62 protein-coding genes, 1 other RNA gene, 1 riboswitch and 1 other annotated feature (2 of these 65 running past the window's edge) are annotated in these 57,671 nt (G+C 37.2%); of the genes, 56 read left to right on the top strand and 7 right to left on the bottom strand.

Translation table 11 applies throughout. From position 1 onward, the window contains the following. The 12 genes from FC19_RS07535 to mprF all read left to right on the top strand — a co-directional run. Positions 1-130, top strand: the end of a protein-coding gene (locus tag FC19_RS07535; RefSeq protein WP_057876374.1) for a Mini-ribonuclease 3. Its footprint begins 272 nt before the window's first position; 130 of the gene's 402 nt are visible here — the last part of the coding sequence; the start codon falls outside the window, past its left edge; the stop codon is at positions 128-130. Beyond that, positions 127-894, top strand: coding sequence for a 23S rRNA (guanosine(2251)-2'-O)-methyltransferase RlmB (rlmB, locus tag FC19_RS07530; protein WP_057876373.1), 768 nt, complete (start codon positions 127-129; stop codon positions 892-894). Before FC19_RS07535 ends, rlmB begins: the two co-directional genes overlap by 4 nt. A 1-nt stretch (position 895) precedes the next feature. Beyond that, on the top strand, positions 896-1,429 hold the full coding sequence (locus FC19_RS07525; protein WP_057876372.1) for an NYN domain-containing protein: 534 nt from the start codon (positions 896-898) through the stop codon (positions 1,427-1,429). 57 nt (positions 1,430-1,486) lie between these two features. After that, complete coding sequence (gene rpmG, locus FC19_RS07520) at positions 1,487-1,636, top strand: 50S ribosomal protein L33 (RefSeq protein ID WP_057876371.1); 150 nt, start codon at positions 1,487-1,489, stop codon at positions 1,634-1,636. Between the two features lie 38 nt (positions 1,637-1,674). Next, the gene (gene secE / locus FC19_RS07515) at positions 1,675-1,842 is read left to right on the top strand and encodes a preprotein translocase subunit SecE (protein ID WP_057876370.1); all 168 of its coding nucleotides are present in this window, start codon (positions 1,675-1,677) and stop codon (positions 1,840-1,842) included. Positions 1,843-1,971: 129 nt separating this feature from the next. Beyond that, the gene (gene nusG / locus FC19_RS07510) at positions 1,972-2,523 is read left to right on the top strand and encodes a transcription termination/antitermination protein NusG (protein WP_057876369.1); all 552 of its coding nucleotides are present in this window, start codon (positions 1,972-1,974) and stop codon (positions 2,521-2,523) included. A gap of 3 nt (positions 2,524-2,526) precedes the next feature. Then, a complete protein-coding gene (locus tag FC19_RS07505) occupies positions 2,527-3,366 on the top strand; it encodes an alpha/beta hydrolase (RefSeq protein ID WP_083488403.1) in 840 nt (279 codons plus the stop codon). 123 nt (positions 3,367-3,489) lie between these two features. Continuing rightward, positions 3,490-3,915: a 50S ribosomal protein L11 gene (gene rplK, locus FC19_RS07500; RefSeq protein WP_057876367.1), complete on the top strand. Its 426-nt coding sequence runs from the start codon at positions 3,490-3,492 to the stop codon at positions 3,913-3,915. A gap of 104 nt (positions 3,916-4,019) precedes the next feature. After that, positions 4,020-4,709: a 50S ribosomal protein L1 gene (gene rplA, locus FC19_RS07495; protein WP_057876366.1), complete on the top strand. Its 690-nt coding sequence runs from the start codon at positions 4,020-4,022 to the stop codon at positions 4,707-4,709. A gap of 61 nt (positions 4,710-4,770) precedes the next feature. Then, positions 4,771-4,900 (top strand) — a sequence feature (ribosomal protein L10 leader region). Positions 4,901-4,938: 38 nt separating this feature from the next. Continuing rightward, positions 4,939-5,442, top strand: coding sequence for a 50S ribosomal protein L10 (gene rplJ, locus FC19_RS07490; protein WP_057876365.1), 504 nt, complete (start codon positions 4,939-4,941; stop codon positions 5,440-5,442). Positions 5,443-5,492: 50 nt separating this feature from the next. Beyond that, positions 5,493-5,861: a 50S ribosomal protein L7/L12 gene (rplL, locus tag FC19_RS07485; RefSeq protein ID WP_057876364.1), complete on the top strand. Its 369-nt coding sequence runs from the start codon at positions 5,493-5,495 to the stop codon at positions 5,859-5,861. Positions 5,862-6,130: 269 nt separating this feature from the next. Continuing rightward, positions 6,131-8,728: a bifunctional lysylphosphatidylglycerol flippase/synthetase MprF gene (mprF, locus tag FC19_RS07480; RefSeq protein WP_057876363.1), complete on the top strand. Its 2,598-nt coding sequence runs from the start codon at positions 6,131-6,133 to the stop codon at positions 8,726-8,728. A 242-nt stretch (positions 8,729-8,970) separates the two neighbouring features. Here mprF and nrdF read toward each other — a convergent pair whose 3' ends face one another. From nrdF to nrdH, 3 genes are all read right to left on the bottom strand, one after another. Next, complete coding sequence (gene nrdF / locus FC19_RS07475; protein WP_057876362.1) at positions 8,971-9,930, bottom strand: class 1b ribonucleoside-diphosphate reductase subunit beta; 960 nt, start codon at positions 9,928-9,930, stop codon at positions 8,971-8,973. 21 nt (positions 9,931-9,951) lie between these two features. Then, the gene (nrdE, locus tag FC19_RS07470; protein ID WP_057876361.1) at positions 9,952-12,123 is read right to left on the bottom strand and encodes a class 1b ribonucleoside-diphosphate reductase subunit alpha; all 2,172 of its coding nucleotides are present in this window, start codon (positions 12,121-12,123) and stop codon (positions 9,952-9,954) included. A gap of 343 nt (positions 12,124-12,466) precedes the next feature. Next, complete coding sequence (gene nrdH, locus FC19_RS07465) at positions 12,467-12,697, bottom strand: glutaredoxin-like protein NrdH (RefSeq protein ID WP_057876360.1); 231 nt, start codon at positions 12,695-12,697, stop codon at positions 12,467-12,469. Positions 12,698-12,887: 190 nt separating this feature from the next. On the opposite strand from nrdH, the gene FC19_RS07460 reads away from it, so the two are divergent. The 17 genes from FC19_RS07460 to tsaD all read left to right on the top strand — a co-directional run bounded on the left by FC19_RS07460 (position 12,888) and on the right by tsaD (position 24,708). After that, complete coding sequence (locus tag FC19_RS07460) at positions 12,888-13,496, top strand: class I SAM-dependent methyltransferase (RefSeq protein ID WP_057876359.1); 609 nt, start codon at positions 12,888-12,890, stop codon at positions 13,494-13,496. Positions 13,497-13,514: 18 nt separating this feature from the next. After that, positions 13,515-14,009 carry a tRNA adenosine(34) deaminase TadA gene (gene tadA / locus FC19_RS07455; RefSeq protein WP_420805499.1) on the top strand — a complete coding sequence of 165 codons (495 nt, stop codon included), beginning with the start codon at positions 13,515-13,517 and terminating at the stop codon, positions 14,007-14,009. Positions 14,010-14,056: 47 nt separating this feature from the next. Beyond that, an RNA gene (gene ffs / locus FC19_RS11345) (signal recognition particle sRNA small type) lies at positions 14,057-14,143 on the top strand. A 99-nt stretch (positions 14,144-14,242) separates the two neighbouring features. After that, positions 14,243-15,949: a DNA polymerase III subunit gamma/tau gene (dnaX, locus tag FC19_RS07450; protein ID WP_057876358.1), complete on the top strand. Its 1,707-nt coding sequence runs from the start codon at positions 14,243-14,245 to the stop codon at positions 15,947-15,949. Positions 15,950-15,974: 25 nt separating this feature from the next. Next, the gene (locus tag FC19_RS07445; protein ID WP_057876357.1) at positions 15,975-16,289 is read left to right on the top strand and encodes a YbaB/EbfC family nucleoid-associated protein; all 315 of its coding nucleotides are present in this window, start codon (positions 15,975-15,977) and stop codon (positions 16,287-16,289) included. A gap of 30 nt (positions 16,290-16,319) precedes the next feature. After that, entirely contained in the window at positions 16,320-16,919 is a 600-nt protein-coding gene (gene recR / locus FC19_RS07440) for a recombination mediator RecR (protein WP_057876356.1), read from the top strand. Next, entirely contained in the window at positions 16,897-17,184 is a 288-nt protein-coding gene (locus tag FC19_RS07435) for a YaaL family protein (protein ID WP_420805496.1), read from the top strand. The genes recR and FC19_RS07435 overlap by 23 nt, the downstream gene beginning before the upstream one ends. Positions 17,185-17,386: 202 nt before the next feature. Further along, positions 17,387-18,025 (top strand): dTMP kinase, encoded by a 639-nt coding sequence (tmk, locus tag FC19_RS07430; protein WP_057876354.1) that lies wholly within the window; start codon positions 17,387-17,389, stop codon positions 18,023-18,025. A gap of 27 nt (positions 18,026-18,052) precedes the next feature. Further along, positions 18,053-18,382, top strand: a complete 330-nt coding sequence (locus FC19_RS07425; protein WP_057735856.1) for a cyclic-di-AMP receptor — start codon at positions 18,053-18,055, stop codon at positions 18,380-18,382. 12 nt (positions 18,383-18,394) lie between these two features. Further along, positions 18,395-19,387 carry a DNA polymerase III subunit delta' gene (holB, locus tag FC19_RS07420; RefSeq protein WP_057876353.1) on the top strand — a complete coding sequence of 331 codons (993 nt, stop codon included), beginning with the start codon at positions 18,395-18,397 and terminating at the stop codon, positions 19,385-19,387. A 14-nt stretch (positions 19,388-19,401) separates the two neighbouring features. After that, complete coding sequence (locus FC19_RS07415) at positions 19,402-19,740, top strand: DNA replication initiation control protein YabA (RefSeq protein ID WP_057876352.1); 339 nt, start codon at positions 19,402-19,404, stop codon at positions 19,738-19,740. After that, positions 19,740-20,630, top strand: a complete 891-nt coding sequence (rsmI, locus tag FC19_RS07410) for a 16S rRNA (cytidine(1402)-2'-O)-methyltransferase (RefSeq protein ID WP_057876351.1) — start codon at positions 19,740-19,742, stop codon at positions 20,628-20,630. The genes FC19_RS07415 and rsmI overlap by 1 nt, the downstream gene beginning before the upstream one ends. A 16-nt stretch (positions 20,631-20,646) precedes the next feature. Continuing rightward, positions 20,647-21,399: an acyl-[acyl-carrier-protein] thioesterase gene (locus FC19_RS07405; RefSeq protein ID WP_057876350.1), complete on the top strand. Its 753-nt coding sequence runs from the start codon at positions 20,647-20,649 to the stop codon at positions 21,397-21,399. Between the two features lie 129 nt (positions 21,400-21,528). Next, positions 21,529-21,633: riboswitch (THF riboswitch) on the top strand. Positions 21,634-21,668: 35 nt separating this feature from the next. Then, on the top strand, positions 21,669-22,202 hold the full coding sequence (locus tag FC19_RS07400) for a folate family ECF transporter S component (protein WP_057876349.1): 534 nt from the start codon (positions 21,669-21,671) through the stop codon (positions 22,200-22,202). Between the two features lie 199 nt (positions 22,203-22,401). Further along, positions 22,402-23,124 carry a tRNA (adenosine(37)-N6)-threonylcarbamoyltransferase complex dimerization subunit type 1 TsaB gene (tsaB, locus tag FC19_RS07395; protein WP_057876348.1) on the top strand — a complete coding sequence of 241 codons (723 nt, stop codon included), beginning with the start codon at positions 22,402-22,404 and terminating at the stop codon, positions 23,122-23,124. Further along, a complete protein-coding gene (rimI, locus tag FC19_RS07390) occupies positions 23,099-23,680 on the top strand; it encodes a ribosomal protein S18-alanine N-acetyltransferase (protein WP_057876347.1) in 582 nt (193 codons plus the stop codon). The genes tsaB and rimI overlap by 26 nt, the downstream gene beginning before the upstream one ends. A 2-nt stretch (positions 23,681-23,682) precedes the next feature. After that, the gene (gene tsaD, locus FC19_RS07385) at positions 23,683-24,708 is read left to right on the top strand and encodes a tRNA (adenosine(37)-N6)-threonylcarbamoyltransferase complex transferase subunit TsaD (protein ID WP_057876346.1); all 1,026 of its coding nucleotides are present in this window, start codon (positions 23,683-23,685) and stop codon (positions 24,706-24,708) included. 349 nt (positions 24,709-25,057) lie between these two features. Here the strand turns inward: tsaD and FC19_RS11495 are convergent, their stop codons facing one another. Next, positions 25,058-25,210, bottom strand: a complete 153-nt coding sequence (locus FC19_RS11495; protein ID WP_157061285.1) for a hypothetical protein — start codon at positions 25,208-25,210, stop codon at positions 25,058-25,060. Between the two features lie 502 nt (positions 25,211-25,712). Continuing rightward, on the bottom strand, positions 25,713-27,662 hold the full coding sequence (gene abc-f / locus FC19_RS07380) for a ribosomal protection-like ABC-F family protein (protein ID WP_057876345.1): 1,950 nt from the start codon (positions 27,660-27,662) through the stop codon (positions 25,713-25,715). A gap of 227 nt (positions 27,663-27,889) precedes the next feature. Here abc-f and FC19_RS07375 point away from each other — a divergent pair, with 227 nt between their 5' ends. Continuing rightward, on the top strand, positions 27,890-28,543 hold the full coding sequence (locus tag FC19_RS07375) for a redox-sensing transcriptional repressor Rex (RefSeq protein WP_057735846.1): 654 nt from the start codon (positions 27,890-27,892) through the stop codon (positions 28,541-28,543). 82 nt (positions 28,544-28,625) lie between these two features. On the opposite strand, the gene FC19_RS07370 is transcribed toward FC19_RS07375, so the two are convergent. Beyond that, entirely contained in the window at positions 28,626-29,258 is a 633-nt protein-coding gene (locus FC19_RS07370; protein WP_057876344.1) for a CPBP family intramembrane glutamic endopeptidase, read from the bottom strand. Between the two features lie 189 nt (positions 29,259-29,447). On the opposite strand from FC19_RS07370, the gene groES reads away from it, so the two are divergent. The 4 genes from groES (at position 29,448) to FC19_RS07350 (ending at position 35,039) form a co-directional block, all read left to right on the top strand. Further along, positions 29,448-29,732, top strand: coding sequence for a co-chaperone GroES (gene groES / locus FC19_RS07365; RefSeq protein ID WP_057735844.1), 285 nt, complete (start codon positions 29,448-29,450; stop codon positions 29,730-29,732). Positions 29,733-29,793: 61 nt separating this feature from the next. Next, complete coding sequence (groL, locus tag FC19_RS07360) at positions 29,794-31,425, top strand: chaperonin GroEL (RefSeq protein WP_057876343.1); 1,632 nt, start codon at positions 29,794-29,796, stop codon at positions 31,423-31,425. Between the two features lie 305 nt (positions 31,426-31,730). Continuing rightward, a complete protein-coding gene (locus tag FC19_RS07355) occupies positions 31,731-33,560 on the top strand; it encodes an APC family permease (RefSeq protein ID WP_057876342.1) in 1,830 nt (609 codons plus the stop codon). Positions 33,561-33,911: 351 nt separating this feature from the next. Further along, positions 33,912-35,039 carry a glycosyltransferase family 4 protein gene (locus tag FC19_RS07350; RefSeq protein WP_057876341.1) on the top strand — a complete coding sequence of 376 codons (1,128 nt, stop codon included), beginning with the start codon at positions 33,912-33,914 and terminating at the stop codon, positions 35,037-35,039. A gap of 126 nt (positions 35,040-35,165) precedes the next feature. Here FC19_RS07350 and FC19_RS07345 read toward each other — a convergent pair whose 3' ends face one another. Further along, on the bottom strand, positions 35,166-35,810 hold the full coding sequence (locus tag FC19_RS07345) for a YigZ family protein (RefSeq protein ID WP_057876340.1): 645 nt from the start codon (positions 35,808-35,810) through the stop codon (positions 35,166-35,168). A 52-nt stretch (positions 35,811-35,862) separates the two neighbouring features. Here FC19_RS07345 and FC19_RS07340 point away from each other — a divergent pair, with 52 nt between their 5' ends. The 22 genes from FC19_RS07340 to FC19_RS07235 form a co-directional block, all read left to right on the top strand. Then, on the top strand, positions 35,863-37,191 hold the full coding sequence (locus FC19_RS07340) for an ATP-dependent helicase ComFA (RefSeq protein WP_157061284.1): 1,329 nt from the start codon (positions 35,863-35,865) through the stop codon (positions 37,189-37,191). Continuing rightward, entirely contained in the window at positions 37,188-37,883 is a 696-nt protein-coding gene (locus FC19_RS07335) for a ComF family protein (RefSeq protein ID WP_057876339.1), read from the top strand. The genes FC19_RS07340 and FC19_RS07335 overlap by 4 nt, the downstream gene beginning before the upstream one ends. Before the next feature lie 139 nt (positions 37,884-38,022). Then, positions 38,023-38,577: a ribosome hibernation-promoting factor, HPF/YfiA family gene (hpf, locus tag FC19_RS07330; RefSeq protein ID WP_057876338.1), complete on the top strand. Its 555-nt coding sequence runs from the start codon at positions 38,023-38,025 to the stop codon at positions 38,575-38,577. A 234-nt stretch (positions 38,578-38,811) separates the two neighbouring features. After that, positions 38,812-41,175, top strand: a complete 2,364-nt coding sequence (secA, locus tag FC19_RS07325) for a preprotein translocase subunit SecA (protein ID WP_057876337.1) — start codon at positions 38,812-38,814, stop codon at positions 41,173-41,175. A gap of 59 nt (positions 41,176-41,234) precedes the next feature. Next, positions 41,235-42,354 (top strand): peptide chain release factor 2 gene (gene prfB, locus FC19_RS07320; RefSeq protein WP_157061283.1). Its coding sequence is split into 2 segments (ribosomal slippage): positions 41,235-41,306 and positions 41,308-42,354, totalling 1,119 coding nucleotides; the frame shifts between segments, so codons are not numbered across the junction. Between the two features lie 97 nt (positions 42,355-42,451). Next, on the top strand, positions 42,452-43,147 hold the full coding sequence (ftsE, locus tag FC19_RS07315; RefSeq protein ID WP_057876335.1) for a cell division ATP-binding protein FtsE: 696 nt from the start codon (positions 42,452-42,454) through the stop codon (positions 43,145-43,147). Continuing rightward, the gene (ftsX, locus tag FC19_RS07310; protein ID WP_057876334.1) at positions 43,128-44,015 is read left to right on the top strand and encodes a permease-like cell division protein FtsX; all 888 of its coding nucleotides are present in this window, start codon (positions 43,128-43,130) and stop codon (positions 44,013-44,015) included. Before ftsE ends, ftsX begins: the two co-directional genes overlap by 20 nt. A 128-nt stretch (positions 44,016-44,143) precedes the next feature. Continuing rightward, positions 44,144-45,295 carry a PDZ domain-containing protein gene (locus FC19_RS07305; RefSeq protein ID WP_057876333.1) on the top strand — a complete coding sequence of 384 codons (1,152 nt, stop codon included), beginning with the start codon at positions 44,144-44,146 and terminating at the stop codon, positions 45,293-45,295. A gap of 20 nt (positions 45,296-45,315) precedes the next feature. After that, positions 45,316-46,041: a response regulator transcription factor gene (locus tag FC19_RS07300; RefSeq protein ID WP_057876332.1), complete on the top strand. Its 726-nt coding sequence runs from the start codon at positions 45,316-45,318 to the stop codon at positions 46,039-46,041. Between the two features lie 40 nt (positions 46,042-46,081). Next, the gene (pnpS, locus tag FC19_RS07295) at positions 46,082-47,422 is read left to right on the top strand and encodes a two-component system histidine kinase PnpS (RefSeq protein WP_235809344.1); all 1,341 of its coding nucleotides are present in this window, start codon (positions 46,082-46,084) and stop codon (positions 47,420-47,422) included. 10 nt (positions 47,423-47,432) lie between these two features. After that, positions 47,433-48,335 carry a phosphate ABC transporter substrate-binding protein gene (locus FC19_RS07290; RefSeq protein ID WP_057876330.1) on the top strand — a complete coding sequence of 301 codons (903 nt, stop codon included), beginning with the start codon at positions 47,433-47,435 and terminating at the stop codon, positions 48,333-48,335. Beyond that, a complete protein-coding gene (gene pstC, locus FC19_RS07285) occupies positions 48,307-49,206 on the top strand; it encodes a phosphate ABC transporter permease subunit PstC (protein ID WP_057876329.1) in 900 nt (299 codons plus the stop codon). Before FC19_RS07290 ends, pstC begins: the two co-directional genes overlap by 29 nt. A gap of 4 nt (positions 49,207-49,210) precedes the next feature. After that, complete coding sequence (pstA, locus tag FC19_RS07280) at positions 49,211-50,098, top strand: phosphate ABC transporter permease PstA (RefSeq protein WP_057876328.1); 888 nt, start codon at positions 49,211-49,213, stop codon at positions 50,096-50,098. A gap of 47 nt (positions 50,099-50,145) precedes the next feature. Continuing rightward, positions 50,146-50,925 (top strand): phosphate ABC transporter ATP-binding protein, encoded by a 780-nt coding sequence (locus FC19_RS07275; RefSeq protein ID WP_235809342.1) that lies wholly within the window; start codon positions 50,146-50,148, stop codon positions 50,923-50,925. Between the two features lie 190 nt (positions 50,926-51,115). Then, positions 51,116-51,790, top strand: a complete 675-nt coding sequence (gene phoU, locus FC19_RS07270; protein WP_057876326.1) for a phosphate signaling complex protein PhoU — start codon at positions 51,116-51,118, stop codon at positions 51,788-51,790. A 109-nt stretch (positions 51,791-51,899) separates the two neighbouring features. Further along, positions 51,900-52,220 carry a PspC domain-containing protein gene (locus FC19_RS07265; RefSeq protein WP_057876325.1) on the top strand — a complete coding sequence of 107 codons (321 nt, stop codon included), beginning with the start codon at positions 51,900-51,902 and terminating at the stop codon, positions 52,218-52,220. A 33-nt stretch (positions 52,221-52,253) separates the two neighbouring features. Beyond that, positions 52,254-52,601 (top strand): phage holin family protein, encoded by a 348-nt coding sequence (locus FC19_RS07260; RefSeq protein WP_057876324.1) that lies wholly within the window; start codon positions 52,254-52,256, stop codon positions 52,599-52,601. A gap of 146 nt (positions 52,602-52,747) precedes the next feature. Continuing rightward, a complete protein-coding gene (hprK, locus tag FC19_RS07255) occupies positions 52,748-53,638 on the top strand; it encodes an HPr(Ser) kinase/phosphatase (RefSeq protein WP_235809349.1) in 891 nt (296 codons plus the stop codon). Positions 53,639-53,660: 22 nt separating this feature from the next. Beyond that, positions 53,661-54,497: a prolipoprotein diacylglyceryl transferase gene (gene lgt / locus FC19_RS07250; protein ID WP_057876322.1), complete on the top strand. Its 837-nt coding sequence runs from the start codon at positions 53,661-53,663 to the stop codon at positions 54,495-54,497. Positions 54,498-54,512: 15 nt separating this feature from the next. Then, positions 54,513-55,523, top strand: a complete 1,011-nt coding sequence (locus FC19_RS07245) for an NAD(P)H-dependent glycerol-3-phosphate dehydrogenase (protein ID WP_057876321.1) — start codon at positions 54,513-54,515, stop codon at positions 55,521-55,523. Positions 55,524-55,645: 122 nt separating this feature from the next. Then, positions 55,646-56,575, top strand: a complete 930-nt coding sequence (gene trxB, locus FC19_RS07240; RefSeq protein WP_057876320.1) for a thioredoxin-disulfide reductase — start codon at positions 55,646-55,648, stop codon at positions 56,573-56,575. 363 nt (positions 56,576-56,938) lie between these two features. Continuing rightward, positions 56,939-57,671 carry the 5' portion of a phospho-sugar mutase gene (locus FC19_RS07235; RefSeq protein WP_057876319.1) on the top strand. Its footprint extends 995 nt past the window's final position, so the window shows 733 of its 1,728 coding nt (coding positions 1-733); its start codon is at positions 56,939-56,941; its stop codon lies beyond the right edge, outside the window.

Genomic DNA, 57,671 nt, shown 5'->3' with positions numbered 1-57,671 from the left:
AGTCCTAACTTATCGGATCTCAACAGGGTTTGAGGCACTTTTTGGGTATCTTTTCTTGAGTGGTCAAATAAAAAGATTAGAACAACTCGTTAAGTGGTGTATTGAAACTGTTGAAAAGGAGAAAAAATGAGTTTTAATAATGATAATCACAGCAACGAAGAAAGTGCTGAATTTGTTATTGGAAGACATCCAGCACTTGAAACGCTGAAAAATAATCAAAATATAAATAAAGTTTTCATTCAGGATCAACTTAAGGCTGATGCGCTGTTTGATATTGCTTCTATTGCCAAAAAAAGAGGCATTATCGTTAATAAGGTTCCTAAGGGAAAGTTGGATTTACTTGCGGATAATCAAAACCATCAAGGAGTAGTTGTAGCTGTTGCTGCTTATAAATATGAAACACTGGATGGATTGCTAACCAATGTTGAGAATGAAAATAAAACCCCCTTCTTTTTAATTTTAGATGGGATTGAAGATCCACATAATTTAGGTTCAATTATGCGAACTGCAGATGCAGCAGGTGTGCAGGGAATAATCATTCCTAAACGGCGCGCGGTACAGTTAACATCAACTGTTGCGAAAACCTCTACGGGAGCGATCGAACATGTTCCAGTCGTGCGAGTAACTAATTTAGTGCAGACCGTTAAACTGTTGAAAAAACAAGGTGTCTGGATTTTCGGAACAGATATGGAAGGTACTGATTTTCGTAAATGGAATGCGCAAGGAGCTGTGGCATTAGTTATTGGGAATGAAGGTAAGGGGATTTCACCATTACTGAAGAAAGAATGTGATGAGATGCTGACGATTCCAATGATTGGACATGTTCAAAGTTTAAATGCTAGCGTAGCAGCAAGCTTACTAATTTATCAAGGATTCACATCAAGAGGAAATTAGAATGAAAAAAAATATTCTGATAGTTGACGCATATAATATGATTGGTAATTGGCCGCAATTGGATAAATTGAAGAAAGCAGGTCGACTAGAGGATGCACGTGATACGCTGTTGCATATTTTGTCTAATTATCGAAAACAGCGCAGCTATCAAATTATTGTTGTCTTCGACGCGATGTATGTGCCAGGCTTGGCACAAAGTTATGATAAATATGGTTTGAAAATTATTTGGACTGCTGAAGATGAAACAGCAGATAGTTATATTGAATCGTTAGCGGGCAAACTACAAAATAGATTGACGCAAGTGACCGTAGCAACAAGTGATCAAGCGGAACAATGGACTATTTTTTCGCAAGGTGCAATGCGTGTACCTGCTTGGGAACTGTATCAAGATATTAAACGCGTAAAAAAAGAGATAAAACAACAGACGCAAAAATATCAAGACGAAGCCTCTGTTAGGAGACTGCCGTGGAATGAACAGCAATTGAAAAGGCTATCTGAGCTGCGTAAGATGTTGGAACATGAGGACCAAGATTGACAAAATTCGATGTTGCATGATAGAGTTATCTCTGACAAAGACTAAGGGGTATTGAAAATGGCTCAAAAGAAAATCGCTTTAGCTTGTACTGTTTGTGGTTCACGAAATTACACAATCGTTGCAAATCCAAACAGAATTGAGCGTTTAACAGTGAAAAAATTTTGCAAGTATTGCAATAAACATACTTTGCATAGTGAAACTAGATAACGATTTAATCTGACTTTCGTGAACGGAGGTAATTACGGGTGAAGTTTTTTAGAAGCGTTATTAAAACGATGAAAGAGACTAGATGGCCTACGAAGAAGGAAGCTGTTCAGGATACAACGACGGTTATTATGACATCAGTATTCTTTGCAGTATTCTTTGCAATAGTTGATTACGGTGTACAGGCTATCATTAAATTACTAGTTTGAGGATTGTTTAAACTAGTTTTATTAGTGGGCATAGCACACTTTTTTATGATATACTAATTGTGTTGGGAAAACTTCGAGTATTCGAGGTTTTTTTATTTTGAATTTTTTTAAATTAGGAGGAAAAATAAAGTGGCTGAATCTTTTGAAAAAAATTGGTATGTTCTGCATACTTATTCTGGCTATGAAAATAAAGTAAAAGCAAACCTTGAATCAAGGGCACAATCAATGGGAATGGAAGATTATATTTTCCGGGTTGTTGTACCTGAGGAAGAAGAGCATGAGACGACTAAGACTGGAAAGGATAAAGTAGAAAGTAAGAAGACTTTTCCTGGGTACGTTTTAGTTGAGATGGTAATGACTGACCAATCATGGTACGTTGCTCGAAATACACCAGGTGTAACTGGATTTGTTGGATCTCACGGTGCAGGCAGCAAGCCAGCTCCATTACTTGGTGATGAAGTTGAATTGATCTTGAGACGATTAGGAATGAGTTCGCGCCATGAAGACTTCGATGTTGAGGTTGGAGAATCAGTGAAGATTGTCGAAGGAGCCTTTTCCGGTTTGGTAGGTAAAATTACAGAAATTGATTCTGAAAAGATGAAACTGCGTGTGGATATTGATATGTTTGGACGTGAAACGGCTACGGAACTTAATTACGATCAGGTTGACAAATTAATTTAGACAATGAAAAATAAACATTGCATCACTGTATTATTCTTGTTTCTTATGGTTTTGGGGGGAGGAGCGACACACTGGTTCAGATTATTAGCGCGACCCCATAAAAGAATTTCAAAGAAAAACTTTTTAATGAGACCAATCCTGTTTGTTCATGGATATGCAGGTAATCGCTTTTCATTTGGCCTAATGCTGAAACGTTTTGAGAAAAAAGGCTGGGGTGTTAAGTCAGCTGTTGTAAAGGTGAATGCGAATGGAAAAGTCAGAGTAACTGGCGACCCTTCTGTTTCAGGTGCGATGATCCAAGTTTTATTCGAAAACAATCGTGCGCCAGTAGATGATCAGGCTGAATGGTTAAGAAACATATTGAAAAGTCTGAAGCAGAATTATAAAGTGACGGATATTGACATCATTGCACATTCTATGGGAGCTGTTTCAGTATTGAGTTATCTGACCAAATATGGAAGTGATTTAACGCTGCCTGTTGTCTCTAAACTTGTAACATTAGGGGCTCCCTATAATGATATCGAACCGGGAAAAAGCTCTAAGGTGATTGAGCAAAGCCCAATGTCAACCAAGGGACCGCTTCAACCGTCTGCCATTTATCGCAGATTGAAGAAAATGAGACATAGTATATCACCGAAAACCTTGTTTTTGAATATTATTGGAGATATTGATAATGGAAAGTCTGATGGAACCGTCTCTATTTCATCTGCACGCTCGCTTCGTTATCTCCTTGATGGACAAGTTTATAGTGAGCTAGTAATAAAAGGCAAAAAAGCAACTCATCGCAATTTACATGAGAATCGTGAGATCGATTTCGAAATCAATCGATTTTTGTCTCGTTAAATGGCTTGCACTTTTTCTGAGTTCATGATATATTTTTAACGTATGTTTTATACATACAAGTTGTGGGAGGTCAAATATAAATGACCATCCGTACCACGCACGGACTTTAAGGAGGTATGTACCGTGGCTAAAAAAGTAATTAATGTTGTTAAATTGCAAATTCCTGCAGGTAAGGCAACTCCAGCTCCACCAGTTGGACCAGCTTTAGGACAAGCAGGTATCAACATCATGGGATTTACGAAAGAATTTAATGCACGTACAGCTGATCAAGCTGGAATGCTCATCCCTGTTGTTATCAGTGTATTTGAAGATCGTTCATTTGAATTTGTAACGAAGACTCCACCAGCTGCTGTTTTATTGAAGAAGGCTGCTGGGGTTGAACATGGTTCCGGCGAACCTAACACTAACAAAGTTGCTACTGTAAAGAAAGCACAAGTTAAGGAAATCGCTGAAGCAAAAATGCAAGATCTAAACGCTGCAGACGTTGAAGCTGCTATGCGCATGATTGAAGGAACTGCACGGAGCATGGGCTTTGTTGTAGAAGACTAATTTTTCTGCACACCAATGCTTCTCAGTCGGACACTCCATGAAAATAGATGTGTCAAGTGGGAGGTATATCCGTTACACCACATATTGCAAGGAGGAAAAACCAAATGGCTAAAAAAGGTAAAAAATATATTGAAGCTTCAAAACAAATTGAAGCTGGTAAAGCATACAATGCTGAAGAAGCATTGGCTTTAGTTAAAAAAATCGATTTTGCTAAGTTTGATGCAACTGTTGAAGTTGCATACAATTTGAATTTGGATACAAAACAAGCAGATCAACAATTACGTGGGGCTGTTGTTTTACCAAATGGAACTGGCAAAGAGCAAACTGTTGTTGTCTTTGCTAAAGGTCAAAAAGCAAAGGATGCTGAGGCTGCTGGAGCTGATGTTGTTGGCGACGATGACTTAGTACAACGCATTCAATCGGGCTGGTTAGATTTTGATGTTGCAATTGCAACACCAGATATGATGGCGCAGGTTGGTCGTTTAGGTCGTGTTTTAGGGCCTAAAGGTTTGATGCCAAACCCTAAGACTGGAACTGTTACAATGGATGTTACTAAGGCTGTTGAAGAATCTAAAGCAGGTAAAGTGACATACCGGACTGATAAGGCTGGTAATGTACATGTTCCAATCGGTAAAGTTTCTTTTGAAGATAAGGCACTCGTTGAAAATTTCAATACAATTAAAGATGTAATTTTGAAAGCTCGTCCTGCATCAGTTAAGGGACAATATATAACACATGTTTCAGTTGCTTCAACATTCGGACCAAGTGTGACTCTTGCTCCGGCTGCACTTTAATTTAATTTCCAAACGATCATTGACTTTGACTGATTTATATGTTAAATTGGTTAAGGTCAATTTTTTATTGATGATTCTACCTAAGACTCAGGAGGCGTAAGCCTTAATAATTCCTGCCGAGGAGTATAAGTGATTTTTACTTAGAAACTTTCTCTATGTCTTGGTGGACGTAGGGCTTTTTTATTGGAAAATATTAAAACCCTGACACAATGACTAGGAGGTGAATCAATTGAGTAAAGAAGTTATTGCAAAAAAAGCTGCTGCTGTTGAAGAGGTTTTTGAAAAGTTTAACGAGGCTGTTTCATGTGTAGTTGTTGACTATCGTGGATTAACTGTTGAACAAGTTACTGAATTACGTAAAGAATTACGTGAGGAAAACGTTGAACTTCGTGTTGTCAAGAACACTTATTTGAAACGTGCAGCTGATAAAGCTGGATATGAGGGCTTAGATGATACTTTCAGTGGTCCTACTGCTGTTGCCTTTTCTAAGGAAGATGTAGTAGCACCTGCTCGTATTTTAGCTAAGTTTGCTAAAGATGCTGAGGCTTTGGAAATTAAGGGTGGTATGATCGAAGGCAAGGTTGCCTCATTGGAACAAATCAATGAACTTGCGAAGTTACCAAGTCGCGAAGGATTGCTTTCAATGTTACTTTCTGTATTGCAAGCTCCAGTTCGCAATGTTGCGTATGCTGTTAAAGCTGTTGCTGACAGTAAAGATGATGACGCTGCTTAAACAACGATCACAGACTGAAAAAAATTTTTTTTAAATGGAGGATTTTAAAAATGGCATTAGATACAGAAAAAATTATTGCTGATTTAAAAGAAGCAAGTATTCTTGAATTAAATGATTTAGTTAAAGCTATCGAAGACGAATTTGGTGTTTCAGCAGCAGCTCCAGTTGCTGCTGCCGGTGCTGCTGGTGGAGATGCTGCTGCAGAAAAGGATTCATTTGACGTTGAGTTAACTGAATCTGGCGACCAAAAGATTAAAGCAATCAAGGCTGTTCGTGAAATTACAGGACTTGGCTTAAAGGATGCTAAAGGCTTAGTTGACAATGTTCCTTCTGTTATTAAGGAAGGCGTTGCTAAGGACGAAGCTGAAGAGCTTAAGTCAAAACTTGAAGCTGTTGGTGGGGTAGTTACACTTAAATAGTCATAATAATTTGAAATTTTTTCAAATTGATGATCATTAGATGAAGGGATGGTAAGTTGGTATAACTTATCATTCCTTTTTTTGCTATTTAGTTAGAGAGCAGTTCGAGTCTGCTGAGAATACGTCTGACAGCTTGAAATTTTGAAGTTAGGCAGGGATAATGAAATTAACTGAAGAAAAAATATATGAAGAAGGATTTGGTCATCAATTAGGAATTTTTTGAGTGTAACAGGAATGGTAGTTGTTTTTGCATATGAAGCGGGGGTTTTATGGTAAAAATATTAAATAGATTTAAGTCTTTTGTTGAACAAAAATTAGGCATGCTCAAACTTTTGTTCTTTTTCTCAATTTTAATCTTTGTTTTTTTTGAGATTGGAAGAATTTTTAAGGGAATTAATTGGTATCAAGTCAGGGATAGTTTAGCTGACCAGTCAGTGGTCTCTGTAGGATTAATGCTAATATTAGGCTTCGTTTCCATTGTCCCTATGTTGATTTATGATTTTGCGATTGTTTCGTTTTTACCAGGTAAATTTTCAAAATCTTATATTATACGAAGTGGTTGGATTACTAATACTTTCACAAATATTGCTGGCTTTGGAGGCTTCCTAGGGGCAACTTTAAGAGCAAATTTCTATAATAAAAATGCCTCAAAAAAACAAGTTCTTTTTTCATTATCAAAAATTGCTTTGTTTTTGCTGGCAGGCCTTTCGATTTATTGCTGGGTAGCGTTAATTGCTATGTTTGGTCTAGGGATAGGCGAAGTTTTTTCACAATATTGGTTCTGGTTGTTCGGAGGAGGACTTTATTTTCCTATTCTGTTGGTTGTAACGCGTGTTAGAGACAGTTCCTTTTTTAGTGATTTGACCTTGAGAAAAGAGAGCCTATTGATTCTGGGCTCCACATTAGAGTGGGGGGCTGCTGGCGGATTTTTCCTGTTTATTGGCTGGCTTATGAACGTTAATGTTCAGATAATGGATGTTTTTCCACTTTATATTATTGCCTCAATTGTCGGAATTGCTTCAATGATGCCTGGTGGTTTAGGTTCTTTTGATATTTTTATGCTAGTAGGATTGACAAATCTTGGTGTACTGAATGAGACAAGCGTTGTTTGGCTGTTATTTTTCCGTCTTTTTTATTACATAGTTCCTTTTATTGTCGGAATTGTGTTATTTATCCATGACACAGGAAGAAAAATAAATTCATTTCTTGATGGAATTCCGCAGTCACTGTTAAGCAAGTTGGCCCATTTTATTTTGACGGTTTTTCTATATACATCAGGAATATTGATATTGCTTGAATCTATGGTTCCTAACTTTGCATTTGGTAATTCGATTTTTGTGAAATTGTATCCTTATACTTTCCTTTTCCTAAATCAAATTTCGAGTATTGTCTTTGCTTTCCTTTTGATCGGAGTCGCACGAGGAATCGAATCTAAGGTTAAGCACGCCTTTTGGCCGACTTTAGTGTTGCTTTTAGTTGGTATTATAAATACTTTATGGCGTAGTTTTTCAATAGAAATGACTGTTTTTCTAGCATTTGTAATGTTAAATGTTATTTTTTCACGCAAAGAATTGTATCGAGATCATTTTCAGTATTCATTTGGGAAACTTTGTTTTGATGGTCTGCTTTTTGCGGGTGTTTTTATATTATACGCAGTTGTAGGTGCGATCAACTCACCACAGTATACGATTCATCATGCTGTTCCAGATGCGCTATTGTTTCCATCTGAAAAGATCTGGTTTTCAGGATTTATGGGTCTCCTAATAGCTACAGTGGCATTAGTTCTGCTTTTTAAATATCTGTCGGCCGCGGGAGATAAATTTACACGAAGAACACTTCCATTTCCTGAAGAACGTATCAAACAGATAATAGCGCAATTTGCGGGGAATGAAACTAGTCATCTGGCATTTTTACGTGATAAAAATATCTATTTTTATCAAGAAAATGGCAAGGATCAATTATTTTTTATGTATCGTAAAAAAGCAAACAAATTAATTGTTATGGGTGAACCGATTGGAAACACAGACTGTCTTGAAAAAGCAGTATTGCAACTGATGCGCGAGGCTGATAAAGAAGGTTATCAACTAACCTTTTATGAGGTAAATAGTCGCTTAACTTTAATTTTGCATGAATTTGGGTTTGATTTTATTAAAACAGGGGAAGAAGGCTATGTTAAATTAGCTGATTTCTCGCTATCAGGTAAGAAAAAAAGAGCTCAACGTGCCTTAATGAATAAATTTGAAAGAGAAGGTTATCAATTTTCGCTGGAACAACCACCTTTTTCAGCAGAAAAGATGGCTGAATTTAGGAAAATTTCTGATAGTTGGCTCAATGGTCAAAATGAAAAGGGATTTTCTTTAGGATTTTTCAATGAATATTACCTTAATCAGTCACCAATTGCTGTCATTCGCAATTCTAAGCAAGAAGCAGTTGCGTTTGCTAGCATTATGCCAACAGGAAGCAAAAAAATATTGTCTGTTGATTTGATGAGACATCTGAAAAGTGCACCTTCAGGAATTATGGATAAGGTATTTATTAGTCTGTTTCAATATGGGCAAGAAGAGGGATATGAATACTTTAATATGGGGATGGCCCCGCTATCAAATGTGGGTCGTTCCGAGTACAGTTTTATTGAGGAACGTGCTGCGCATTTGATCTATGAGTATGGGTATCATTTTTATGGTTTCCAAGGATTGCGTTCTTATAAAAATAAGTACGTAACTGAATGGCGCCCTAAATACACGGCTTACCGCAAAAGAAGTTCAGTCTTTATAACAATGCTTCAATTAGCTTCAGTTGTTAGCCAAAAAACAATTAGCGATAAGAATAAAAAGAGAACACTTTTGGTTGCTAATTTCTTCAAGTAAGATAACTTAGAATGAAACTGAGGATTTGTTTTGATGGGCGACAGTGAACGGACAGAGAATGTCCGTTTTTTTTTTACGATTGGATACAAAAATCTGCCATTAGTGAATAGATATTATCTATTACCAATGGCAGATTCTGTAGAGCTGATAAAAATTGAAAAATGCAGAGTCAGTTTCAAGCAGTCTACCTGATTTATATTTTTATCTTTGATTAAATGTGCAAAGCTTAGCTGGACAGGATTTTAACTATTGAAATAATAATCGGAGTCAGACATTGGTTCAACATTTCCGAGTAAGTAGCCATTCCCAACTTGCGAGAAGAAATCGTGGTTTGAAGTAGAAGTAGAAATCCCATTCATTACCACTGGATCGACATCATCGGCTGTGTCTGGGAAAAGAGGGTCAAGACCTAAGTTCATCAATGCTTTATTAGCATTGTATCGTAGAAATACCAAGACTTTATCTGACCATCCAACGTTATCATACAACTCATGTGTGTATTTTTCTTCATTGTCATAAAGATCATAAAGTAGGTCGTAAATCCAATCCGTTAGTTTCCCCTGTTCGGTCTGACTTAGTTGTTTGAAGCCTATTTGAAATTTATAACCGATATAGGTTCCATGAACAGATTCATCTCGCAAAATAAGCTTAATTATCTCGCCAACGTTTGCAAGCTTGTTGTGCCCAAGCCAATAGAGGGGAGTGTAGAATCCAGAGTAAAACAAAAATGTCTCTAAAAAGACGGAAGCGACCTTCTTTTCAAGTGGTGTTCCTTCATGATAGATTTTATTTATTTTTTGTGCTTTATATTGCAAGAAAGTGTTACTGTGTGTCCATGCAAAAATTTCTTCGATTTCTTTAGTTGAGTTAAGTGTTGAAAATATAGAAGAGTAGCTTTTAGCATGGACGGATTCCATGAATTGGATATTGTTTAAAACAGCTCGTTCGTGCTGAGTTCTAATATCTTTCATTAGGGCATCCATTCCGTCTTGGGATTGAACTGTGTCTAACAAAGTAAGACCACCAAAAACGTGTTCGACCACTTTTTTATTAGCATCTGTAAATTTACGCCAATCCGAGAGATCATTTGAGAGTGGAATACGGGTATCCAACCAAAACTGTTCAGTCAGCTTTTCCCAAGTTGCTTTGTCAATCTGATCTTCTAATTCATTCCAATTTATTGCTTGATAATAATCTTTCATAAAATACCGAGCCCCTCATTTTTAAATAACGCAGCTTTCGCATTCATTTGCGCCAACCTCAGTTTGATCATCAGTAAATGTTCGAATATAGTAAATAGTCTTTATTCCCTTGTTATAGGCATAGTTGCGCAAAATAGATAAGTCGCGTGTAGTCATTTTATCTGTGTGTCCATCTTTCCATTCATATAATCCTTCAGGGATAGTTGAACGTAAGAAGAGTGTTAAGCTCATACCCTGATCTACATGTTGTTGTGCTTCCGCGTAAATATCAATAACCTTGCGCATATCAGTGTCGTAAGCTGACTGGTAGTATGGTAGAGTTTCGTTAGAAAGATATGGTGCTGGGTAATAGATTTTACCGATTTTTCTTTCTTGACGCTCCTCAATGCGATTAATAATAGGATGAAGACTAGCAGTTGTATCATTGATATACGAAATGGAGCCGTTAGGAGCAACAGCTAGCCTGTTTTGATGATATAAGCCGTCTTTTTGAACATCTTTTTTTAGTTGTTCCCAGTCAGCCTTTGAAGGAATGAAAATATCTTTAAAAATATTTTTGATTTCAGTTGTTTTAGGAGCAAAATCTGTTTGAAGATATTTATCAAAGTAACTGCCATCATAATACCTGCTCTTTTCAAAGCCTGAAAAAGTTTCATGACGTTCTTTGGCAATTGTATTAGATGCTTTTAGCGTCCAGTAGTTTAGCAGCATAAAATAAACATTGGTGAAATCAAGTGATGCTTTCGAACCATAGTATATTTTGTTTTTTGCAAGAAAAGCGTGAAGTCCCATTGCACCGAGACCGATAGTATGTGCTAACTTATTGCCATGTTGGATAGACGGGACAACATCAATGTCTGAATTATCTGTAACAAAGGTCAAAGCACGGACCATTGTTTCAACTGATTTTCCAAAGTCAGGCGAAGCCATCAGATTAACAATGTTAGTTGAGCCAAGGTTGCAACTGATGTCAGTTCCCAATTTATCATATGTTTGTGTGTTATTGACAGTTGAAGGCTTTTGAACCTGGAGTATTTCGGAGCACAAGTTGCTCATAATTATTTTTCCATCGATCGGATTTGAACGATTAACAGTATCAATGTTAATAATATATGGATATCCTGATTCCTGCTGCAGTTTACTGATTTCTGTTTCTAATTCACGTGCCCGTATTTTTTTCTTGGGGATGCGTGAATCGGATACTAGATTATCGTATTCCTTTGTGATATCGACATAAGAGAAGGGAACTCCATAAACACGCTCAACTCCCCATGGATCAAAAAGATACATGTCTTGATCATCACGAACTAAATCATAGAACTTATCAGGGACAAGAATACCCAGAGATAGAGTTTTAACCCGAATTTTTTCATCTGCATTTTCCTTTTTAGCAGACAAAAAGGAAATAATATCTGGATGGAAGACATTCAGATAGACGACCCCAGCGCCTTGGCGTTGACCTAATTGATTTGAATAAGAAAAACTGTCCTCAAGTAGTTTCATAACAGGAACTACTCCAGAAGCAGCACCCTGGATGTTCTTGATAGGAGCACCCGCGCCACGCAGATTACTAAGCGTAATACCGACCCCACCGCCGATCCGGGATAACTGCAGTGCTGAATTGATGCCACGACCGATAGAGTTCATATCATCAGTTATCTGGATTAAGAAACAAGAAACTAGTTCACCTCTGCGCTTACGTCCAGCATTTAAGAAACTGGGAGTAGCAGGCTGGTAGCGTTGATGGATTATCTCGTCGGCTAGAGATAATGCTGTTTGTTCATCTCCGTCTGCAAAAAAAAGTGCGTTTGCGGCAACACGATCGACAAAATTTTCTAAATACATAGTATTATCATTTGTCTTGAGCGCATATTGAGCATAAAATTTATAAGCTGCCATAAAGGTTTTGAACTTAAAATGTGCGTTATCTAAAAACTGATAGAGGTTTTCAATAAAACTGAAATTATATTTTTCAATAAATTCACTTTCTAAATAATCATGTGAAACAAGATAATCAAAACGTTTCTTGAGGGATGGAAAAGTCACCATATTTGGGCGAACATTTTCTTGCAAAAAAGCTTCGAGTGCTTCTTTGTCTTTCTTCAAAGGTATTTGACCATCCACAGGAATATTAATTTCGTTGTTCAAGTCATAATAAGTAACCTGATTGCTATCTATTTGTTTAAGAGACAAACTTTTCACCACTTTCTTAAATTTCTGGTATTATCAACTATATTGCTGAATTAGAAGGCATAAATTAACGGAACATAGCAACCACATTAGGATAAGTCTCTGCAGTAAGGAATTCTGCAAAGGTGTGATTGCCAAGTTCCGGTAATATCTACTAAATTTTTTGCTAGCCTTGACGAAAGAAGATGGTCATGTAAAGCTTATTGACCAATTTTTTCAGTCAAACAAACTAACACACTCAAAACAAAAACTAGCTGACAGTAAAAATATAATTAAAACAATTGATGGTTTCTGGAATAATTATCGAAAAAATAATGGCCTTTACAAGAAGTACTAAAAGTAGTTTCTATTGTGCAATCAAGTTTTTCAAAAGATCGGGACGGAAACCGTTGATAATTGGGGCATTGTTTTTTTCGATTACAGGAACAGAACGAAATCCCTTTCCTTGCAGATAGTCAATGTATTGTGGTTCTTTTGTAATATTATGCTCCTCGAAACTAATCTGATGTTCACTCAAAAACTTTTTTGTCATTTTGCATTGAATACAGTTATTTTTTGTAAAAATTGCTAAACTCATAGTTGGCACCCCTTATTAATATATTGTATGCTAAGTATACAGCAACTTAGGAAATAATCAAGTATTGCGCTACTACATATGGCACTTATTAGGCTAAAAATATACGATATGTAGTGTTTTTCTAGATATTAAATTTTTCACTCTCTTACTCGACGATCCTATATTAAATCATAGAAGGTTGGCTTTATTGATGACAAACTATTATTATTCCAAGAATCCAAACGTTAAACATGACGAACAAACATGGAATTTCGAATTACTAGGCAACAATTTTACATTTATAACCGACAATGGCGTTTTTTCAAAAAGAACAGTTGATTTTGGTTCAAGATTACTGATTGAAAATTTTGAAATTGACGAGCAAGTCCAAGGAAATGTTCTCGATGTTGGTTGTGGATATGGGCCGATTGGGTTGAGCATTGCTAAAAAATATCCCAAGCGTGTTGTTGACTTGGTTGATGTGAATGAATTAGCACTCTCACTTGCAGATAAAAATGCAGAAAAAAATAATATTAAGAATGTAAATATAAAGACTTCAGATATTTATCAGCGGGTTGAAAAAGACGATTATGCGGTGATTGTTTCAAATCCGCCAATCAGAGCTGGAAAAAAAGTTGTTCATAATATCTTGGAAGGGGCCTACAAGCATCTTCAAAAAGATGGTAAAATCATGATTGTAATTCAGAAGAAACAAGGTGCACCTTCAGCCCAAAAAAAGCTTGAAGAAGTTTTTGGAAATTGTACAGTTGTGGCTAAAGAAAAGGGATACTTTATACTTAAGAGCACTAAGGCAATTTAAGTAGAAGGGCTGGGATGAATAGTGGATCTAAGTGAAAGAGAGAAAAATAATTTCATGAAAGAGGCCATTTATGAGGGAGTCCAGGCGACAAGAGTCGGTGAGGTGCCAATTGGTTGCGTGATTGTTTTGGATGGTAAAATAATTGGGCGCGGGCATAATTTACGGGAGCACAGTCAGAATGCAACGATGCATGCTGAAATGCTGGCAATTCAAGAAGCAAATGATTTTGTCAGTAGTTGGCGTTTGCCAGATGCAAAGCTTTTTGTGACTTTGGAACCATGCCCAATGTGTAGTGGCGCAATCATAAATTCAAGAATCAAGGAAGTTTACTACGGGGCACCAGATCCTAAAGCCGGGACGGCGGGAACTTTGATGAACTTATTAACTGATAAGCGTTTCAATCATCAGGTCAAAGTTGAAAAAGGGTTGATGCAGGAACAATGTGCAGCTTTATTGAAAAATTTTTTTAAGCAGATAAGAAAACGTAAAAAATCACAAAAAAAAGCAAAGTAAAACTAGCAATTTTAAGAAAAATCGTGTATCATAATAAGTGCCGTAAGGCCTTGAGGCAATGTCGTCCTTGCGAACCGTGTCAGGTCTGGAAGGAAGCAGCACTAAACTTGGTTCGGCATGTGTCTTAAGTTAATATGACATTGAAACTCTCGATCATTGCGGTCGGGAGATTTTTTTGAATTGGCGTATATATTAATATGAGAATAGTAACTTTTACGAAAAGAGGGGCAAAAATGGGGTATCAGGCATTATATCGCGTTTGGAGACCACAGAGGTTTGAAGACCTTGTTGGTCAGCAAATGATCACACAGACACTGAAAAATGCAATTTCTACTGGTCAAACTAGCCATGCTTACCTCTTCACGGGACCGCGTGGAACCGGTAAAACTTCTGCAGCAAAAATATTTGCAAAAGCACTTAACTGCCATCATCAGCAAAATGGTGAGCCCTGCAACGAATGTGAAATTTGTCGCGCAATCACTGAAGGGCGGCTAAATGATGTTATTGAAATTGATGCGGCTTCTAATAACAGTGTTGATGAGGTTCGAGATATTCGTGATAAGGTTAAATACGCACCTACGCAGGCTGATTATAAGGTTTATATTATTGATGAAGTTCATATGCTATCGGGTGGGGCTTTTAATGCTTTATTAAAAACACTTGAAGAACCGCCAGAAAATGTTGTTTTTATTCTAGCAACTACAGAACCACATAAGATACCAGCAACCATTATCTCGCGTACACAGCGCTTCGATTTTCGTAGAATTGACATGCGTGATATTTATGAACGTATGGAGTACATTTTAAAACAAAAAAATTTAAAATATGAGGAACCAGCATTGAAGGTCATAGCCAAGGCCGCTTCTGGCGGGATGCGCGATGCATTAAGTATTTTAGATCAAGTCCTCTCTTTTGGAGGGGGGGAAGCTACACTTCAGAACGCTTTGCTGGTTACCGGAAGTGTCACACAGGAAAAACTTAAAAATTATTTACAGAAGATATTCGCACAACAAACAGCACAAGCCTTGGATGAACTACGGTTGATCTTAGAAGAAGGAAAAGACGCAAACCGTTTTATCGAAGATGTCATTGATTACTATCGAAATTTACTGATTTTTAAAACGGCACCTGAAATGTTAGCAAAAGAAGAACTTAGTGAGGATGTCAAATCTTTAGCTGAAAATGCAAGTACAAAAGTTTTATATGAAGCGATCGATATTTTGAATCAGCAGCAGCAAAATATGCGTTTTTCAACCCATACCGATGTTTATCTTGAGGTTTTAACCATCAAGTTAACTCAGCTCAAATCACTGGACAGTGAGCCTGTGACGACTGAAGCTGGTCAGACAATAAAAAAATTACAGGAGCAGCTCCAGTCACTGCAGCAGCAATTCGAAAAATTTAAATCTGCAGCAGATAGTAGAAAAGACGAGAATACGCAAAATAAAATTTCAACGAAAAACAAAGTTCAGCACCGAAATGTTCCTAAAGTCGATTTAAAAAAAGTTTATCCAGTTTTAACTAATGCAACCCGTGACAGTCTGGTACAATTAAAGAGTATCTGGGGAGATCTGATGACGATGCTTTCTGTAACTCAAAGAGCAATGATGAATATTACACAACCAGTTGCAGCTAGTGAAAGTGGAGTTATTGTAAGTTTTAAGTATGATTTTCTATGTAAAAAAGCGATGTCAGATGAAGAACTGATTGATGCTTTGAACAATGGCTTAGAACGCTTAGTGGGCGGAAAGATGACACTTGTGTTTATTACTCAGACACAGTGGCCTGAGATGAGGAAAAAGTATCTTGTCGAACATAAAGATGAACTTGAGAACGGTAAAGAGGAAAAGAAAGATGCTGTCAGGTCTCAAAAAGATGCTGTGGTGACAGAAGCCGAAAAAATGTTCGGTAAAGATGTTGTTGAAGTAAAAGAAGATTAGATTAAGTGAAAGGATGTTTTAAACAATGATGCGTGGAATGGGAAATATGCAAGGTATGATGAAACAGATGCAAAAAATGCAGAAAAATATGAAAGCAGATCAGGAAAAATTAGATCAAACGCTTTTTACTGGTAAATCAGCAGATGACGCAGTAGTCGTTAAATTTACTGGTAAACGTGAGATGAAGGATATCGCAATTAGCTCTGAAGCAGTTGATCCTGATGATGTTGAGATGCTGCAAGATTTGGTTATTATGGCAGTTAATGACGCGATGACGAAAATTGAAGAAGAAACGCAAAAAACGATGGGAAAGTACACACGTAATGTTCCAGGCTTTTAACCAGTTGAGCAGGAGAGAGGAACTTTAGAAATGCAGTATCCAGAACCGATTGCAAAATTGATTGACAGTTATATGAAATTGCCAGGAATTGGTGAAAAAACGGCAATAAGATTAGCATTTTACACGATAAGTATGGATCAAAATGATGTGAATGAATTTGCTAAGTCACTTATTGCAGCTAAAAAGAACCTTCATTACTGCAGTATTTGCGGTAATATAACGGAAAATGATCCATGCATTGTTTGTGCAGATAAGAGCCGTGATCAGACTAAGGTGATAGTTGTTGAGCAGTCAAAAGATGTTATGTCTTTGGAGAAAATGCGCGAGTATCATGGCTTATACCACGTTTTACATGGTGTTTTATCACCAATTGAGGGAAAAGGGCCAGAGGATATCAATATTAGCAGCTTGCTTAAACGTCTTCAAAAAAACGCTGAACTTTCAGAAGTTATTATTGCTACTAATGCAACGCCGGAAGGTGAAGCAACTGCAATGTATATTTCAAGGTTGATCAAACCAGCTAATATTAAAGTTACCCGCTTGGCTCATGGCTTAGCTGTAGGAAGTGACATTGAATATGCAGATGAAATGACCCTTTTCAAGGCAATTGAAGGTCGTCAAGAAATTTAGTAGTGCGAAGAAAGGGCTGATAAGTTTGTTTGGTCGAAACAAGAAGAAACTTAAAGCAATATATGATGATCTTTTGTTAGAAACAATTGATCATGCCGCAGCGGATTGGGAGAGCGCAAAACAGACACAACAAGCTGTTAGAGAAGCTGATAGTGAGTTAATAGCGCAAACTGAACTGGCAGGTGCTAAATATGAATTTTTGTATTTAGAAGCACGAAGACGAAAAGTAAAGGGACATGTCCAAGCATCTATCATTGATCATTGATTTGATAAGTTGTTCTAGCGAACGCCTATATCCAGATAGATATGGTTCAGAGATGTAAGGCTGATTGCGAAACGAAGGTTTTGATCAATCAGCCTTATAATTTTGCAATTGAATAAATAGTGTTTATATAAATAGCAAAGTTAGACACGCTGGCGTTAGTAAAGTAAAATATACTATAATGAAGTTAGTGAGGTTATTTGAAGTGAAGGGAAAGTTTGTGACGTTTGAGGGTCCAGATGGTTCTGGAAAAACAAGTGTATTGAAGGCGATTATTGCTCACCTTGATCAGGCGGGGATAAATTATTTAGAGACGCGTGAACCGGGAGGAAATCGAATAGCTGAAGCGATTCGCCAAATTATTTTGGACAAGGATCTAACTGAGATGGATGCGCGAACTGAAGCTTTGCTTTATGCAGCTGCACGGAGACAACATTTGGTTGAAACAGTATTTCCTGCTTTAGAGGAAGGTAAATTAGTATTAAGTGATCGTTATGTGGATAGTTCGATTGTTTATCAAGGCGCAGGTCGTGGAATAGGCGAAAACGAAGTTGCTCAAATGAATAATTTTGCGACGGATGGTTTAGTGCCGGAGCTTACTTTATATTTTGATGTTGCTCCAGAAATCGGTTTGCAGCGAATAAAAAAACATCGTCAAAGTGAAATAGATCGATTAGATACGGAGTCGCTTGGCTTTCATCAATCGGTGCACGCTGCTTACTTAAAATTGGCACAACAGGAAACTGAAAGAATTGTAACAATAGATGCTAATCAGCCTTTAGAAAAAGTAATTGAGGATGCATTCAGCCAATTAAGCAATAAATTACCAGTGTTTTTTCGTTAAAGCTAATTTCTGAATGGGGGAATAAAAATGAAAATGATCATTGCAATTGTCCAAGATAAGGATAGTAATCGTCTCAGTAATTTATTTATCGAAGCCAACATACGTGCGACAAAGCTTTCTACGACAGGTGGCTTTTTGAAATCTGGAAATACAACTTATATGATCGGAATTGAGGATGAACGTGTCGATGAGGTACTAGAGTTGATCAAGGATTCCTCACGCACAAGACAGCAGTTTATGACACCGCCAGTTAATTTAGATGCAACAATGGATGCAACTGCTTCTTATCCTGTTGAAGTTCAAGTTGGCGGTGCAACAGTTTTTGTTCTGCCGATTGATTCTTTTTTACAATTTTAGGATGGTTTAAAAATGGAACAAAGGACAGCAACTAATCTTCAGCCTAGGCTTACAAAGCATTTTGCCGAATTAATAACAAATGAGCATTTGGCACATGCTTATATTTTTGCAGGGCCGCAAGGCGTTGGTAAAGAGGAACTGGCATTGTGGATTGCAAAGGGAAGATATTGCCCAAATGCTCAAAATGGAAGACCTTGTCTTAAATGTGCTGAGTGCAAACGTATTGCAGAAGGAAATCAGCCTGATGTTGTTTTTGTTGCGCCAGAGGGTTTATCTATTAAAGTTGATCAGATCCGTTTTTTGAAAGAAGAATTCAGTAAAAGTGGTGTTGAGAGTAATCGTAAATTTTTCATTATTCAGGATGCTGAAAAAATGACTACTGGAGCTGCTAATAGTTTGTTGAAGTTTCTCGAAGAACCGAATGGACAAATAACGGCCATACTTTTGACAACAGCGGTTAATCAGTTACTGCCAACTATTATTTCGCGGTGTCAATTAGTAGAGCTCCCGGCTCTGACCGACGAACAGCTGGTAGCTAGTCTCGAAAAAGACGGTATCTCCAAAGAAAAAGCTTTAGTTTTGGGTAGATTGACAGATAGCGTTCAATTAGCACACACTTTGGCACAAGATAATACTTTTGAACAGTTGTGCCAAAACACATGCCGTTGGTATCTTCAGGTGTTGCATAATGATTGGAGATGCTTTGTTGATGTTCAGTCTAAAATTTTGCCATTATTGTCCGGCAAAAAAGATGAACAACTTTTTTTAGACTTGCTAGTACTCTTAACTAAAGATCTACTGTTGCTTCGTTATTCACAAAGAAAATTTTCTTTTACTGCATTTAATCAGGAATTTTCTGAAGCGCTCCAACCGTTTTCAACACAAAAAATCCTTGAAGCAACTGAACTGATATTGGAAACAAAAAAAAGAATAGCGGTAAATGTTTCATTTCAAAATGTTATCGAAGCATTGACGCTCGAATTATGTCGGTGTTATCACGGATAAATGAAGGTGATTTTTTGAATAAACGAGAGTTGTACGATAGTTTTGCAGATATGGGCTCAGAAACGAAAAAGATGCTTGATAAAATTGAAACAATAAAAGCTGAAATGATGCGTGTAATTGAAAAAAATGCGGAACTGGAAATAGAGAATCAGCATCTTCGTGAGCATTTGAAAGAATTAGAAACACAAAAGCAAAATGATGGACAGGGCCTTTCTAAGTCGCGACAGAATTTGGAAATGCTTTATGAAGAGGGATTTCATGTTTGCAATATTGATAATATGTACGGAACTAGGCGCATTAATGATGAGCCTTGTGTTTTTTGTCAAGATGTTATATATGGGGAGAGACGTTAATGACTATAGAAGCAATGAGCAGTTTTCATCATACAGGAACTAGCGGATCTTTGTATTTGGTACCGACCCCAATCGGAAATCTTGCTGATATGACTTTGCGTGCAATTGATATACTTAAAGAGGTAGATTTAATTGCTGCTGAAGATACGCGTAATACACAAAAGCTGCTGAATCATTTTGAAATAAAAACTCCGCAAATTAGTTTCCATGAACATAATACAAAAGAAAGAATACCCTTGCTTGTAAAGAAACTTTTAGAGGGGCGATCAATTGCACAGGTTAGTGATGCCGGGATGCCTTCGATTAGTGATCCTGGGCATGAATTGGTTGAAGAGTGTATAGCGCAAAATGTCGCTGTTGTTCCATTGCCGGGAGCTAATGCAGGAGTTACTGCATTGATTGCTTCTGGTTTGGCGCCGCAGCCTTTTATTTTTTATGGTTTTTTAGCTCGTAAAAATTCTTTGAGGGAGGCTGAGCTAAAAAAATTAAATAAACACACGGAAACAATGATTTTTTATGAGGCACCTCATCGCTTGAAGAAAACACTTCAAGCGATTATTAAAAGTTTTGGTGAAGATCGAAAAGTTGTTTTATGTCGGGAGCTTACTAAGCGATATGAAGAGTTTTTACGTGGAAGTCTGGCTGATGCCTTGGAATGGACTGAGACACAAGAGGTTCGGGGGGAATTTTGCTTAATTGTTGAAGGTAGAAAAGATTTTAAAGATGAACCTGAAGAACAGTCGGAAAAACTTTCTTTGGAAGAACAGGTTAATCAGCTGTTAGAGGATGAGACGATAAGAGTGAATGAAGCTATCAAACTGGTAGCTAAGCGAAACAAATTAAAAAAGCAACTGGTTTATAATGCCTATCATCATTTAAATTTTAAATAAATGGGAAGGTGACTAAATGTCAGGTAAAAAATATAGTGAAGAGCACAAAATACTTTTTTATGAAACTGACTGTACACGCAGAGTGACGGTTGGAATGCTTGTAAATATTATGATGTTAGCTTCACAGGACCAGAGCAACGAGTTAGGTGTAACAGTAAAAAAGGTCAAAGGGCTAGGATTTGGCTGGGTCATTACACAGCATTTAATTGATATTAAGAGAATGCCGCGAATTTATGAAAAAGTCAATGTCATAACTGAGGCAGCAAGTTATAATCGCTATTTCTGTTATCGTGATTTTTGGATTAAGTCCGAAAATGGCGAAGAACTTGCGAAAATGCACAGTGTGTTCGTTTTAATGGATCAGAACAAACGCAAAATAGCGCGTATTTTACCTGAACTGATTGAACCATATTCATCTGATTATACAAACAAAATTGAACGGCTTCCTGAACCAGAAAAGTTGATTTCAGACGAGCAGGTAAAAACTAAGAAATATCAGGTTCGTTTCATGGATATTGATTCAAATCAACACGTGAATAATGTTCATTATTTTGATTGGATGATGGATGCACTTCCCTCCGAGTTTTTATTAGAGCATTCATTGAAAAAAATGAATATTAAGTACAAACAAGAAGTTCACTATGGAGATACCGTTGAAAGCAGAGCTTATATTGACCTCAATGATCAAGAAATAAAAACCGTTCATCAAATTAAAACTGAGCACACACTGTGTTGTACTGCATCATGCGAGTGGATACCCCAAAAATAAGACATATTTTTACAGATTGTTTAAGTGTTTGCCTAATTTAAACAGTTGAAGTGACTAAAATGATATCTTGAATGGACAGGAACTATGCAGTTAATATGCTATAATTAGAGCGCGCAGATGTGCACAAATTTCGGGGTAGGGGATAGAGCGTTAAGTGCCAAAGGGACGGAATGTGTCTTTTGGACGAAGAGTGATCAAAAAGCTTCTCGCGGTTTTATCTCCGCATTCGCCGCATTTTTTTGTGGCAGCTCCATCTGGGAGATGTCTAAGTGAATAATTTTGTTACAAGACTGACAACGAGGGATGTTGCTTTGGTTGGACTGCTAATTGCAATGGACATAGTAGTCGCAAGGTTTTTGTCTTTTGGAGTTTGGTCGGTTAGAATCAGCTTGACTTTTATAATTGTGTTTTTTATGGCTGCATGGTTCGGCCCAGTGGTCGGTGGAATTGCGGCTGCAATTGCTGATATCGCTGGAACTTTGCTGATAGGCGGAGCTGGTGGTTATTTTGTAGGTTTTACACTTTCTGCTTTTATAGAAGCCTTTATCTATGGCATGTTTTTCTATGATAGGAAGATAAGTTTTTGGCGTATCTTATGTGCCGTGCTTATCAATATTGTGGTTGTAGACACCCTGTTGAATACGTTCTGGATTATGTGGCTGTATCGTGTTTCTTTCTGGTCTGTCTTTCCCGTACGTATCTTGAAAGAGGCGCTAATGATACCGATTCAAATCATTCTGTTATCAACTGTAAGTAGGAACACAGTGTTGGATACCCTTAAGAATCACGTTAGGTTAAGATGAAATGAGGCTTAAGTGGGTAAAAACTGTGCTTATGCCCTTTTATTTTATGTAACTATTTATCTTGATGTTATAAAATTTGTTCTTTTTCTTGCAAAGCAAAGTAACATTAAAATGTTAGCATTCGTTTACATTGTATTTAGTAAATGTGATAGTATTGTTGTTGGAATTTACGATTGAAGAAGTGGAGCGATAAATTATAATGAAAGTGTTGGCAATTGATACCTCGAACCAGCCATTGAGCGTTGCCTTGCTTGAAGATGAACAGTTACTGGCGACAATGACAACAAATATAAGCAAAAATCACAGTGTCACCTTGATGCCGTTAATTGAAGAACTTTTCAAGCAAACGAAGATGCAACCGCAAGGCATCGATCGAATAGTTGTAGCACAAGGGCCTGGTTCATACACAGGTCTTAGAATTGGAGTTACGACTGCTAAGACTCTTGCCTGTACCTTAAAAAAGGAATTAGTCGGGGTTTCAAGTTTGGAAGTCTTAGCAGGAGCACTTGCTCATACAGAAGGGTTGCTAGTTCCCTTATTTAATGCACGGCGGAATAATGTTTTCGCGGGTGGCTATCGGGATGAAAAGGGAAAACTTGTTCAAGTGTTTGCCGATCAACATATTGGACTTGATAAGCTTTGTGAACTACTGAAAGTTTATCCTAAAGTTATTTTTGTAGGTAATGACTGTACCACTTTTAAAAAACAGCTGCTTGAAAAAATGGAACCTGAGAGGATTTTCTTTGCGTCGCAAAACTTTGCATATCCGCAAGCTTACATTCTAGGTTTGATAGGTGAAGGAAAAGTGGCTGTAGAAGTTAATAGCTTCGTGCCTCATTATTTACGTTTGACGCAAGCAGAAGCTCAATGGCTAAAAAATCATCGGGAGACTGACCATGAACCCTATGTTGAAAAAATTTAACGCTTTGTTACATGCTTTTTGGAATGGAGATCCCAAGCAAGCTGAACTTACGTTTAGAAATAGGCACATTTTAATAAATAAAAATTCATTTCTTGTGAGTCGGGCTATCGTCCCAGATATCCCAGAACTGCTTAGCCTTCAGAAAAAAGTTTATCCTAATGACAGTTCATGGAATTTCGGTGTTTTTGAAGAAGAAATAAAAAATGAGAATAAAAATTTATACCTGATAATGCGTCATGACGACCGTTTAGTGGCTTTTATAGGTGCAGCATTTGATCGAGGAGAGCATGACGTACATATTACCAATGTTGCAGTTACACCCACATATCAAAGAGCGGGACTGGGAAGGTATTTAATGAGAGTGATGATTGATTATGCTAACAGTCTGAACTATCAATCGCTTAGTTTAGAAGTAAGACAGAGTAATGAACCAGCTCAGGCACTTTACAAATCTCTTGGTTTTACAAGTCATGGGTTGAAAAAGGATTATTATGTATTTAATCGAGAAGATGCTGTAGATATGAGATACGAATTTTCAAGAAAAGGGAACGGTTAAGCATGAATAAGCAAAGAGATTTGATTTTAGCTTTTGAATCGAGTTGCGATGAAACTAGTGTATCTGTTATTGAAGATGGAAATAAGATTTTGTCGAATATTGTTGCGACTCAGATAAACAGCCACAAGCGTTTTGGAGGAGTTGTTCCAGAAGTTGCTAGTCGTCATCATATTGAACAGATCACGTTATGCTTGGAGGATGCCTTAAATCAAGCTGGTGTGGGCTATGAAGATTTAAGTGCAGTAGCAGTTACATACGGACCAGGACTCGTAGGGGCTTTGCTTGTCGGAATCTCAGCAGCAAAAGTTGTGGCATTTACCCATAATCTGCCATTAATTCCGGTCAATCATATGGCTGGACATATATATGCAGCACGTTTTGTTAAACCACTTGTCTTTCCCGCACTCGCGTTGCTTGTCTCAGGAGGGCATACAGAGTTAGTTTATCTAGCTGCTCCCAACAGCTATGAAATAATTGGTGAGACACGAGATGATGCAGCAGGAGAAGCATATGACAAAATAGGGCGTGTGCTAGGCATTAATTATCCTGCAGGAAAAGAAATAGATCGATTAGCACATTTGGGCAAAGATGTTTTTAGTTTTCCACGTGCAATGATCAATGAAAATAATTTTGATTTTAGTTTCAGCGGCCTCAAGAGTGCTTTCATAAATACTGTGCATCATGCTGATCAAGTGGGAGAAAAACTTGATCATAAAGATCTAGCAGCAAGTTTTCAACAAAGTGTAGTTGATGTTTTAGCCGAAAAGACGGTTAATGCATTGAAAAAGTATCCAGTTAAGCAATTAATTTTAGCTGGTGGAGTTGCGGCTAACAGCGGTTTGCGTGAAAGAATCGAACGTGAACTTAAGAAATTTGATAATGTTTCATTATTAATGGCACCATTGAAACTATGTGGTGACAATGCGGCAATGATCGGAGCGGCTGGCCATGTTGCCTGGAAGGCTGGGGTCAGAGCTGACATGAGTTTGAATGCTGATCCAAGTTTGGAATTTTCATGGATCAAGTAATAGCTTGTTATTACAGATAAATTTGAATAGCCTAGGATCCAGTCGGGGTTAAAATAAGCCGTGGGTCCTAGGTTTTATTTGTGTCTTTACATTAATCTGTTCCAGAAGCAATTTTTTTCTATGCTAATTACAAATTATTCGTACATCAATGAGCAGAAGTTTTTGTAAAATATCACTCTTTCAATAGAAAAAATGAGCATCATTTTGTGGGATTGAAAAAACATCAAAATAACAGATTAGCTGTGTGAAAGTCTTTAAACAAATAAAGAGTCCAGAACACGAATCCCGTAAAAAAGTAAGGTAGGAAATTCTCGAATTTTGAGAATTTTCTACCTTACTTAAAAGTACGTTAAGATTTTCTAAATGCTGCAGTTAGTGCGATAGATATTACAAAAACTGTCAGCGCAGGTGCATACGGTCCCTTTCCAATCAGGTGTGTTATGAATAATCCGATTGTGATCGTCCACAAAAGTGCTAAAAGAGAATTTTTTGTCTTATTCATAAATCGCCCCCAACAATCTTATACCTTCACAATTTTGAGACCAGTATAGCATATATTATAAATAAAATTGTTTTTTAATCTATTATTTTTGCAATATTGATGATAGAGTTCTTTAATTTAAACATAATAACATTGTGATTAAAATCATTTATTATTGCTAGTAGTGCACACATTTATTAAAAAAGCAATTCATTACGTATTTTTGTATATCACGATTGAAAAATCATTACTTTTTCTGATGTAGCTCTCTAACTTAGGGACGTATGATCCAGCACCTTTACTAACATGTATTGTTTTTTTATAATATGCCTTATCAATTAGAGTTTTTTGAATTCCTAGATACTTTTTCAACACGAATTGTACCTACTGATTCAAGCTGTTCCTATATTAGTCACGTATCTTGATTAAAGATAGTGAGCACCTTAGAAAAGGCTGTCAGTGGAAATCCTATTTAATTAGCAAATTATCGTTCTTTTATTTTGGGATTTGAGCAAATAACTAACTAATTATTGTCTTCTAATGATAAACTTTTTTCTTCCCACAGAAGTTCAGCTTGTTCTAATTCTTTTGTGCATTCAGTTAGTTGGAGCTGTAGTTCTTGCATTTTAGAAGCATCAGAAAAGCTTTCTGGAAGGGACATTTGTGTTTCAATTTCTAATTTTGTATGACTTAACTGTTCGATCTTTTCTTCTAATGTGGCTACTTCACGTTTTAACTTACGCACTTTTTTTTGTGCTGACTTACTGTCTTTGTAATTGCTTTTAGCGGATGAGGCAACTGTTTGAATATCTTTCTCATTCTCTTTATTTTTTTCATTGGCAATAAGTTCCTGTTCTTCTTTCTTATCAATATAATAATCATAGTCACCCAGGAAGAGTTCACTGCCGGTTTCAGAAATCTCTAAGACACTTGTTGCAACTTTATTGATAAAATAACGATCATGTGAGACAAAAAGTACAGTTCCAGAGTAGTTTAGAAGTGCATCTTCTAAGACTTCCTTGCTATCGATGTCTAAATGATTTGTAGGCTCATCAAAGATAAGAAAGTTATGATTTTTCATGGCAAGTTTGGTTAATAACAAGCGTGCTTTTTCACCACCAGAGAGATTGTGAACGATTTTTTTTACGTCATCACCGGAAAAAAGGAAACTCCCTAAGACAGAACGAATATCTTTTTCAGGTGTCAAAGGGTGTTCGTCCCAAATTTCACTCAAAACAGTTTTTGCTGGGTTGAGATTTTTTAGTTCCTGATCATAGTACCCAACATCAACATTTGTTCCAAATCTGCAATTGCCCTTAATGAAAGGGATTTTTTTTAAAATGCTTTTAAGCAAGGTTGATTTTCCTACACCATTTGGACCAACAATAGCCATAATATTATGTTTTCTGAGGTCAATATTTATTGGTTGAGAGATGATTTTATTATTGTGGCCGATGGCGGCATTTTCAACTATCATAACAATATTGCCACTCTCTTGCTCAACTCTAAATTGAAAGTGTGGTCCTTTTTCTTGGCCTTTTGGACGTTCAAGTCGTTCCATTTTTTCAAGTTGTTTTCTTCTACTCTGAGCTCTTTTGGTCGTTGAAGCACGTGCAAGATTTCGATCAACAAAATCTTCAAGTTTTGCTATTTCAGTCTGCTGTTTTTCAAATTTCTTCCATTGAAGACGAAGTCGTTCACTTTTTTCGCGAATATACTTTGAATAATTTCCCTTATAAAACTGGACTGAATGCTGTGTTAGTTCGTAAACCTCTGTTGCAATTTTATCCAAAAAGTAACGGTCATGTGATACAAGCAGTAAAGCGCCATTGTATGATTGGAGATAATTTTCTAACCAGCTTAGAGTACCAATGTCTAGGTGATTTGTCGGCTCATCAAGGATCAAGAGATCGCGTTTCTCTAGAAGAAGCTTGGCTAAGGCTAAACGAGTCTTCTGTCCACCAGACAATGAAGTGATTTTTTTTGAATAATCTTCTTCAAAGAAGTGAAATCCATGTAAAACAGAACGAATTTCAGATTCATATCCATATCCATTTTTTTCTTTAAAATCATGTTGCAATCTATCATATTTTTCAAGCAGATTATCGTAATTTTTTTGATTCATTTGAATGTTATTAGCCATTTGAGCTATTTGTGCTTCTAATTTGTGCATTTGCTGCTCCGCTTTTTGTAAATCTGCAAAAACAGTTAGCATTTCATCATAAATCGTATTACTTGATTCTAGACCGGTATCTTGGGCAAGATAACCGATAGTGAGATTCTTTTTTTTGATAATCTGTCCCTCATCAAGCTTTTGCTGCCCAATAATCATTTTAATAAGCGTTGATTTTCCCACACCATTGCGCCCAACTAAAGCAACACGCGCTTTTTCTTGAAGGGTAAGACTCACATTTTTGAAAAGAATATCTGCCCCAAAATAACGAGCAGCTTGCTGAACTTCAAGTAAGATCATATTTACACTTCCTAATCGATTAACATATAATTTATAATGTTTGTTATAAAAATTTTTAGAAAATAAGCGTTTAATTATTGCAAGTACATTCTTTTTAGTGTAGCATGACTGTGTTAAAAGAGTGGTGTACGATTCTGTTCACATAATTAAACAATATTGTTCTCACGTTTCAGAGTCTATGTTACAATAATAACAAGTTTGACTTTAATTTGGAAAGGAGGATTATTATGGCAACATCAAAAATACCACATGCAACTGCCAAAAGATTGCCAATTTATTATCGTTACCTTCATTTTCTATCAGATGCCGGCAAGCAACGAGTTTCTTCAACAGAACTAGCTGATGCTGTAAAAGTCGATTCAGCAACAATTCGGCGAGACTTTTCGTATTTTGGAGCTTTAGGCAAACGCGGTTATGGTTATGACGTTGAAAGCCTACTTGCCTTTTTTAAGAAAACACTCAATCAAGATAAATTAACAAATGTTGCACTTGTTGGTGTGGGAAATTTAGGACATGCCTTACTCAATTACAATTTTCATCAAAGTAATAATGTACGCATTAGCGCAGCCTTTGATATTAAAGAAGATATTACGGGTACTATTCAAAGTGGTGTCCCAGTTTATCATATGAACGATATGAAAGAACAGTTATCAGTTCAACAGATTGAGATTGTTATTTTGACTGTTCCTGCGAAAGTTGCGCAAGAAGTAACCAATGAATTGGTTGAAGTTGGTGTTAAGGGTATTTTAAACTTTACCCCTCTAAGAATAACAGTTCCAGATACAGTACGCGTCCAAAACGTTGACTTGACCAATGAGCTGCAGACTTTGATTTATTTCTTAGATAAATTTGGCAAACAAGATGAAAATAAACTTGGATAATTTTTACATAACAGCTATTATTGTCCTAGAATATTGTGAGAACCCGGTATGGGTTCTTTTTTTGTGATCTCAGCATTATTGATCAGATTAAGCTAAAGACGATGATAAGCAAATTCAACAAGATATGTGAAAGCATGGAAGCAGTAATTTTTCCAGTTTTTGTATAAATGAAACAGAAAATTAACCCCATAACTGCATATGTGATGAAATGACCATCTTGATGTGCAATGCTGAAAAGTGTGCTTGAGACCAAGGCAGAGCCCACAGGACCTATTAAAGTAGCAAGATTTCCAAAGAGTACCTTGCGGAAAACCAGTTCTTCCATGATGGGGGCTGCCAAAACAACAAATAGTATGTAGTAAGGATAATGAGTGAGGACAGTCAGTGTTTCAGCAGTATTTTGTGATACTATAGACTGCTGAAAAAAAGTCGTCTCAATGAAAAAGCTAATGCGTTGAAGCGCTAAAGCTGCGATTGTTCCCATTATGCCCCATCCGATTACGGTCAAAAGACTTGATTTTTTCGGTGCTATGAAGTTATTGAATGGATATTTGTTATTAAAGAAAAGCATAGCTGACATTCCAAGCAGGCTGCACACGGTAACCGACGAATAATAGAGATTGTTGTTCTTAAAAAATGTTAGAAGAACATTTGGAATAAACATTGTCAGGAGATATGTCAAAGTAAGCAACAAAGAATTATTTTTTAAATTCATAAATTGGGCTCCGATCTAAAGACTAAAATTCAATGTTAGTATAGCACATTCTAACTTGCAAATTAGCACTTGAACACAAAGAGTGATAAAAAAGGTTGCAATTAAATCTGAAATTGATTATAGTAATAACTGTAGTTAGCACTCATGAACGAGGAGTGCTAAACGATAACAATATTGGAGGGATATAAAGTGCTTAAGCCTTTAGGAGATCGAGTAGTTTTAGAAGTTCAAAAAGAAGAAGAACAAACTGTCGGTGGAATTGTTTTAGCAAGTAATGCGCAAGAGAAACCACAAACAGGTAAGATTGTAGCTGTTGGTGACGGTAGAGTTCTTGATAGTGGTGAAAAGCTAGCTCCATCAGTCAAAACTGGAGATACGGTTTTGTTCGATAAGTATGCTGGCACGGAAGTTAAGTATGAGGAAAAAGCATACTTGGTTGTCCATGAGAAAGATATTGTTGCTATTGTAGATTAATAAGAAATTATAAAATTAAAAAATTCAAAAGTATTTTACTTTGATTATGGGGTGAATTTTAATGGCAAAAGAGATTAAGTTTTCAGAAGATGCACGTGCAAAAATGCTTGCAGGGGTTGATAAGCTAGCAGATACTGTTAAGTCAACTATTGGGCCAAAGGGAAGAAATGTTGTTCTTGAACAATCTTATGGTTCACCAACAATTACAAACGATGGTGTAACGATTGCAAAATCAATTGAACTTGATGATCATTTTGAAAATATGGGTGCAAAATTGGTTTCGGAGGTTGCTTCAAAAACTAATGATATTGCTGGGGATGGAACAACAACAGCCACTGTTCTGGCCCAAGCCATTGTTAATGAAGGAATGAAGAACGTCACGGCAGGAGCTAACCCAGTAGGCATTCGTTCTGGGATTGAGCTTGCTACAAAGAAAGCTGTTGAAGCATTACATGCGATGTCTCACAAAGTTGAATCTAAGAGCGATATTGCACAAGTTGCCGCTATCTCATCTGCTAACGAGGAAGTTGGTAAGCTAATTGCTGATGCGATGGAGAAAGTTGGAAATGACGGCGTTATTACTATCGAAGAATCTAAGGGAATTGATACTTCGCTTGATGTTGTAGAGGGTATGCAGTTTGACCGCGGATATCTTTCACAATATATGGTAACTGATAACGATAAGATGGAAGCAGATCTTGACAATCCATATATTTTAATTACAGATAAAAAAATCTCAAATATTCAAGAAATATTAAATCTCTTACAATCAATTGTTGAACAAGGTCGTCCTTTACTTGTCATTGCGGATGATGTAGATGGTGAAGCTTTACCAACTCTTGTTTTAAACAAGATCCGTGGGACATTTAATGTAGTCGCTGTTAAGGCACCAGGTTTTGGCGATCGTCGTAAAGAAATGTTACAAGACATTGCTACATTGACAGGTGCAACGGTTATTACAGATGATCTTGGATTACAACTTAAGGACACCAAGATTGATCAATTAGGTTCTGCTGGAAAAGTTACGGTCACAAAAGACAAAACTACAATCGTTGAAGGTGCTGGAGACAAATCTTTGATTGCAGAAAGAGTTGAAACAATCAAGAAACAAATCAGTGAGACAACATCTGATTTTGATCGTGAAAAGTTACAAGAAAGATTAGCTAAGCTTGCTGGTGGAGTTGCCGTAGTTAAAGTTGGTGCAGCAACTGAAACTGAACTTAAAGAACGCAAATATCGCATTGAAGATGCTTTGAATGCAACACGTGCAGCCGTTGAAGAGGGCTTTGTACCTGGTGGTGGAACTGCTTTGATCGATGTTATCGATAAGGTTTCTGAAGTTAAGGCATCTGGCGATGTACAAACAGGTATTAATATCGTTAGACGTGCCTTAGAAGAACCAGTTCGCCAAATCGCAGAAAACGCTGGTCTTGAAGGTTCAGTAATTGTTGAGAAATTAAAAGCTCAAAAAGAAGGAATTGGCTACAACGCATCCACAAATGAGTGGGTTGATATGGTTGAAGCTGGAATTGTTGATCCGACGAAGGTAACACGTTCTGCTTTGCAAAATGCGGCTAGTGTATCTGCATTGTTATTAACAACAGAAGCTGTTGTGGCAGATAAACCAACACCAGAATCTGCAGCACCTGCAGCACCTGCAGCGCCAGGTGCCGGGATGGGCGGAATGATGTAAAACTTATCTCCCCTAAAAAAAGCTAAGGCTCAGCCTTAGCTTTTTTATTTTCATCTGAAACTTTGTCTTTTATAGTAAAAAATGATGCATCGACAGGTAAAATGTGATAGATTGATTGAATGAGGTGTGGTAATCAGTTTTAGACGAACTGAATAGACAGACTTCTTTTTTAATGTTTGAATTAGGTTTCAAAGTTATACAGGAAGATTTGATCAACATATCTTTTATTACTAAACGGGTGTAGAATAAACTTACTTGATTTTTAAATAAGCTTTTTAGTAAGGATATAAAAGGAGTAAGGGAAAATGTGGCGTTATTTAAAGCGGCTTCTGATAGGAAAACCGTTGAAGACAACCGATGAAGGTGGACAGTCATTAACGAAATTCAAAGCTTTGGCGTTGCTCTCATCAGACGCGTTATCGTCAGTTGCCTACGGGACAGAACAAATTACTGCCGTTCTGGTAGTTTTATCTGCAGCGGCTACTTGGTATGCAATACCTGCTGCTGGGATTGTGCTTGTTTTGCTGTTTGCAATTACAATGTCATATCGACAAATCATCCATGCTTATCCATCGGGTGGTGGGGCATATATGGTTGCTACGAGAAATTGGGGCACATCTGTCGGCTTAATTGCTGGAGGATCGTTGTTGGTCGATTATATGCTGACTGTCGCGGTTTCAGTAACATCAGGTACAGAAGCGATTACTTCAGCAATACCAGTTTTAAGAGAACATAGTGTTGCAATCGCAATTATTATTGTATTATTTATTATGACACTTAATCTAAGAGGGATGCGAGAATCTGCATCATTCTTAACGATTCCTGTGTACCTATTCATTATTTTATTGGTTTCGATGATCTGCTGGGGGCTCTTTAATATAGCAACTGGAAAGCTAAGCTATGCAGCAGCTGCTCCAGTCGGGAGCGTTGTTCCTGGAATGTCGCTGGTTCTTTTTTTGAAGGCTTTTTCCGCAGGTTCGTCATCATTGACTGGTGTTGAAGCAATTAGCAATGCCGTTCCTAACTTTAAGAAACCTAAAAGAAAAAATGCAGCTAATACGCTTGCAATCATGGCAATAGTATTGGCAGGCTTTTTTGCAGGTGTGACCTTTTTAAGTTATTACCTAGGAATAATGCCTAATTCTAAAGAAACAGTTCTTTCGCAAATAGGAATGTCTGTTTTTGGACATGGTATTTTCTATTATCTATTGCAGCTTTCAACGGCAATGATATTGGCAGTTGCTGCAAATACCGGTTTTTCAGCTTTTCCAATTTTAGCGTATAATCTTGCAAAAGATAAGTTTATGCCACATATGTATATGGATAAAGGAGATCGTTTAGCTTATTCGAATGGGATAATCTCCCTTGCAGTTGGAGCAATTGTATTAATCATGATCTTTCATGGACAGACAAGTTTATTGATTCCTTTGTATGCGGTAGGAGTTTTTGTTCCTTTCACACTTTCACAATCAGGAATGATTATTCACTGGTTACGTGAAAGAGGACGTAACTGGATTTTAAATCTGATGTTCAACTTTTTGGGAGCATTCATTTCATTAGCCTTAGTTATTTTTCTGTTTTGGTTGCATTTTTGGAATGTTTGGCCCTACCTTTTGATTATGCCGGTCTTGATTTATTTCTTCTACAAAATTCATGACCACTATATTACGGTAGCTACTCAGTTAAGGCTGCGCCAAGAAGCAAATCTGCATCAGTATGATGGATCAACGGTGATTGTATTGGTTAGCTCAGTGACACATGTTACTACTGGAGCAATAAATTATGCCCGTTCGATTGGAGATTATGTTATAGCAATGCATGTTTCTTTTGATACCAATCCTAAAAAAGAACACGAAACAGCTAATGAATTTAAGGAATCATTTCCCGATGTTCGTTTTGTTGATCTGCATTCTTCCTATCGGTCAGTGGCTTCACCAGTTTTGCGTTTTTGCGATGTAATTGCCAAGAATTCTGCTGAAAAGAACTATACAACAACTGTTCTAGTACCGCAATTTGTTCCACGAAAACCATGGCAAAATATTTTGCATAATCAAACGAGTCTGCGTTTAAGAGCTGTCTTAAATTCACGTGAAAATATTATTGTTGCTACTTACAGCTATCACTTGAAAAAGTAGATTTTAGAAAGTAAGAGTGAGCCTTCTTTATTAAATTAGGCGATATTTGCTGGAAAATTTTTGTATTTACTAAAATGAATGTTAATTTAAGCCTTCAAAGTCTGACTTTTAACTTTGAAGGCTTTATTATGTGCAAGTGATTTTTATGAAATGATTTTTTTCTAATAAAATTTTTTGCCCCACAGTGTGATCAGTCTATGGAATTTTCAATAACAAAAGAATTAAGTTTATTAATGTTTGCATAAATGGATCGCTATCTATGCTATAATAGGCTTCAGCTAGTCCAAGAGCAATATTTAATATTGATTATGAGTTCTTTTTTGGATGATTATAAAAGAAAGAGGACGGCATATGTATTTGATTATGGTATCTTTAGTTGTGACGGCTTTACTATCTTTAATTTTAACGCCGTTGATACGCAGACTGGCCTTTAAAGTGGGAGCTGTTGATAATCCCAATACAAGACGTGTCAATAAAGTTCCAATGCCTACAATGGGTGGATTGGCAATTTTTATTGCATTTAGTGCTGCAAACTTTTTCTTGTTGAGGAAACAATATCCAACAAGTCAAGTCTGGATTTTGTTTATTGCCGAATGCGTGATCGTTGCAACAGGAATTATTGATGATATTTATGAATTGAAACCAAAACAAAAAATTGTGGGAATTACTTTAGCGGCCCTGATCGTATACTTCTTTGCACATGTTAGAATGACTACGCTGACCTTACCTTTTTTTGGTACTCTAAATCTAGGCTGGTTAAGTCTCCCAATTACAGTATTGTGGATTTTAGCAATTACAAACGCGATTAATTTGATAGATGGATTAGACGGCTTAGCAGCAGGTGTTTCAATTATTGCACTCTTCACAAGCGGTCTAACAGGTTTTTTCTTTCTAAATGTGACAAGTACATTTGTTTCTATCATGATGTTTACGTTAGTGGCTGCATTGATTGGTTTTCTGCCATTTAATTTTCATCCTGCCAAGATTTATTTAGGTGACACAGGCGCGCTGTTTATTGGTTTTATGATTTCTGTCTTTTCACTTTATGGCTTAAAGAATGCAACGTTTATTACGATTGTAATTCCAGTGATTATTTTGGGTGTTCCCATTACTGATACGGTTTATGCAATCTTACGTAGAATTTTGAATAAAAAGCCTATTTCGCAAGCTGATAAGCATCATCTGCATCACCGCTTGATGGAAATGGGTTTATCACATACACAGACTGTGCTGGTAATTTATGGTATTGCTTTGATTTTCTCATTTATTTCCTTATTATATCCGATTTCAAATGTAGTTGGCTCAATTTTGTTGACATTTGCAACATTGCTGGGATTAGAGCTGTTTGTTGAATCAATCGGGCTCGTTGGGAGTCAACGACGTCCACTGCTTAATTGGATAGGGAAAGTGATGAAAAAGGAGAGCAAGATCTCAAATCATTTGAGCAGAAAGAATAAAAAGAAAGACAAAGATCAGTAAACTAAGGCTACCTAATGGGGCTAAATAAAAATTTAGGACACCAAAGCAAGATAATTTGTTTTGGTGTCCTATTTGTAGTGGTGTGGCTAAAAAGGTGGTTCAAAACACGAGAGCGCGAGTCTAATCTTATGTGTGCAACTGATGAGTGATTTCAATATATCTTTCTGGACCTTCTGTGAATTTGACTTGCGCACTTAACAAATTAGTTGTGCTTTCTTTAAAAGCAATTAATTCTTGAATATTTACTCCAATCTGTACAGTAACACTTTCAGTAAACTCTGTATTTATGATAGTAATATTATTTTTTTCTAGGAAGTTTTTCAAGCGATTGTGTTGCGCATAAGAAATTGTAATATAAATAATTTTTTGGAGAATACATTTCACTACACCTATATTATTGATGGCAGTTGAGACTGCTTGGGTATAGGCGCGAATTAAACCACCGGTCCCCAGTTTAATTCCTCCGAAAAAGCGGGTTACTACAGCAGTGACGTCTCTTAATTCATTCTTTTTCAAAACCTCAAGGATAGGAATCCCTGCTGTTCCCGAAGGCTCACCATTGTCACTTTCACGTTGAATTTGACTACGTTCGCCAATGACATAAGCGAAACAATTATGATTTGCTTTGGGATACTGTGCTTTCATAGTGGTAATAAAAGTTTGAGCCTCGTTTTCGGTTTTTGTGCGTGCAATGCTACAGATAAAATCTGACTTTTTTAAATTGATCTTGGTATGGCCACTTTCTTTAATAGTTAAATATGAATTGATCATTTTACCTAATACTCCTTAAATTGCGTAATTTTAAATTGAAGGGGGACGTTAAATGAATAAAAATGAGGCTTGTGGCAGGTTGTATAGCATCAATAAAACTAGGATTAAACAAGTGGATTTGCAGATAGGGCACATTCTTCCGGCAATTCAAGTCAGATCTGAAGACATTACCTGTACTCGTTGTGGTCAAAGAACTACCAAAAAGCGTGCTGCTCTTCCTGCTAATCATTACTTCTGTCCCAAATGTAAAATGTTAGGCAGAATAAGTACTTTAAACGTATTATACACTATACCTGAGTCTAATGAATTTGCACAAATACTTAATCCATTAACTTGGGATGGAGAACTTTCAGTGTTTCAGACTCAGTGTGCACAAGATTTGAAGAAGGTCGTTCAAAGAAAGGGAAATCATTTGTTATGGGCTGTGACGGGTGCCGGTAAAACTGAAATGCTGTTTGATGCGCTTGAATATGCAATTCAACGAAAAATGCGTATTTGTATAGCATCTCCACGAGTTGATGTTTGCAATGAATTATTTCCACGATTAAAAAAAGCTTTTGAACAAGTAGATATTCTTTTGCTTCATGGGAGGCAGCAGCAGAAATATCGATATACGCAAATTGTGGTGTGTACTACTCACCAATTGCTTAATTTTCGGCAGGCTTTTGATGTTTTGATAATCGACGAAGTGGATTCTTTTCCTTTCGTAAATAACAAGTTACTGAATCATGCAGTTAAGACCGCTCGTAAAAAAATAAGTGCATTGATTCTTTTAACAGCCACTCCGACTAAGGAACTATTAGCTGAGGTTAGAAAAAATAAAATGACTTTTAGTTATCTGCCGGTACGTTACCATGGTCATGTTCTTCCATTCCCTAAAACTAGAATTGTACGCGAGTGGGAGTCAAAGCTTGAAAGGGGTAAACTACCTTTAAAAATGATAAAAATTATTTCGAAGTGGGTTGAAGAAGGTTTTCCTTTCTTAATTTTTGTTCCAAGAATTGCATTATTGGAACAAACTTATATGGCTCTGAAAAAATATGTGAATTCAGATGTACGTGGAGCTACGGTTTATGCTAATGATCCTGAGCGTATTGAGAAAGTGAAAAAATTACGCGAAAAGAAATTGATTTTTTTGATTACAACCACTATTTTGGAACGAGGTGTAACTTTTCCAAATTTAAATGTATTGATATTGGGTGCCGAAGATAAAGTTTTCACAAGGTCAGCACTAGTTCAAATTGCAGGAAGAGTCGGTCGGAGTGCCCAACGGCCTGTTGGGGATGTTTTTTTTCTATGTCAGTCATTAACACGTTCAATAAAAGGTGCACTTAAACAAATTTCCTTTTTAAATAAAAAAGGGAGGCAGTTGTTGAAATGAAGAATTGTTTAATTTGCCAGCAAGTAATGTTTGAACGATTGAGTTTTGCATGGCTTTTTTCTTTAAAAAAAATACAAAAGAAATATATATGTGAAGAATGTCAGAAAAATTTTGTTTTAATTCAAAATGAAGAGCGTTGCCAGGGGTGTGGTCGAAGTCAAAAAAAAGATAATTTGTGCTATGACTGCATTCGTTGGAAAAGGAATGGCGAAAAGGAACTCTTAAAAAATAGAGCACTTTTTGTCTATAATGCAGCTATGCAAAATTTTATGGAAGGATATAAATTTAAGGGTGATTATTATTGGCGGAATGTGTTTCAAGGAAAGTTTGAACAAAATATTCACTATTATTATAATTCTGGTTGGATATATGTGCCCGTTCCTGTAGACAAAGCAACCTTAGCTGAAAGAGGTTTTAATCAAGTCACAGGTTTGCTCCAGTCATTGCCTTTTAACGAGATATTGCAGATGAAGGATTTTTCAGCGAGGACAAAGCAGTCTCATAAAACACGAAAACAAAGATTGGAAACGCAGCAACCATTCGAATATAGTGGTGGAGATATAAATATAAAGGGTAAAAAAGTGTTGTTATTGGATGATGTTTACACAACAGGACGGACTTTGTATTATGCAAAAGAACTTTTGAGCACAAAAGGTGTACGTGAGGTTCGATCATTTACATTAGCTCGTTAAGTTTAGAATAATTTAAGAAGATATTATTTGTTAAATACAACGTTTTCTTTTATAATATAGGTAGCATAGATAAGTGAGAACCAGAAGCACTTGTTGCGCATGAAAGTGCGGTGCGTAGTTGTGAAAGGAGAGGTTTGTTATGCTAAAATATAATATTCGTGGAGAGAACATTGAGGTAACTGATGCTATTCGGGGTTATGTTCAGAAGAAATTGAATAAGCTTGAAAAATACTTTGAGGATACGTCGAATTCGACTGCTCATGTAAATTTAAAAGTTTATTCAGACAAAACTTCAAAGGTTGAAGTTACTATTCCATTACCATATTTGGTATTGAGAGCTGAAGAAACCTCACCTGATATGTACGCCAGCGTTGATTTGGTTACGGATAAGCTGGAACGTCAAATCAGAAAATACAAAACTAAAATTAATAGAAAATCGCGTGAAAAAGGCTTTAAAGAATTTCAAATTCCTGATGCAGCGGGTGAGGATGCTGAAAAGGAAGAAAAGAAGTTTGATATTGTTCGTACTAAGAGAGTATCTTTGAAACCGATGGACAGTGAAGAAGCTGTTCTGCAAATGGATATGCTTGGACATAATTTCTTCATCTATGAAGATGCAGAAACAAGCGGAATCGATATTGTATATCGTCGCAAGGATGGTCGTTATGGTTTGATTGAGGCAAGTGAAAATTAAAAAAATAGCATAAGTAAGTTCCATTGAAATAGGCAAGTGATCGGTGTGGGAGAATATAGACGCGATCGAATTCTTGCTTATTTTTTTGGGATTTTTTAATGAACCTGTCTAAAACAGTGCAACATGTTTAAAATCGAATTAAAAAATGCTAGAATAAAGAGCAGTATACTAACTTTGAAACAACTATCTGTTTTAGTTGAATGAAAAAGAGCGTTTTTAGAAAGGAATTATGACATGGTTAATGTCCTTAAAAAATGGGTTGAAAGTGATAAGCGTGAAATTAAGCGTTTAGGTAAAATAGCAGACAAAGTTGAGGCGTATGCTGATGAGATGGCTGCATTGAATGATGAAGAATTAAAAGCAAAGACTCCAGAATTAAAGAAGCGGTTCAATGAAGGCGCAACTTTAGATGATTTATTACCAGAAGCTTTTGCGACTATCCGGGAAGCAGCTAAGCGAGTGTTAGGTCTCTATCCATTTAGAGTACAGATTTATGGGGGAGTTGTACTTCACGAGGGTAATATCGCTGAAATGAAAACTGGTGAAGGTAAAACTTTAACGGCTACAATGCCAGTTTATTTGAATTCGCTGGCCGGCAAAGGTGTACACGTTGTTACAGTTAATGAATATTTGGCCTCACGTGATGCTACTGAAATGGGAGAACTGTATACTTGGCTTGGCTTGAATGTTGGTCTGAATATTTCCAACAAAACACCTGATGAAAAAAGAGAAGCTTATAATTGTGATATAACCTACTCAACAAATAGTGAGTTGGGCTTTGATTATCTGCGTGATAATATGGTCGTCTATCGTGAAGATATGGTTCAAAGACCATTGAATTTTGTTATTGTTGATGAAGTTGACTCAATTTTGATTGATGAAGCACGAACTCCATTAATTATTTCAGGACAAGCTGAAAAGTCTACAACTCTTTATACAAGAACTGATCGTTTTGCTAAGACGTTGACTGAGAAAAGTGATTATAAAATTGATTTAGAATCAAAAACAGTTTCTCTAACTGAAGAAGGAATTCAGAAAGCTGAAAAATATTTTGGCCTTGAGAATTTGTATAATCCCGACAATACAGCGCTAACGCACCATTTAGACAATGCCTTGCGGGCTAACTTTATTATGCTGCGTGATAAGGACTACGTTGTTTCAGATGGTGAGGTATTGATTGTTGATCAATTTACTGGGCGCATCATGGAAGGGCGACGTTATTCGGATGGATTGCATCAGGCAATTGAAGCTAAAGAACGTGTCGATATCCAGCAGGAAACAAAAACGATGGCTAATATTACGTATCAAAACTTCTTTCGGATGTACAAAAAAATAGCTGGGATGACAGGTACTGCCAAAACAGAACAAGAAGAATTCCGCGAGATTTATAATATGGAAGTGATCTCAATTCCAACGAATAAGCCTGTTTTGCGTGAAGATCGACCAGATTTATTGTACCCAACATTAAAGAGCAAATTCAAAGCAGTCGTAGAGGATATCAAAACAAGGCATGAAAAAGGTCAGCCAATTTTGGTAGGGACTGTGGCCGTTGAAACATCCGAATTATTGGCTCATTTACTCGACAAAGAAGGAATTCCGCACGCTGTTTTGAATGCTAAAAATCACGCTAAAGAAGCGGAGATTATCATGAATGCTGGGCAACGTGGTGCGGTCACGATAGCGACGAATATGGCTGGACGTGGAACTGATATCAAGCTGGGGCCGGGCGTTAAAGAAGTTGGCGGATTGGCTGTTATCGGAACTGAACGGCACGAGTCCCGGCGTATTGATAACCAATTGCGTGGGCGTTCTGGACGCCAGGGTGATCCTGGATTAACACAATTTTATCTTTCATTAGAAGATGACCTGATGCTACGTTTTGGTTCGGAAAGAGTTAAAGCCGTACTTGAAAGATTCAAGGTCGCTGATGATGATGCAGTAATTCAGAGTAAAATGATCTCACGTCAAGTTGAAGCTGCTCAAAAACGAGTTGAAGGTAATAACTATGATACGCGTAAACAGGTTCTGCAGTATGATGATGTTATGCGCGAACAGCGTGAGGTAATATATGCTCAGAGACAGCAAGTAATTATGGAAGAAAAATCATTGAAGCCAGTTGTTATGCAAATGATCAGACGTACAGTTGAACACTTTGTTCAAATGCATACGCAAAAGGATCAAAAAGAATGGAACTTGCAAGCAATTTTAGATTTTGCAATTGCGGCAATGACCAATGAGGATAGCATTTCAATCAGTGATTTAGAGGGTAAAAGTCCGGAAGAAATTATTAACTATTTAATGGACCGAGCTGAAGCTAATTATGAGCTCAAAGAAAAACAGCTCTACGATGCCAATCAGATGCTTGAATTTGAAAAAGTTGTCATTTTAAGAGTTGTTGATTCAAAATGGACTGATCATATTGATCAAATGGACCAATTACGTCAATCAATCGGTTTGCGTGGTTATGGCCAGCTAAATCCATTAGTTGAGTATCAAACGGATGGTTTTAGAATGTTTGAACAAATGGTGGGAGATATTGAGTATGATGTCACACGTTTGTTCCTAAAGGCCGAAATTCGGCAAGATATTAAGCGATAAAATCAATATTAAGGGGCTGAGACATAAATGTCCCAGCTTTTTTTGAAGGAGAAAATGAAATGGAACTTAGTGAATACAAGCACAGTATCGAAAAAATGAAAAAACAAGTCACAGACTTTAGGGGGTCTCTTTGACTTAGATGCCCTTAATGAAAAAATATCTGAAAATGAAGTAAAGATGGCTGATCCCAATTTTTGGAATGATCAAGTTGCGGCCCAAAAGCTAATTGAAGTTAATAATAGCTTGAAGGTCAAGTTTGATAATTTTAATACTTTGTCAGAAGCCGTTGAAGAGTTGGAAGTCCTTTTTGAACTATTACAATCTGAACCGGACGATGAAGATCTTTTAAGTGAATTGGATCAGAAAGTCAATAAAACACAAAAGAGGCTCCAAAAATATCAGCTTGAACTTTTGCTAAGTGGCAAATATGACCACAGCAATGCGATTGTCGAAATACATCCAGGGGCAGGGGGAACTGAGTCGCAAGATTGGGGATCTATGCTTTTGAGAATGTACAGTCGTTGGTCACAGCAGCATGATTTTGAAGTCGAGACACTAGATTATCTAGCAGGTGATGAAGCGGGGATAAAAAGTGTAACGTTGTTAATCAAAGGAAATAATGCATATGGATATCTGCGCAGTGAAAAGGGAGTTCATCGTTTAGTTAGAATCTCTCCCTTTGATGCTGCGGGAAGAAGACATACTTCTTTTGCATCAGTCAATGTTATGCCTGAGTTGGATGATAATGTCGATATTGAATTACGTTCCGACGATATCAAGATGGAAGTCTTTAGGTCGAGCGGTGCCGGTGGTCAGCATATTAACAAAACATCTTCAGCCGTGCGCTTGATTCATATACCTACAGGAATTGTGGTATCTAGTCAAGCACAGCGGTCGCAATTTCAAAACCGAGCTACGGCTGAAAGTATGCTGCGTTCTAAATTGTATCAATTAAAACTGGAGGAACAGCAGAAGAAAAAGGCTGAAATCCAAGGCCAACAATTGGATATTGGTTGGGGTTCACAAATTCGTTCGTACGTTTTTCATCCTTATTCGATGGTCAAAGATCATCGAACTGGCTATGAAACTGGGAACGTCCAAAGTGTGATGGATGGAGAATTAGATGAATTTATTAATGCTTACTTGCAGTATAAACTTCAAAGTAAGAATCCTAGCTAAAAAATTGAAACTTATTTGTAATCTTTTTGAAATATTACAAACCTTATAAATGATATAATACTGTGGTGTGTATCAGAAAATAAGGAGGAACATCCTTTTGATTGAATTTAAACATGTTTTTAAAGAATATGATAATAAGGTCATCGCAGCTAATGACTTTACGATAACCATTAAGCAGGGGGAATTTGTTTATGTTGTTGGGCCTAGTGGTGCGGGGAAATCAACCTTTATCAAAATGATGTATCGAGAAGAAATACCGACATCCGGCCAAATAAAAATAAATGAATTTGAGCTTGAAAAAATAAAAAATAAAGAGATACCTTTTCTACGACGCGAATTAGGTGTCGTTTTTCAAGACTTTAAATTGTTACCTAAGTTAACGGTGTTTGAAAACGTCGCTTACGCGTTACAAGTAATTGAAAAAAGTCCTGAGAAGGTCAAAGAACGAGTGGAGAGAGTTTTAGAATTGGTGGGGCTTGCAGATAAAACAGATGTTTTTCCTAATGAACTTTCAGGTGGCGAGCAACAAAGAATTGCGATTGCGCGTGCAATTGCTAATAAACCGCGTATTTTGATTGCTGATGAACCAACAGGAAATCTTGATCCTGGTACGGCAAATGATATCATGGAAATAATTGAACGTATCAATAAAAAAGGAACAACAGTTGTCATGGCTACTCATAATAGTTCCATTGTGAACGAACGCAAACACCGCGTAATTGAAATTGATGATGGCAGAGTTATTCGCGATCAGAAGAGAGGGGGCTACAAAGATGAAAGCAATAACCTTTAAAGGGCATCTTGTTGAAAGTTTTAAAAGTCTGAAACGTAATGGCTGGATGTCGGTTGCTGCTTTTAGTGCAGTTACTGTTACACTGCTACTTGTAGGTGTCCTGTTGTCAATTATAATGAACGTTAATAAAATTGCTTCTGATATTGAAAATGATGTTCAAGTGCGTGTATTGATTGATCGTGGAACAACTTCTCAACAGCGGAAAGTATTGAAGAAAAATTTGAGTGAACTTGATAGCATTCACAGCATTAAATTTTCGAGTAAAGAACAAGAATTGAAAAATGTTGTTGGAAGTTATGGTAATGAGTTTAAGTTATTTGGTGGGGATGATAATCCCTTAAATGATGTTTATGTTGTTAAAACAAAAAAGCCATCACAAACGGTAACGGTTGCCAAAAAAGCTCGTACTATGAAGCACGTATATGATGCTAAATACGGTGGGGCATCTGCTAAAAAACTGTTCAGAATTGTGGATGGAATTCAAAAATGGGGGATAGGAATTAGTTTATTATTACTTTTTGTAGCCGTATTTCTGATTTCAAACACAATAAAAATCACAATTTTATCACGGCGCAATGAAATTTCTATTATGCGTCTCGTTGGAGCGACAAATAGTTTTATTAGGTGGCCTTTTATTCTCGAAGGTGCATGGACAGGATTATTTGGTGCAATACTGCCAATTATCGTAGTTGATATCGGGTATGTCTGGGTACATGGAATACTTTCCGCATCTTTAGCAAGTACAGGGTATCGCTTGCTTTCGCCTGGCGTTTTTTTGGTCCAGATCGATATATTGATGATTCTAATCGGTATTTTAATTGGTGCTATCGGATCAGGCCTTTCAATGAGAAGGTTCTTAAGAATTTAATAGCTTCGAAAATACCATTATCTCACGTAGGTAATGGTATTTTTTTAATTCAATTGTGAGAATTTTGTGCTTAAAGATATAAATTGCTATACTGTGAATAAGCATTACCTTAGGAGGATGAAACTTAAATGTGGGTTTTTAAATTATTCTTGCATCTTTTTATGCAGCCTGCTTTGTGGATATGTATTTTGATCACATGTATCGCATATCAGAAACGGATAAAAAATGAACGATTGAATTTTCGAATAGCAATTAATCATGATTTCTATGAAGGAAGGCACCTTATAAAAAACGGCTTCTTCTTTTGCATAATAGGCTCGGTGATTGCGTTTCTTTTGGGCACGATGCTTCCGGTGCAGTGGATTATAGTGTATGAGATTTTGATCTGTTTTGGATTGTTGCTTTATCTTTTTACTGACACTGGGGTTCTTTGCTTGACAATGGCTTTGCCTCTTTTGTGGTTACTAAATCAAACTTATCTTGGAGAACAGACAATTCTCGGTTTAATCAAGATTAATGAACACTTTTTTTATGCCAGTGGCGTTTCAATTTTTGTTTTATGTACGCTTTTTTTCCTATTCAGATATCTAATACTTCAAAGTGTTGATCAATTTTCACTTATGCCCAGCATCCATAATGGCAAACGAGGACGGAGACTTGTTAGATATAACTGGCGAGAATCAGTACTAGTTCCCTTGTTAATCTTGGTTCCCGGGGACTTGTTTCATAGTATGCTTGGCTTTTGGCCGCTTTTTTCAATTAATGGTCAGAAATTTGGACTTTTCATTTTACCCTTTTGGGTTACCGGTGCGGTCAGTTTTTGGCGTCAGCCCTTGGCAACAGCTGTAAGAAAAATTCGTAAGCAGTCCCTTTTCTGGATGGTTTATAGTGCAATCTTTGTTATTATCTCTGCTTTTTTGCCTAAGTTGACTATTGCTGGGCTACTGCTAATGACTTTTTTATTAGGCGTCCAGACAGTTATGCGTGTGCAAAAGGATCGGCGCGAGGGTCGCTGGTATGCAGAGACGAAGAATGGTGTACGGGTGATTGCTGTTCAGCCCCATACTCCAGCCGCTAAAATGAATTTAAAGGCAGGAGATATCATTATTTCTTGCAATGGTATCAATGTTACAAATGAAGAAGGGCTATATAAAGCATTAAAAAGAGATTCAACTTATTGTCGTTTTAGAGTACGAACTTATGGAGGAGATCTGAAATTAGCAGAAAGTGCTATTTTTGCAGATTCACCGCATGAGATTGGGTTGATTATATTCCATTAATTTTTTTGGGGGGACTACTTGTGAAGAAAGTTTTAGTGGTGGATGATGAAGCTGCAATTGTGACGTTACTGAAATATAACCTTGAAAAAGCTGGGTATCAAGTTGAAACAGCGATGGATGGTGGTACTGCTTTAAAGAAAGGAATAACAAAAACGTATGATTTTATTTTATTGGATTTAATGCTGCCTCAAATGGATGGTCTAGAAGTTACACGTCGTTTAAGGCAAGAAAAAGTCAAAACGCCTATCATGATACTGACGGCTAAGGGAGAAGAATACGACAAAGTCATAGGATTAGAATTGGGTGCAGATGATTATTTGACTAAACCTTTTTCTCCTAGAGAAGTTTTAGCAAGAATTAAAGCTATTGGGAGAAGGACTGACGAAGTAAGTCATGAACAGGAAGATAATAAGTTGGATGATGAAGATGAACGTTTCAGCTTTGATGATATATTAGTTGATCTAACAAATTATACAGTCGAAAAAAACAAGAATAAAATAAAATTAACGCCTAAAGAATTCGAGCTGCTTGCTTATTTCATAAAACGCCAGCATCGCGTATTGAGTAGGGAGAAACTATTAAATGGCGTTTGGGGATATGATTATGTTGGTCAAACACGGATGGTAGATATGCATGTCAGTCATTTACGGGAGAAGATTGAAAAGGATCCAAAGAATCCGAAGTATATTGAGACGGTTAGGGGCTTTGGCTATCGATTTGAAGGTGGAGAAAATAAAGACTTTTAAATTCTTTTCAATAAATTTTCTAATAAGTTTTGCGTGTTTGATGCTGGTCTCTTTTTCCTCTAATGGATGGCATCGAGGATCTAGCAATGTTTTCTGGGAAAATAATAGATTCATAGTTCTGTTGCTGACTGCAGTACTTCTGGCCTTCGTTTCAACAGCGGTTCGCTTAGTGGCTTATCATCAGCACAAAAAAGAAATTGATATGCTGAGCTCAAAACTACGTGCAGTTATTGAAGGTGAAGAACCTGGACACTTGCTGCTCGAACCCAGTGATCCCTACTATGAATTGGCGCGTGCGATTAATGGTGTTCAAAGTATGCAACGTGATATCTCCAAAGATTTTTTAACGCAGCAAAGAGGATACTTCTCATTAATGGAGTATTTAACAATTGGAGTAATGGTACTTGATCAAGACCAGAAAATATATTTAGGTAATCACGCGATGAGTGAATTGATGGGTCGTGAGATGAACGTAAAAGGTCAGCTTTACGTTAATGAGGTCAGAACATATGAACTAAGTCGGTTGATTGAGGAAACATTTCAAACTCATCAGGATCAACATCAGGAAATAAAGATTGAAGCGACTAATAAAAATGTAGATGCCCATGTTGTTTATGTTCCAATCAATTCGCATCATTTTTTAGTGATGGCTCTTCTGTATGATATTACAGAACTAAAAGAAATTGAACGGATGCAGATGGATTTTGTCGGTAATGTTAGTCATGAGTTGAAAACCCCTATAACTGCAATCACGGGTTTTACCGAGACGTTGCTGCAAGGGGCAATGGATGATAAGCAAACTCGTGAGGAATTCCTAAAAATCGTATATCAGGAAAGTCTGAAATTGACTGAATTAGTGGAGGATATACTTTCACTTGCCAGAATAGATTCCAAACCGCAACTCAATCTCTCAATGCTTAATCTGCATGCTTTTATTACCGACATCTTAAGGACATTTAAACCGGAACTTGAAAAAAAGCAGATTGAAGTGGATCTTCAAATACCTGCTGATTGTCAAATAAATGTTGATAAAAATAAGTTGCAACACGTTGTTAATAACCTTATTCAAAATGGAATCAAGTACAATAAAACAGCGGGCAAACTTTGGATTAGTGGCGAAGTCAGGGAAAAAGATTGGTGCTTGAGTATACAGGATACTGGGTACGGAATTCCTAAAGATGAGCAAGAGAGGATATTTGAGCGCTTTTATCGAATTGATACTTCACGTTCAAGACAAAATGGTGGAACAGGGCTAGGTTTAGCGGTTGTAAAAGAGTATGTGAAAGCTTTGTCCGGTAAAATTGAGGTCAAAAGCCAAGTGGGAGTTGGCTCTAGATTTGCAGTTACGTTTCCATTAGAAATGAAAGATAATCTGAGTTAGGTAGGGGAGTATGTTCAATAGAAAATTTAAATTGAGCTGTTTAATACTGATGACAGTGACTTTTTTAACAGCTTGTAGACCTTTGGAAAGAAATTCGCTCACATTAGCAGGATCAACAGCATTTCAACCAATAGTTGAAATGGCTGCAAAAGGTTATAATCTGCGGCACCCAGGAACAGTTATTAATGTTCAAGGGGGAGGATCAGGAACGGGTGTGAGCCAGGTGCAAGAAGGCGCAATTGATATTGGAAATTCAGATCTATTTGCTTCTGAAAAGAAGGGGATTAACGCATCTAGATTGAGAGATCATTTAATTGCGGTTACAGGCATTACTCCCATTGTTAATCCAAAGGCTGGAGTGAAAAATGTTTCTCAGAGGCAATTAGTTGCTATTTTTACTGGTAAAATTGTAAATTGGCGTCAATTAGGCGGGGAAGATTTAAAAATTACTGTTATTAACCGTTCGATTGGAAGTGGAACACGAAATAATTTTGAAAAATGGGGTCTCGCCGGACATAGCAGTATGGTCGCCCAAGAACAAAGTTCAAGTGGTACTGTATGCAAAATCGTGGGGGCGACTCCAGGCGCAATTTCTTATATCGCTTTTCCATATATTAATAAAAAAATTCAGCCATTAAGCATTGACGGAGTAAAACCTTCAATGCAGAATGTTAAAAGTAACAAATGGAAGATTTGGGCCTATGAACATATGTATACTCTTAAAAAAAATGACAAAAACACGCGTTCTTTTTTGAACTACATGATGTCTGACTATGTTCAACAAAAAATTATTCCTAAGCTAGGCTATATTCCAGTTTCTTCCATGAGTATTAAACGTTCTGATAATGGAACACTAAGTAGTTCGGAAGGGAGTCACAAAAATATTGCTAGATCCGATACAAATAGACCTTAAAAAAAGTTCTACAGCTAGCAGAAGAGAAAAAAAAGGGCAATATTTGACTTTTTTTTGCATAGGAATAAGTGTATTGATTATAGTTGCCTTGATATTTTTTATAACGTATAAAGGTCTGCTCCTGTTTTTAAAAGATAAAGTGTCACCATTATCGTTCCTTAGTGGGGTAAGATGGGATCCAAACAATGACAAATTTGGAGCATTATCTATGATGATTGGCTCGATAACGGTTACTATTCTGGCCGTGTTGTTAGCTTTTCCGTTCTCTTTTGGAACAGCTATTTTTATTTCTGAAATTAAGTCTTCTAAAAGTAAAAAATATTTACGCCTTGCGATTGAAATGCTGATAGGTATTCCAGCAGTTGTGTATGGTTTTGTTGGAATATCAGTTATTGTTCCCTTACTACGATCCACTATGGGGGGGACCGGTTTTGGTTTACTTTCTGGAGCGATCATTCTTGCAATAATGATTCTGCCAACTATTTCAACTTTGTGTGTTGATGCTCTTAAAGGAGTTCCCGAAGCATATCGGTACACATCCCGTGCGCTGGGAGCAACTCAGTGGCAAACTTTGCATAAGGTTGTTTTGCCGATTGCAAGGCCGCAAGTTGCTGTTGCAATTTTGTTTGGAATGTCGCAGGCTTTTGGAGAAGCAGTCGCAATTCAAATGGTGATTGGAAATGCCACGCTGATCCCAACTCATTTAATGAGCCCGGCAGCTACACTGACTAGTGTTATAACGATTGGAATGGGGGATTCAGTCAGGGGTTCAGTTGAAAATGATGCACTATGGTCTCTGGCACTGCTGCTGTTATTGATATCTTTGCTATTTAATTTGATTGCGCACTTTGCAATGAGGAAGAGGACCTAAATTAATGAATAACAAATTTAAGCCACAGATTGCAGATAAGATATTTAAAATTGTATTATACATAATCGTATTCCTTGTGGTTCTCCTTCTTTGCGGGTTGTTAGGCTACATTATGTTGGGAGGAATACCATATATTTCTTGGCATTTTCTGACGTCCAGTTCTGATTATATTTACGCGGGTGGAGGAATAGGTATTCAGTTGTTCAATTCAATCTACTTAACGGTAATCACGCTACTGATTTCACTCCCACTTTCATTCGGTGCAGGCATTTGGCTAGCTGAGTATGCACCGAATAATTGGATGACTGATTTAATCAGAAATTCACTTGAAGTTTTAAGTTCACTTCCTTCAATCGTTATCGGTTTATTCGGTTTTCTTCTTTTTGTTATCAAGTTTCGTTTGGGTTTTTCGATTTTAGCTGGTGGGTTAACATTAGCATTTTTTAATCTACCTTTGCTAACGCGTTCAACTGAAAATGCAATCCAAAATATCTCTGATAATCAGATGTTTGCAGGTTTGGCTTTAGGGGTGTCGCGTTGGGAAGTCGTGAAAAATATTATTGTACCTGAAGCATTTCCAGAAATAATCACAGGTATTATTTTAAGCACAGGAAGAATATTGGGAGAGACGGCCGCTTTGATATATACAGCTGGTCAAAGTGCATCAATTGTCGATTTTAGCAATTGGAACCCATTAAGTATAACTAGTCCCTTATGTCCGTTAAGACCAGCTGAAACGGTGGCTGTACATATTTGGAAAATCAACACCGAAGGGACAGTTCCTGATTCTGGGAAAATATCGGCTGGCTCAGCAGCAGTTTTGCTATCCATGGTATTGTTTTTCGACTTGATTGCGCGCTACAGCATTAATAAAAAAAACAAGAGAAACTGATAGACAGATAAAGTTTTAACAAAGGTAGGGTCACCATGGAGAATGCAATGATTACGGAAAAAAATGAGCAATTTGAAGAAAAGATTATAGTGACTAAGGATCTAAAGATCTTTTATGGTCAGCACGAGGTAGTTCATGGAATTAGCATGGATTTTAAAAAAAATGCAGTTACTTCATTGATTGGACCATCCGGTGCTGGGAAAACGACTTTTCTTCATTCATTAAATAGATTGAACGATCGAAAAGCTACAATAACAGGTCAGATACTTTACCATGGTATTGATATAAATGATACGGGTGTGGATGTTTATAAATTAAGGACGCACATTGGAATGCTTTTTCAAGAGGCACATATTTTTGCAATGTCGATCTATGATAATATTGCATTTGCTTTGAGGTGCCACGGCGTAAAAGACGAGTTTGAAATAAGGCAAACGATAAAGTGGAGTCTTATTAAAACAGGTTTGTGGAAAGATGTTAAAGATAGGATAGACCAAAGTGCGCTTTTACTCTCTAAGAGCCAAGCACAACAGTTATGCTTGGCACGGGCCTTGGCATTGAAGCCAGAGGTACTCTTGCTAGATGAAGCAACCAGCCTGCTCGATCCAGTGGCAACTAACACCGTTGAGAACACTTTACGTGGATTGAAAAAGAAAATAACAGTAATTATGGTGACACATAATCTTTCTCAGGCTGCACGCATTTCTGATGATACTGTTTTTTTGGATAAGGGAATCATTGTCGAAAAAGGGAGAACAAAAGATGTTTTTACGTATCCGCAATCGTCAGAAACAGATAATTACTTATCTCATAACCTGAGAAGGTAAAGTGGGCAAAGCAGTTTTTCTAAAACAGTATATTAACAGCGATAGAACTATTATTGGCTTTTTGAAATTAGAGTAGGTCAGTGATTAGTTTGCTTGCTCCAAGTTAAAAGTATACAATCATATTTATTAACTTAGTTGATTTTCCTGTGGTCATTAATTTATATTTTGAACAGATTTTGGGGGCGGCAACATGCGAGATACTTTCGATAAAGAACTAAATAAGCTGCATGTTCTTTTTGCAGAAATGGGAATGATGGTTAACGAAGCTATTTCCCATTCTGTTAAGGCATTTTCCGATCATGATAATGAATTGGCACACGAAGTTATTTTACGGGACAAAAAAATCAATGAATGTGAAAATGAGCTTGAGAAGCTGACACTTGAATTAATTGCATTGTATCAACCGGTAACGACAGATTTGCGTGATGTAATCACGGTGCTGAAAGCCAGTTCTGATATTGAACGAATTGGTGACCATGCAGTCAGTATCTCACGTGCGACGATTAAAATGAAGGGGACTCAACGAATTCCTGAGATTGAGGTTGAAATCGCTAAAATGGGGCAGATGGCATGTATAATGGTTGAAAATGTATTAGATGCATACATCAAGAGTGATGAAGAATATGCATACCAGATTGCAGATGACGACCAGAAATTAGATGATGCACTTGAGAGTATCAGAAAAAAATGTATTAAATTTATGCAAAATGACCCTGAAACAATTGTTAGCGGTTCTTATTATACGCTTGTCGCAACTTATCTTGAACGAATTGGTGACTATGTTACCAATGTTTGTGAATGGGTTGTTTTTCTTAAAAAAGGTAAGATAATTGAATTGAATCCTAGCAATAAGGATGAAAGGTGAAAAATATTTATTTTTTTTAAAATTATGCTCAATTGAGATAGGCAATTTGCGTAACAAAAACCAACAAGGTAAAATCTATATTAGACATCAGATCGTAGGAGGGGTACTTATGGATAAAAATAGAAAAATCAGACGCTCACGTGATCGTCTTATAGCTGGGGTATGTGCTGGTTTGGCAGAATATTTAAAAATCAATCCTTGGATTATACGTGGATTATTTATTATCTTGTTGCTTATCCCGCATATTCAGTTTTTGACTTTTTGTATTTATGTTGTCTTGATTGGTGTTATGCCGGCACCAAAAGATAGTTTCTTTTCAAATTTTACTGCTTTTTTTGGGAATAATAGAGAATCCGACACACATGAAAACAAACATTCTACAAGTGGTAGACGAATAATAAAGGATGTACATGAACGAGATATTCATTAAAAATAACAACAATTATGTATGGAGGAATAAAATATGTCATTTTTGCAACGCACTGTAATAAATGCAGTGGTTTTTATGGCAACCGCTGGGTTCTTTCCCCAGTATTTTCAAGTTTCGAGCATTTGGGTTTCTTTCATTGCGGCTGCGGTATTAGGAATTTTAAACATGTTCGTAAAACCCTTTTTCGTAATACTGTCATTGCCGATTACCTTTATGACACTGGGTTTTTTCTATCTGGTGATTAACGCCTTTATGCTTGAGTTAACCTCTATTTTAATTGGTGACACGTTTAAGTTTGCAAATTTTGGAGCTGCTTTTTTAATCGCGATCGTATTGAGTGTAGTTAATTTAGTCATAACAAATTATAGAAGCTCAATCTAGGTGATGAAAACGATTTAGAATGTTAGAATAGTAGTACATTGGTTTTAATAAGATCTTGTTGAATACAGGATTAATCAAGTACTTAATGGGAGGGTCATCAATTGAGCAATGATGTAAATGTAGAGAGTTTGGCGAAAGCAGCGGGGATGTCGGTTTACACGGGTGCAACTATATTGAGTCAAAAAGTGATAACAACAAGTGATATCTCTCGACCAGGGCTGGAATTAACAGGGTATTTTGATTATTACCCCGCAGAACGGATACAGCTCTTAGGGATGACAGAAATTTCATACGCACGCAAGATGGAAGCAGAGGCACGTGCGCGAGTTATGAAAAAACTTTGTGAAGACCCGATAACTCCATGTTTTGTGATTTCTCGCTACCTGCCTGTACCAGAGGAACTTGAAGTAGCAGCTAAGGAGAATGGTATCCCTGTTTTAAGGTCTAAACTTTCAACTACGCGAGTGTTGTCAAAGATGACAGACTTTTTGGAATCGCAGTTGGCTGAGAGAAAATCGATGCATGGTGTTTTGGTTGACATCTATGGATTAGGTGTCCTAATAACTGGAGATTCTGGTGTTGGAAAATCTGAAACAGCTTTAGATTTGATTAAGCGAGGTCATCGTTTGATTGCTGACGATCGCGTAGAAGTGTATCAAAAAGATGAGCAGACCATTGTTGGTGAGGCACCTAAGATCTTAAATCATTTATTAGAGATAAGAGGTATCGGAATAATTGATGTCATGAATCTTTTTGGAGCGGGCGCTGTACGGGCTGAAACTGATATTTCATTAATTGTCCATTTAGAAAATTGGAGTCCAGACAAGCAGTTTGATCGTTTGGGCAGCGGAGAACAGAAGGTACGTCTTTTTGATGTAGATATCCCTAAGATAACTATTCCGGTTAAAATCGGACGGAATCTCGCGATTATTATTGAAGCAGCAGCGATGAATTATCGAGCTAGAACAATGGGGTATGATGCAACTGAAGCTTTTGAAAACAATTTAAATAGTTTGATTAAAAATAATTCTAATTGATGTTAAGGAAAGAGTGACGTAAGTGGAGTCTTTTTTGCTGGGAGCTTTGAACCCAATTGCATTTACTTTGGGACCGATTGAGGTTCATTGGTATGGTATTATTATTGCCAGTGCGGTTGTGCTGGCAGTTTATTTTTCTGTGAGAGAAGGAAAAAGAAGGGGTATTATTGAAGATGATGTCTACGATATGCTTTTATGGGCTCTCCCGTTTTCGATTGTTTCTGCGCGAGCCTACTACGTTATTTTTCAGTGGAGCTATTATTCAAGGCATCTAAATGAAATTTATCGCATTTGGGATGGCGGAATAGCAATTTATGGGGCGCTCATAGGGGCTTTGATTACAGTAGTCGTGTTTTGTCGCAAGCGTATGATCCCTCCTATGCTAATGCTAGACGTTATAGCTCCTACAGTAATTATGGCGCAAGGTATCGGTCGGTGGGGTAACTTTATGAATCAAGAGGCTTATGGAGCTGTGACTTCGCTTGCATTCTTGCAGAAACTGTATATTCCATCATTTATTATCCAGCAGATGAACATCCAAGGAGCCTACCGCCAGCCAACGTTTTTGTACGAATCGATTTGGGATCTTGCTGGCTTTGTCCTCTTACTCTGTCTTAGACGGCGGGAACATTTGTTTAAACGCGGTGAGGTCTTTTTTAGTTATGTTCTGTGGTATGCTTTCGGAAGATTCTTCATCGAGCAAATGCGAACAGATAGTTTAATGCTGGGGGCATTGCGTGTTTCGCAATGGTTGTCACTGTTTCTCTTTGTCGGGGCAATCGCAGTGTGGATTTTACGGCGTTATTGGAAACCGCTTGAACCATGGTATGTTGAAGGGATAACGAAGTTTGATAAATGATTAGGAGTGGTTTTCATGTGTAAGAGAGTAGCAGTTATTGGAGCAGGATCGTGGGGTAGTATTTTAGCCAATATTTTAGTGATGAACGGGAACAAGGTATGTATATGGTCACGAAGAAAAGAACAAGTTGATGAATTGAATAAGCAGCATACAAATCACCATTATTTATCAGATTTTACTTATGATCAGCGACTAAATGCATCAAATGACATGTCAGAAACCCTTGCGGATGCGACAACAGTTTTATTTGCTGTTCCAACGAAGGCAATGCGGTCAGTTGCAGCTGATGCAGCAGTTATCTTGAAAGAAAAAAAGCTCAAACCGATAATTGTTCACGCAAGCAAGGGCTTGGAACTAGGCACACATAAAAGAATATCAGAGATAATCAGTGAAGAGATTCCTGAAGAAAATCGTGAGGGAATTGTTGCTCTTTCTGGTCCGAGCCATGCCGAGGAAGTTGCGAAAAAAGACATAACCTTGGTGACCGCTGCATCTGAGAATTCAACAGCTGCTAAGAATGTGCAGAGGCTGTTTATGAATAATTATTTCCGTGTTTATACGAATACTGATATTGTTGGCGTTGAGCTTGGTGCAGCTTTTAAGAACATTATAGCTTTAGGAGCTGGTGCACTACATGGACTAGGATACGGGGATGATGCTAAAGCAGCCTTGATGACCCGTGGACTTGCCGAAATAGCTCGTTTGGGTATCTCGCTTGGCGCTGATCCGCTGACCTTTATAGGTTTGTCGGGCGTTGGCGACCTGATTGTTACTTGTACAAGTATTCATTCACGCAATTGGCGTGCTGGAGATCAGTTAGGACAAGGTGAGACTCTGAAAAATGTTGTTGCCAATATGGGAATGGTAATTGAGGGGCTTAGTACAACAAAGGCTGCTTATGAATTGGCGGCGCAAAAGAAAATTGAAATGCCTATTACAACTGCAATTTATCAAGTATTATATGAAGAAAAGGACATCAAGCAGGCTATCTCGGATTTAATGCAACGTGAAGGTCGTTCAGAATGACACTAATACTGAAAAATCATTTTCTTAATCAGAACAAAACAAATAATTAGATTGCTTACATAAAGTAAGTTATAATGTAGAACATTGAAAAACATAATTGATTGAAAGAGGGTTTTACACAAGTGGTGAAAGAATATGACGTGATTGTTATAGGTGCAGGTCCAGGAGGAATGACTGCTGCACTGTACGCTTCCCGTGCGAATCTTTCTGTTTTAATGTTGGATCGTGGAATCTATGGTGGTCAGATGAACAACACGGCTGAGGTGGAAAACTACCCAGGTTTTAAGTCCATCCTTGGACCTGATCTAGCGAAGGAAATGTACGAAAGTTCGACACAGTTCGATGCTGAGTATGCGTATGGGAATGTTGAAAAAATAACGGTCAATGATAACAATATGAAAACAATTAAAACTGATAGTGATGAGTATGCAGCAAAAGCTCTTATTATCGCTACGGGTTCGCAGTATAAAAAGCTTGGTGTCCCAGGGGAAGACGAGTATGGTGGACGTGGTGTGTCTTACTGTGCAGTTTGTGATGGTGCTTTTTTCCGCGATCGTGAGGTTATTGTTGTTGGGGGTGGCGACTCTGCTATTGAAGAGGGATCTTATTTAACTCAACTGGTAAAAAAAGTAGATGTTATTCATCGGCGAAATGAACTGAGGGCACAAAAAATACTTCAGGACCGTGCGTTTGCTAATCCTAAAATAGATTTTGTATGGGACACAATTGTCACTGAAATTGAAGGTGATGGGCAAAAGGTAACTGGTGTGAAGACACATAATAAAAAAACTGGTCAAGATGAGAAGCTTCCCATCAACGGAGTTTTTATCTATGTTGGAGTGGAACCCATGAGTGAGCCTTTCAATGGACTTGGAATTACCGATGAAGATGGTTGGATCAGAACAAATGAAAAAATGGAGACAGCAGTCCCAGGAGTCTTTGCAATTGGCGATGTTCGTAAAAAAGAGTTGCGGCAAATCACAACAGCGGTTGGCGATGGAAGCATCGCTGGGCAAGGTGTATTTAGCTACATTGAATCATTGAAGGATTAGAAAACTAGCGGTAGAATTCACATATGTAGAAAACGTTAATCAAAGGCTCTGTATGACAATGAGTCGGTTTCTATAACTATTTTCAAAGGTAGATGTTTTAGTTAAATTTACGAATTTAGCTATGAACATCTACCTTTTTTGCGTTCTCTTTGTTGCCAGATTCTTAAATCAGATATATCATGGAAATGTTTTATGGGGTGGAATTGTCCGATTTACAATAATGCCAAGTGAAGATTTAAATGGCACTCGAAAATCTGGCTTGCCGAACCTGCGCGAGGGTTTAATAAAAATTTTATTGTTTTTTGAATAAAAACGTTTTATTTATAGTATACTGTGGGTAGAGAAAATTTTGGGAGTGATCATGTGAACTGGGAAAAAACATATAAAATATGGGCTGATTATCAAGGATTAGAGGCTTCGTTGAGACAAGAATTGATTGAGCTTGCGGATAATAAGACAGGACTCGAAGATGCTTTTTATGCACCTTTGGAGTTTGGGACAGCAGGTATGCGTGGTGTAATTGGTGCTGGAATTAATCGAATGAACATTTATACTGTTCGTCAGGCGACTGAAGGGCTTGCATTATTCATGGATACACTGGATGATGAAACTAGGAAACGTGGAGTTGCGATTAGTTTTGATTCACGTCATCATTCAAAAGATTTTGCACATGAAGCAGCTCGTGTCCTTGGAGCACACGGAATACCAAGTTATGTTTTTGAAAGCTTACGGCCGACTCCAGAACTATCATTTACTGTGCGTGATTTGCATACATACGCAGGTATTATGATAACAGCAAGCCATAACCCTAAACAATATAACGGCTATAAAATATATGGTGAAGATGGCGGACAAATGCCACCAGAAGAATCCAATATGATTACAAAGTTTGTTCGTCAAGCAAGTGATTTGTTTAGTATAGAAGTTGCTGATGAAGAGGAACTTCGTAAAAATGATTTAATGAAGATTATCGGTGCAAAAGTGGATAAAGCTTACCTAGCTGAAGTCAAGAAAGTAACGATTGATCAGCAACTTGTTGCAAAAGAAGGCAAAACAATGAAGCTGATCTTTTCACCGCTGCACGGAACAGGTGCGA

It is taken from the genome of Liquorilactobacillus aquaticus DSM 21051 (genome assembly GCF_001436755.1).
In the GTDB taxonomy this organism is placed as follows: Bacteria; Bacillota; Bacilli; order Lactobacillales; family Lactobacillaceae; genus Liquorilactobacillus; species Liquorilactobacillus aquaticus.
The sequence above is the reverse complement of the archived record's forward strand: the minus strand, read 5'-3'. Positions and strand labels throughout refer to the sequence as shown.

Coding starts and splice junctions, on each gene's coding strand:
- FC19_RS07445 (WP_057876357.1), top strand. CDS start 15,975: ATGATGCGTGGAATGGGAAATATGCAAGGTATGATGAAACAGATGCAA.
- abc-f (WP_057876345.1), bottom strand. CDS start 27,662: ATGATCTTACTTGAAGTTCAGCAAGCTGCTCGTTATTTTGGGGCAGAT.
- rpmG (WP_057876371.1), top strand. CDS start 1,487: ATGGCTCAAAAGAAAATCGCTTTAGCTTGTACTGTTTGTGGTTCACGA.
- FC19_RS07335 (WP_057876339.1), top strand. CDS start 37,188: ATGAAGAATTGTTTAATTTGCCAGCAAGTAATGTTTGAACGATTGAGT.
- FC19_RS07245 (WP_057876321.1), top strand. CDS start 54,513: ATGTGTAAGAGAGTAGCAGTTATTGGAGCAGGATCGTGGGGTAGTATT.
- FC19_RS07350 (WP_057876341.1), top strand. CDS start 33,912: ATGTATTTGATTATGGTATCTTTAGTTGTGACGGCTTTACTATCTTTA.
- secA (WP_057876337.1), top strand. CDS start 38,812: ATGGTTAATGTCCTTAAAAAATGGGTTGAAAGTGATAAGCGTGAAATT.
- holB (WP_057876353.1), top strand. CDS start 18,395: ATGGAACAAAGGACAGCAACTAATCTTCAGCCTAGGCTTACAAAGCAT.
- rlmB (WP_057876373.1), top strand. CDS start 127: ATGAGTTTTAATAATGATAATCACAGCAACGAAGAAAGTGCTGAATTT.
- FC19_RS07275 (WP_235809342.1), top strand. CDS start 50,146: ATGATTACGGAAAAAAATGAGCAATTTGAAGAAAAGATTATAGTGACT.
- hprK (WP_235809349.1), top strand. CDS start 52,748: ATGTCGGTTTACACGGGTGCAACTATATTGAGTCAAAAAGTGATAACA.
- FC19_RS07345 (WP_057876340.1), bottom strand. CDS start 35,810: ATGATCAATTCATATTTAACTATTAAAGAAAGTGGCCATACCAAGATC.
- tsaD (WP_057876346.1), top strand. CDS start 23,683: ATGAATAAGCAAAGAGATTTGATTTTAGCTTTTGAATCGAGTTGCGAT.
- tsaB (WP_057876348.1), top strand. CDS start 22,402: ATGAAAGTGTTGGCAATTGATACCTCGAACCAGCCATTGAGCGTTGCC.
- FC19_RS07370 (WP_057876344.1), bottom strand. CDS start 29,258: ATGAATTTAAAAAATAATTCTTTGTTGCTTACTTTGACATATCTCCTG.
- hpf (WP_057876338.1), top strand. CDS start 38,023: ATGCTAAAATATAATATTCGTGGAGAGAACATTGAGGTAACTGATGCT.
- phoU (WP_057876326.1), top strand. CDS start 51,116: ATGCGAGATACTTTCGATAAAGAACTAAATAAGCTGCATGTTCTTTTT.
- FC19_RS07425 (WP_057735856.1), top strand. CDS start 18,053: ATGAAAATGATCATTGCAATTGTCCAAGATAAGGATAGTAATCGTCTC.
- ftsX (WP_057876334.1), top strand. CDS start 43,128: ATGAAAGCAATAACCTTTAAAGGGCATCTTGTTGAAAGTTTTAAAAGT.
- dnaX (WP_057876358.1), top strand. CDS start 14,243: ATGGGGTATCAGGCATTATATCGCGTTTGGAGACCACAGAGGTTTGAA.
- rimI (WP_057876347.1), top strand. CDS start 23,099: ATGAACCCTATGTTGAAAAAATTTAACGCTTTGTTACATGCTTTTTGG.
- FC19_RS11495 (WP_157061285.1), bottom strand. CDS start 25,210: ATGAATAAGACAAAAAATTCTCTTTTAGCACTTTTGTGGACGATCACA.
- recR (WP_057876356.1), top strand. CDS start 16,320: ATGCAGTATCCAGAACCGATTGCAAAATTGATTGACAGTTATATGAAA.
- nrdF (WP_057876362.1), bottom strand. CDS start 9,930: ATGAAAGATTATTATCAAGCAATAAATTGGAATGAATTAGAAGATCAG.
- mprF (WP_057876363.1), top strand. CDS start 6,131: ATGGTAAAAATATTAAATAGATTTAAGTCTTTTGTTGAACAAAAATTA.
- rsmI (WP_057876351.1), top strand. CDS start 19,740: ATGACTATAGAAGCAATGAGCAGTTTTCATCATACAGGAACTAGCGGA.
- FC19_RS07355 (WP_057876342.1), top strand. CDS start 31,731: ATGTGGCGTTATTTAAAGCGGCTTCTGATAGGAAAACCGTTGAAGACA.
- FC19_RS07525 (WP_057876372.1), top strand. CDS start 896: ATGAAAAAAAATATTCTGATAGTTGACGCATATAATATGATTGGTAAT.
- groL (WP_057876343.1), top strand. CDS start 29,794: ATGGCAAAAGAGATTAAGTTTTCAGAAGATGCACGTGCAAAAATGCTT.
- pnpS (WP_235809344.1), top strand. CDS start 46,082: ATGCTGGTCTCTTTTTCCTCTAATGGATGGCATCGAGGATCTAGCAAT.
- FC19_RS07460 (WP_057876359.1), top strand. CDS start 12,888: ATGACAAACTATTATTATTCCAAGAATCCAAACGTTAAACATGACGAA.
- FC19_RS07375 (WP_057735846.1), top strand. CDS start 27,890: ATGGCAACATCAAAAATACCACATGCAACTGCCAAAAGATTGCCAATT.
- rplL (WP_057876364.1), top strand. CDS start 5,493: ATGGCATTAGATACAGAAAAAATTATTGCTGATTTAAAAGAAGCAAGT.
- rplA (WP_057876366.1), top strand. CDS start 4,020: ATGGCTAAAAAAGGTAAAAAATATATTGAAGCTTCAAAACAAATTGAA.
- FC19_RS07505 (WP_083488403.1), top strand. CDS start 2,527: ATGAAAAATAAACATTGCATCACTGTATTATTCTTGTTTCTTATGGTT.
- FC19_RS07405 (WP_057876350.1), top strand. CDS start 20,647: ATGTCAGGTAAAAAATATAGTGAAGAGCACAAAATACTTTTTTATGAA.
- FC19_RS07340 (WP_157061284.1), top strand. CDS start 35,863: ATGAATAAAAATGAGGCTTGTGGCAGGTTGTATAGCATCAATAAAACT.
- FC19_RS07290 (WP_057876330.1), top strand. CDS start 47,433: ATGTTCAATAGAAAATTTAAATTGAGCTGTTTAATACTGATGACAGTG.
- FC19_RS07305 (WP_057876333.1), top strand. CDS start 44,144: ATGTGGGTTTTTAAATTATTCTTGCATCTTTTTATGCAGCCTGCTTTG.
- FC19_RS07260 (WP_057876324.1), top strand. CDS start 52,254: ATGTCATTTTTGCAACGCACTGTAATAAATGCAGTGGTTTTTATGGCA.
- FC19_RS07265 (WP_057876325.1), top strand. CDS start 51,900: ATGGATAAAAATAGAAAAATCAGACGCTCACGTGATCGTCTTATAGCT.
- pstA (WP_057876328.1), top strand. CDS start 49,211: ATGAATAACAAATTTAAGCCACAGATTGCAGATAAGATATTTAAAATT.
- nrdH (WP_057876360.1), bottom strand. CDS start 12,697: ATGAGTTTAGCAATTTTTACAAAAAATAACTGTATTCAATGCAAAATG.